The organism is Paenibacillus sp. p3-SID867 (assembly GCF_025142895.1).
Lineage (GTDB): Bacteria > Bacillota > Bacilli > Paenibacillales > Paenibacillaceae > Paenibacillus_AQ.
Genome location: NZ_JAMBDM010000008.1, coordinates 230,687 through 288,357, shown reverse-complemented (window position 1 = coordinate 288,357; position 57,671 = coordinate 230,687). Strand labels below are relative to the sequence as shown.

At 43.7% G+C, this 57,671-nt stretch carries 46 protein-coding genes, 7 pseudogenes and 2 riboswitches (1 of these 55 cut by a window edge); of the genes and pseudogenes, 11 read left to right on the top strand and 42 right to left on the bottom strand.

The genetic code is table 11. From position 1 onward, the window contains the following. Positions 1-2 precede the first annotated feature (2 nt). The 12 genes and pseudogenes from M4D81_RS18270 to M4D81_RS18220 all read right to left on the bottom strand — a co-directional run bounded on the left by M4D81_RS18270 (position 3) and on the right by M4D81_RS18220 (position 17,113). Entirely contained in the window at positions 3-278 is a 276-nt protein-coding gene (locus M4D81_RS18270) for a transposase (RefSeq protein WP_372490922.1), read from the bottom strand. A 7-nt stretch (positions 279-285) separates the two neighbouring features. After that, a pseudogene (locus M4D81_RS34820) lies at positions 286-633 on the bottom strand (IS5 family transposase); the annotation flags it as partial. 14 nt (positions 634-647) lie between these two features. After that, a complete protein-coding gene (locus M4D81_RS18265) occupies positions 648-2,639 on the bottom strand; it encodes an ATP-dependent helicase (protein ID WP_169284728.1) in 1,992 nt (663 codons plus the stop codon). Beyond that, the gene (locus M4D81_RS18260; protein ID WP_169284729.1) at positions 2,632-4,623 is read right to left on the bottom strand and encodes an ATP-dependent nuclease; all 1,992 of its coding nucleotides are present in this window, start codon (positions 4,621-4,623) and stop codon (positions 2,632-2,634) included. Before M4D81_RS18260 ends, M4D81_RS18265 begins: the two co-directional genes overlap by 8 nt. A 41-nt stretch (positions 4,624-4,664) precedes the next feature. Next, positions 4,665-5,957, bottom strand: a complete 1,293-nt coding sequence (locus M4D81_RS18255) for an RES domain-containing protein (protein WP_169284730.1) — start codon at positions 5,955-5,957, stop codon at positions 4,665-4,667. A 616-nt stretch (positions 5,958-6,573) separates the two neighbouring features. Then, a complete protein-coding gene (locus M4D81_RS18250) occupies positions 6,574-7,875 on the bottom strand; it encodes a Wadjet anti-phage system protein JetD domain-containing protein (RefSeq protein ID WP_169284731.1) in 1,302 nt (433 codons plus the stop codon). A gap of 38 nt (positions 7,876-7,913) precedes the next feature. Continuing rightward, entirely contained in the window at positions 7,914-11,321 is a 3,408-nt protein-coding gene (locus M4D81_RS18245; RefSeq protein WP_169284732.1) for an ATP-binding protein, read from the bottom strand. Beyond that, positions 11,290-11,898, bottom strand: coding sequence for a DUF4194 domain-containing protein (locus M4D81_RS18240; protein WP_169284733.1), 609 nt, complete (start codon positions 11,896-11,898; stop codon positions 11,290-11,292). The genes M4D81_RS18245 and M4D81_RS18240 overlap by 32 nt, the downstream gene beginning before the upstream one ends. Further along, positions 11,898-13,322 (bottom strand): annotated as a pseudogene (locus tag M4D81_RS18235) (Wadjet anti-phage system protein JetA family protein). The gene M4D81_RS18240 and the pseudogene M4D81_RS18235 overlap by 1 nt, the downstream one beginning before the upstream one ends. A gap of 253 nt (positions 13,323-13,575) precedes the next feature. Next, positions 13,576-14,061 carry an aldo/keto reductase gene (locus M4D81_RS18230; RefSeq protein ID WP_169284735.1) on the bottom strand — a complete coding sequence of 162 codons (486 nt, stop codon included), beginning with the start codon at positions 14,059-14,061 and terminating at the stop codon, positions 13,576-13,578. A gap of 340 nt (positions 14,062-14,401) precedes the next feature. Beyond that, positions 14,402-15,463, bottom strand: coding sequence for a hypothetical protein (locus tag M4D81_RS18225; RefSeq protein WP_169284736.1), 1,062 nt, complete (start codon positions 15,461-15,463; stop codon positions 14,402-14,404). Beyond that, the gene (locus M4D81_RS18220; protein ID WP_169284737.1) at positions 15,464-17,113 is read right to left on the bottom strand and encodes a hypothetical protein; all 1,650 of its coding nucleotides are present in this window, start codon (positions 17,111-17,113) and stop codon (positions 15,464-15,466) included. A gap of 199 nt (positions 17,114-17,312) precedes the next feature. Between M4D81_RS18220 and M4D81_RS18215 the strand changes: the two are divergent. Continuing rightward, positions 17,313-17,587 (top strand): annotated as a pseudogene (locus M4D81_RS18215) (IS110 family transposase); the annotation flags it as partial. Positions 17,588-17,697: 110 nt separating this feature from the next. On the opposite strand, the gene M4D81_RS18210 reads toward M4D81_RS18215, so the two are convergent. The 4 genes from M4D81_RS18210 to M4D81_RS18195 form a co-directional block, all read right to left on the bottom strand. Further along, entirely contained in the window at positions 17,698-18,768 is a 1,071-nt protein-coding gene (locus M4D81_RS18210) for a Ger(x)C family spore germination protein (protein ID WP_169284738.1), read from the bottom strand. A 2-nt stretch (positions 18,769-18,770) separates the two neighbouring features. After that, entirely contained in the window at positions 18,771-19,886 is a 1,116-nt protein-coding gene (locus M4D81_RS18205) for a GerAB/ArcD/ProY family transporter (RefSeq protein WP_169284739.1), read from the bottom strand. Then, on the bottom strand, positions 19,883-21,340 hold the full coding sequence (locus tag M4D81_RS18200; protein WP_169284740.1) for a spore germination protein: 1,458 nt from the start codon (positions 21,338-21,340) through the stop codon (positions 19,883-19,885). The genes M4D81_RS18205 and M4D81_RS18200 overlap by 4 nt, the downstream gene beginning before the upstream one ends. An 865-nt stretch (positions 21,341-22,205) precedes the next feature. After that, complete coding sequence (locus M4D81_RS18195; protein WP_169284741.1) at positions 22,206-22,568, bottom strand: winged helix-turn-helix transcriptional regulator; 363 nt, start codon at positions 22,566-22,568, stop codon at positions 22,206-22,208. A 150-nt stretch (positions 22,569-22,718) separates the two neighbouring features. Between M4D81_RS18195 and hxlA the strand changes: the two genes are divergently transcribed. From hxlA to M4D81_RS18180, 3 genes are read left to right on the top strand one after another with little or no spacing between them, the layout of a single operon-like run. Then, positions 22,719-23,351 carry a 3-hexulose-6-phosphate synthase gene (gene hxlA, locus M4D81_RS18190; RefSeq protein ID WP_169284742.1) on the top strand — a complete coding sequence of 211 codons (633 nt, stop codon included), beginning with the start codon at positions 22,719-22,721 and terminating at the stop codon, positions 23,349-23,351. 9 nt (positions 23,352-23,360) lie between these two features. Further along, positions 23,361-23,918, top strand: coding sequence for a 6-phospho-3-hexuloisomerase (gene hxlB, locus M4D81_RS18185; protein WP_372490926.1), 558 nt, complete (start codon positions 23,361-23,363; stop codon positions 23,916-23,918). A gap of 22 nt (positions 23,919-23,940) precedes the next feature. Beyond that, positions 23,941-24,657, top strand: a complete 717-nt coding sequence (locus M4D81_RS18180) for a 3-ketoacyl-ACP reductase (RefSeq protein WP_169284744.1) — start codon at positions 23,941-23,943, stop codon at positions 24,655-24,657. Positions 24,658-25,413: 756 nt separating this feature from the next. Here the strand turns inward: M4D81_RS18180 and M4D81_RS34970 are convergent. The 3 genes and pseudogenes from M4D81_RS34970 to M4D81_RS18170 all read right to left on the bottom strand — a co-directional run. Beyond that, positions 25,414-25,524: pseudogene (locus M4D81_RS34970) on the bottom strand (ATP-binding protein); the annotation flags it as partial. Positions 25,525-25,539: 15 nt separating this feature from the next. Next, positions 25,540-28,074: an EAL domain-containing protein gene (locus M4D81_RS18175; RefSeq protein WP_248551627.1), complete on the bottom strand. Its 2,535-nt coding sequence runs from the start codon at positions 28,072-28,074 to the stop codon at positions 25,540-25,542. A 147-nt stretch (positions 28,075-28,221) separates the two neighbouring features. Continuing rightward, positions 28,222-28,308, bottom strand: a riboswitch (cyclic di-GMP riboswitch). 183 nt (positions 28,309-28,491) lie between these two features. Beyond that, positions 28,492-28,869: pseudogene (locus tag M4D81_RS18170) on the bottom strand (IS4 family transposase); the annotation flags it as partial. 687 nt (positions 28,870-29,556) lie between these two features. On the opposite strand from M4D81_RS18170, the gene M4D81_RS18165 reads away from it, so the two are divergent. Beyond that, positions 29,557-30,696, top strand: coding sequence for a zinc-dependent alcohol dehydrogenase (locus M4D81_RS18165; RefSeq protein ID WP_169284747.1), 1,140 nt, complete (start codon positions 29,557-29,559; stop codon positions 30,694-30,696). Positions 30,697-30,800: 104 nt separating this feature from the next. Here M4D81_RS18165 and M4D81_RS18160 read toward each other — a convergent pair whose 3' ends face one another. Both M4D81_RS18160 and M4D81_RS18155 read right to left on the bottom strand, forming a co-directional pair. Beyond that, complete coding sequence (locus tag M4D81_RS18160; protein WP_260067529.1) at positions 30,801-31,076, bottom strand: hypothetical protein; 276 nt, start codon at positions 31,074-31,076, stop codon at positions 30,801-30,803. Between the two features lie 519 nt (positions 31,077-31,595). Beyond that, positions 31,596-32,438 carry an aldo/keto reductase gene (locus tag M4D81_RS18155; protein ID WP_248551626.1) on the bottom strand — a complete coding sequence of 281 codons (843 nt, stop codon included), beginning with the start codon at positions 32,436-32,438 and terminating at the stop codon, positions 31,596-31,598. Positions 32,439-32,666: 228 nt separating this feature from the next. Here M4D81_RS18155 and M4D81_RS34965 point away from each other — a divergent pair. Then, positions 32,667-32,809 (top strand): annotated as a pseudogene (locus tag M4D81_RS34965) (IS256 family transposase); the annotation flags it as partial. Between the two features lie 635 nt (positions 32,810-33,444). Beyond that, positions 33,445-33,915: pseudogene (locus M4D81_RS18150) on the top strand (IS66 family transposase); the annotation flags it as partial. 104 nt (positions 33,916-34,019) lie between these two features. Here M4D81_RS18150 and M4D81_RS18145 read toward each other — a convergent pair. From M4D81_RS18145 to merR1, 17 genes are all read right to left on the bottom strand, one after another. Next, positions 34,020-36,029 carry a C40 family peptidase gene (locus M4D81_RS18145; protein ID WP_248551625.1) on the bottom strand — a complete coding sequence of 670 codons (2,010 nt, stop codon included), beginning with the start codon at positions 36,027-36,029 and terminating at the stop codon, positions 34,020-34,022. 28 nt (positions 36,030-36,057) lie between these two features. Beyond that, positions 36,058-36,465 carry a DUF6075 family protein gene (locus tag M4D81_RS18140; RefSeq protein WP_021877429.1) on the bottom strand — a complete coding sequence of 136 codons (408 nt, stop codon included), beginning with the start codon at positions 36,463-36,465 and terminating at the stop codon, positions 36,058-36,060. A gap of 119 nt (positions 36,466-36,584) precedes the next feature. After that, entirely contained in the window at positions 36,585-37,004 is a 420-nt protein-coding gene (locus M4D81_RS18135; protein WP_169284750.1) for a sigma-70 family RNA polymerase sigma factor, read from the bottom strand. 1,005 nt (positions 37,005-38,009) lie between these two features. After that, positions 38,010-38,471 carry a hypothetical protein gene (locus M4D81_RS18130; protein WP_021877427.1) on the bottom strand — a complete coding sequence of 154 codons (462 nt, stop codon included), beginning with the start codon at positions 38,469-38,471 and terminating at the stop codon, positions 38,010-38,012. Between the two features lie 444 nt (positions 38,472-38,915). After that, entirely contained in the window at positions 38,916-39,620 is a 705-nt protein-coding gene (locus tag M4D81_RS18125; RefSeq protein ID WP_169284751.1) for a response regulator transcription factor, read from the bottom strand. 85 nt (positions 39,621-39,705) lie between these two features. Next, positions 39,706-39,791, bottom strand: a riboswitch (cyclic di-GMP riboswitch). Between the two features lie 226 nt (positions 39,792-40,017). Next, the gene (ltrA, locus tag M4D81_RS18120; RefSeq protein WP_169284752.1) at positions 40,018-41,409 is read right to left on the bottom strand and encodes a group II intron reverse transcriptase/maturase; all 1,392 of its coding nucleotides are present in this window, start codon (positions 41,407-41,409) and stop codon (positions 40,018-40,020) included. 505 nt (positions 41,410-41,914) lie between these two features. After that, the gene (locus tag M4D81_RS18115) at positions 41,915-42,715 is read right to left on the bottom strand and encodes an arsenite methyltransferase (protein ID WP_021624035.1); all 801 of its coding nucleotides are present in this window, start codon (positions 42,713-42,715) and stop codon (positions 41,915-41,917) included. A gap of 253 nt (positions 42,716-42,968) precedes the next feature. Further along, complete coding sequence (locus M4D81_RS18110; protein ID WP_260067528.1) at positions 42,969-44,024, bottom strand: flavin-containing monooxygenase; 1,056 nt, start codon at positions 44,022-44,024, stop codon at positions 42,969-42,971. Between the two features lie 51 nt (positions 44,025-44,075). Next, positions 44,076-44,525, bottom strand: a complete 450-nt coding sequence (locus tag M4D81_RS18105; RefSeq protein WP_169284754.1) for a MarR family winged helix-turn-helix transcriptional regulator — start codon at positions 44,523-44,525, stop codon at positions 44,076-44,078. A 100-nt stretch (positions 44,526-44,625) separates the two neighbouring features. Further along, on the bottom strand, positions 44,626-45,069 hold the full coding sequence (locus M4D81_RS18100; RefSeq protein WP_049868156.1) for a protein-tyrosine phosphatase family protein: 444 nt from the start codon (positions 45,067-45,069) through the stop codon (positions 44,626-44,628). A gap of 3 nt (positions 45,070-45,072) precedes the next feature. Then, positions 45,073-45,543, bottom strand: a complete 471-nt coding sequence (locus M4D81_RS18095) for an ArsI/CadI family heavy metal resistance metalloenzyme (RefSeq protein ID WP_049869721.1) — start codon at positions 45,541-45,543, stop codon at positions 45,073-45,075. 10 nt (positions 45,544-45,553) lie between these two features. After that, the gene (gene arsC / locus M4D81_RS18090; protein ID WP_094869223.1) at positions 45,554-45,979 is read right to left on the bottom strand and encodes an arsenate reductase (thioredoxin); all 426 of its coding nucleotides are present in this window, start codon (positions 45,977-45,979) and stop codon (positions 45,554-45,556) included. 29 nt (positions 45,980-46,008) lie between these two features. Then, a complete protein-coding gene (locus tag M4D81_RS18085; protein ID WP_260067527.1) occupies positions 46,009-47,421 on the bottom strand; it encodes an arsenic transporter in 1,413 nt (470 codons plus the stop codon). A gap of 17 nt (positions 47,422-47,438) precedes the next feature. After that, a complete protein-coding gene (locus M4D81_RS18080; RefSeq protein ID WP_049868158.1) occupies positions 47,439-47,762 on the bottom strand; it encodes an ArsR/SmtB family transcription factor in 324 nt (107 codons plus the stop codon). Between the two features lie 14 nt (positions 47,763-47,776). Next, on the bottom strand, positions 47,777-48,208 hold the full coding sequence (locus tag M4D81_RS18075) for an arsenate reductase ArsC (protein ID WP_049868159.1): 432 nt from the start codon (positions 48,206-48,208) through the stop codon (positions 47,777-47,779). 194 nt (positions 48,209-48,402) lie between these two features. Beyond that, positions 48,403-48,855, bottom strand: coding sequence for a putative iron-sulfur cluster-binding metallochaperone (locus M4D81_RS18070; protein ID WP_169284757.1), 453 nt, complete (start codon positions 48,853-48,855; stop codon positions 48,403-48,405). 24 nt (positions 48,856-48,879) lie between these two features. Next, a complete protein-coding gene (gene merR1 / locus M4D81_RS18065; RefSeq protein ID WP_169284804.1) occupies positions 48,880-49,275 on the bottom strand; it encodes a mercury resistance transcriptional regulator MerR1 in 396 nt (131 codons plus the stop codon). 494 nt (positions 49,276-49,769) lie between these two features. On the opposite strand from merR1, the gene M4D81_RS18060 reads away from it, so the two are divergent. Next, a complete protein-coding gene (locus M4D81_RS18060) occupies positions 49,770-50,309 on the top strand; it encodes a cupin domain-containing protein (protein WP_084781435.1) in 540 nt (179 codons plus the stop codon). A 201-nt stretch (positions 50,310-50,510) separates the two neighbouring features. On the opposite strand, the gene M4D81_RS18055 is transcribed toward M4D81_RS18060, so the two are convergent. Next, positions 50,511-51,053 (bottom strand): recombinase family protein, encoded by a 543-nt coding sequence (locus M4D81_RS18055; RefSeq protein WP_049868160.1) that lies wholly within the window; start codon positions 51,051-51,053, stop codon positions 50,511-50,513. A 169-nt stretch (positions 51,054-51,222) separates the two neighbouring features. Between M4D81_RS18055 and M4D81_RS18050 the strand changes: the two genes are divergently transcribed. Genes M4D81_RS18050 through M4D81_RS18040 form a run of 3 tightly spaced genes read left to right on the top strand, consistent with a single transcriptional unit; the run spans position 51,223 to position 54,495 of the window. Further along, a complete protein-coding gene (locus tag M4D81_RS18050; RefSeq protein ID WP_169284758.1) occupies positions 51,223-52,689 on the top strand; it encodes a SulP family inorganic anion transporter in 1,467 nt (488 codons plus the stop codon). 18 nt (positions 52,690-52,707) lie between these two features. After that, a complete protein-coding gene (locus tag M4D81_RS18045) occupies positions 52,708-53,127 on the top strand; it encodes a universal stress protein (RefSeq protein WP_169284759.1) in 420 nt (139 codons plus the stop codon). 30 nt (positions 53,128-53,157) lie between these two features. After that, positions 53,158-54,495, top strand: coding sequence for an MFS transporter (locus M4D81_RS18040; RefSeq protein ID WP_169284760.1), 1,338 nt, complete (start codon positions 53,158-53,160; stop codon positions 54,493-54,495). A gap of 1,302 nt (positions 54,496-55,797) precedes the next feature. Here the strand turns inward: M4D81_RS18040 and M4D81_RS18035 are convergent. The 3 genes in view from M4D81_RS18035 to M4D81_RS18025 are tightly spaced (at most 48 nt apart) and all read right to left on the bottom strand, a layout consistent with a single transcriptional unit that may run on beyond the window. Further along, positions 55,798-56,013 (bottom strand): hypothetical protein, encoded by a 216-nt coding sequence (locus M4D81_RS18035; protein ID WP_049868164.1) that lies wholly within the window; start codon positions 56,011-56,013, stop codon positions 55,798-55,800. A gap of 30 nt (positions 56,014-56,043) precedes the next feature. Then, the gene (locus M4D81_RS18030) at positions 56,044-56,367 is read right to left on the bottom strand and encodes an ArsR/SmtB family transcription factor (RefSeq protein ID WP_169284761.1); all 324 of its coding nucleotides are present in this window, start codon (positions 56,365-56,367) and stop codon (positions 56,044-56,046) included. A gap of 48 nt (positions 56,368-56,415) precedes the next feature. Continuing rightward, positions 56,416-57,671, bottom strand: partial view of a SulP family inorganic anion transporter gene (locus M4D81_RS18025; RefSeq protein WP_169284762.1) — the 3' portion only. 505 nt of this gene lie beyond the right edge of the window; only the last 1,256 of its 1,761 coding nucleotides appear in the window; the start codon falls outside the window, past its right edge; the stop codon is at positions 56,416-56,418.

The following is a 57,671-nucleotide window of genomic DNA, read 5'->3' as shown; positions in this document are numbered from 1 at the left end:
GTTTACAACTGGGAATCACAGAATTCGCTTGCTTTTCCACCAACAACGAGATGATTTTTATCAGTGTCATACCCACGATCAGCTAAAATGTGTTTGCCCTTGATATCAAGGGACTGCAATATCTCGTAACCCGCCACACAATCGTTGATATTGCCTGCCGTCACTTCCATTTGGAGGGAATTGCCCAGAGCATCCACAACCGCGTGAATCTTGAAGGTTAAGCCTCCTCGAGATCGTCCGATCGCTTGAATTGCTGCCCCCTTTTGCTCCCGCGCCATATTGGTGAGCACGGACGATGGAGGCATCAATCATGACACTTTCGGAATCAGGTTCAGTGGACAGCACCTCTAGCATGCGATCGAATATGCCCGTCTTCTCCCATCGGCGGAATCGGCTGTGGACGCTGCTCCAGGAGCCATAGTATTCTGGCAAGTCCCGCCACGGCACTCCTGAACGGATCACCCAAAGCATGCCATTGAGCATCTTACGGTTATCCGTAGCAGGGCGTCCTCTTTGGAGTTTTCGTTCTAGCGGCAAAAGATCTTTTAGTTGTTCCCATTGATCGTCTCGTATCGTCTTCTCATATGAATAATTTACCAAACCATTGCGGGTTTTAGTAGTTTGAATACACACCCTAGTACATAGAACTATTCAATTCTTTTAAATCCATAAGTCTCTAATTGGTTCCTGTCTTTTGCATTTAGTTTCGGCACAGCCCATATTAATGAATATTTAGCTCTGGTGCTTGCAACATATCCTATTCGTTTTGATTCGCCTTCCTCTTCCATCCACTGTTTCCAATGCCCACCGATACTCTTTTGATCTTTACTCGAAACGACCATTACACTTTCGAAACCACAACCTTTAGCAGAGTGGATTGTATTAATTCTTATTGACATAGAGGTCTCAAGCATTGATATCGCGTCGATGGCACTTTCTGCTGTACCTGAAGGTGTACGTAAAATAGGTAAACTATTAAAATCACGCGGATTTTCATCATATTCATTTAAATTTTTATATGTATTCAGCAAGATAGAAGGGAGTTGTTCCCTTGCTGTTTTATACCACTCACCATATTTTTTATTTTCAAAATTATTTATAAAAGAGTTTGAGCAACAGGCTTGAAGGAAATCCTTGATAAAAATCCGCCATCTGAATGCAGATTTAATATCAATTGGACAAAAATAATTATCTTTATTTTTCGATCCACCTAACCATTTTTGCAATTGCTTTCCTGCAAGTTCTAACGCCATTATTCTAGTTGATTGTTGTTTCGCTTTCCAAAGTTGAATTGCATCTAATATCAAATGAACGCTTCTTTGATCTAAACGTACTTGCAAATTTGATTTTAATGAAAGTTGACGAACTAAAATAGAGGAACTTTCAGGTTGGATATTGAATAGGTTTAAGAATGACAAATATTTTTCTTGAAGTACTTGTAAGTCATCATATTCATAGTAACAAACACTATTGTCACTTAATTTATTGTTGGTTCTTCCTGCTATTGTTGTTGTGATAGAAGATATACGATTTGATACATCAACAATCGGTTGACAGCTTCTAAAATTATCAGTTAATTTATAACAAATAAAGTTAGACAGGAACTCCTTTGTATATGTTGGGTTGGCATTCTTAAAATCGTAGATGGCTTGATTTAAATCACCAATAAAATGAAGTATGTTTCCAGCATCTTTTAATTTCTCAAGGATTTGAATTTCGATCCACGATAAGTCCTGACACTCATCAATTATAATTATTGGAAACCTCTTGGATATTATTGAAGCTACTTTTATATTTTCTTGCAAAGCCTTAAAAGCAATGTTATTCATATCTTCAAAATTTGCAAATCCATCTTTTAAAAATTTAACTTTGTCACTTATGAGTTGTTTCTTAACGTATTCAATTTTATATAACTCGTTATTATTATATTTATTTCGAGTATCTTGAACAAATCTCTGAAAGTTTTTTGAGTTATAGTATTCAGTAATAGTTAATTTGTAATTTTCGGAGAATTGTATATAGTAATCTTTTTTCTGATAATCATAATATATTTGATTTGCGTAAATACTTTCTTGTTTTCCAACTCCATAGACATAGGGAATTTTTGACTTATAATTCTCTAGCCAATGATTTTTAAAAGTATCCATCATTTTATCAACCAACCGATATGAAAAGTCGCCATTTCTCCCATTATTACCAAAAAATTTGTAGCCGAATTTTTGAGCAATAAATCCATGAAGAAATCCTGTTAGTGTCCCAATATAGTGTGGGTGTAATGAGGATAGTTTCGAAAATTGCTCAACGCGATTTTTTATTGTTTCTGTAGCTTCATTTGTGAACGTTAGTACAGCTATTCCGTTGTTTCTATCTGTCCATTTGCTTATTTCATATGACATCTTCATCCCAACAACTTCGGTTTTCCCACTTCCAGCGCATGCCTCTAAAAAAATGTTTTGCTTAATTGAGGAAAATATATATTGGAGCTGCTGCTCCGTCTTTTCTGAAATGCGGCAAACATACCGCTCTTCCTGCGACGATGATTCCTTGTTTGGATTATGAGAACAACTGTCGCAATGAAGAGGGTGGTCTTTCCTGCATAAAACTTTTGACAGTACCTCTTGCATTTCTTCTTTAGTCATGTAAATCACCACCACAAGACCAAATTACTGCATCCTCAATATATTTTGGGACATTTATCAGCTTGCTGATATTTTGCAATATTGCCGTCGAATTAGATTTTTCTGAAGCAATCTTAAACAGTTCATTATTGATTTGAGTTTCGATTATTTCTGCAAATTGTTGAGCAAAAGTTCCTTTACCTATATTCTCATCCTCAATATGCTCAATAATAAACTTTGCATCCTCACTCAAAAGATTCTCATCAACGTATTTATTATCGTACTCAATAATTTTTTCACAATCCTTACTTACCTTTCCATTTCCAGTAGGCCACAAAATTTTAAGCGTTTGCGCCATTAATTTTGTGTTTTTTTCCATAGCAAGATCATATTCAAAAGTTTTTAATGGCGAATGAAATAATCGTGCCCACTTGCTTTTGTTAACATCTTCAATTAATGCTAAGGCGCTATTGTTTCCTTTTGAAGTATTACTGGGAAGTGGGTATGTCTCGATTAACTTTTTTTTGGGCCTTCCGTCATCACTCAAAATTGGCATTCCAACTTTATCGAATAAAGAAATTTCCGTTTTCCCCGGATCATTATCAGTAATACCAGAACAACGGATTGGTAATGTTTCTTCTCCCGAACTATCATCACAATCGGAGAACAACTTCAAAAAATGTTTAAAATTAATGCCATTTATATTTATAACTGAGACCCCTGCCTCTTCCAAGGAACTCGGCAATGGTTTTTTTGAAGTTTCAATTACTGAAATATTATATTTTGCCAGCGTTATTTGCGCTAACACAGGAATTAACATGGCTTCACTGATACCTTCTACTAAAATGATTCCTTTTGAAAAAAGTAACGTTGATTTTGTAACATCTAACCACCGATTTAAATAACCTTTACTATTGCCCATATTGATATCTTTCAAAGCAGTTGCAACAAAATTCTCATCCTTTTGCACGATATGAATTAAGTTGTCTATACTTATTGATGAAGCTAAGACAGGGGAATGTGTTGTAATGACCACTTGAGTATTATGCAACATATCTGTCAACTGCTTTAGGTACTTAATAAATTTTACTTGCAATTGAGGATGTAAATGAGCTTCAGGCTCCTCAATCAGTAATACCGTCACCAAGTTATTGTCTTTTAGCAACTCAAGTTCGGCGAATACTGTAGCGATGTATAAAAGGTTGTTGTAACCTAGACTATTTGTTGCAATATCTCTGAACTTATTGGGATCCGTCTCTCCGCTAAGAGGAAAAAACACCATTTTAATACTCTCAACCACTTTATTAAAAGTTGTCTCTGCAAACTGCAAATTGACACTTTGTCCAAGATGACTTCCCAAGGTTTCCACTAATTTTGTGTTTATGTTCTTTTTAGCTGCTTCTATTTCATTATAGTTCCCATCAGCATTACTAGTGATTATGTCGTTAAAACCTTTGACGCTATCGACAAGTTTCTCTTTATTATCACCATATTGCTTTTTTAAAAGCTGAGCAAGACGAGATTTTTTTCCGTTCACTAATTTCTCTTCAGCATCTCTTAATGGTGGAAAATAAATGCAATCAATACATTCGAAGGTTTCTTCTTCGAAAATACTTGCTTTTGATTGTCCTCCCCAAATTTCTTTTTTATAGTAGCCTTTCCGGTTGGGATTGGCGTTTACTTCTAAATGGAGTTGTGCTTTGAACTCAGCATCACACCATGATAAGAAGGTTACTTCTTCATCTGGGGTTAATGAATCAAAGGTGATATCAATTTTAATATTTTCAGAAGAAACTTGTTTATCGAGCGATATAAAGAAGTCATCCTCCGATATATTCATATATGAAAACTCATTTTCTTTGAGAATTAACCTCAATGCATTTATTATAGTGGTTTTCCCTGATCCATTCTCACCGACTAAAACATTAAGTCCTTTGTTAAATTTTATTCGTGAGGTTTCCTTCGCATTTTTATACCCAGCCACTTTTAGCTCAGATATGTACATTACCCCACCTCTTTCTAAGCCTTTGAAATTTGATATACGTGTTAGAACTCTGGAAAGGTATCTTCATTCCCTTTATGTTTTGTACTTTTGGCTTCTGTCTTCAGGTTATATATAATTTCCACTTCAAAACTGACAACCTCAACAATTCGTATTTCATTGTTCTTTTCAAAATTAAACAATGCATAGTTTGTATATTTTCTATCGCTTACACCTTGATAAGCCACACCATGAAATCCAATTTCAGCACAGCAATTACCAATATAATTGGTTAGTAGATAAGCCTTTTTTAAGGGCTTACTCTCTTCGTTTATCTCATTAAAAAAACCCTGGAAACTATGATCAAACAAACCGATGTTAAACAACTTCAATTTTTTTCTCGTTTTAAAAAGAGCAATGTCAATATTTTCATCGTTTAACGGATGAATTTCATACGGGATGGCTTTCATTCGATTACTCAGATATAAAACAGATATGCCAACAGCATTATAACGTCCGTGCTGAGGCAATCCCTCGGGTGGATTCCAGATTTCATCTTCTCCAAATACATGTTTCCTATCTTTTTTTCGTGCCCTTCCCCTGAAAAGTTGAGTCCCACTTCTTAATGCTATATAGTCTCCCTTTTCATAATGTTTTTGCAGAAGATCATATACTTTTTTCCCCGTTTCATGCTTATATGCCAGAAGAGGATATTTCAAAAGATGCTGTTTAAACTCATGGAGTTCCTGCCAACTAAGATCAATATTATATTTTTGGGCAAACTGAGAAAACTCAATAAAGTCAAAGTCATCTAATCCAAATACCGAATTTGTTTCATATTCATCATATACTTGATCATAAGATTCAAAAGTACCTCCATCCGGATTATGGGAATAATCAATTGGCTCTTCACCATAGTGGCAAGTTTGACATCGTAGATGTTCAAGTATTAGCTTTTGGAACTTATCGTCTATTCCTTCCCCCCACAAAAAGCTTTCAACGGATTGTCCTGCGTTGTTTTCAATAAAATTACTCGGGTCTTCTTCATCTTTATTCCAACGATAAACATCATAATCAAGCTGCGCGCCAACACATTTGAAACACCCATAAATTTTTGTTGAAAGCTTGCCTCCGATTAACACGAAGATGGGTATGATCTTCTCTTCAAAATACTCTTCAGGATAATACTCAACGTAAGCTTCAAGCTTTAAATTACACAGTAAACAATTATACTTTGTTTTTTCTGTTTCTCTTATGATCCGAGGTCTTCTGCTAATACTTACTTTTATATTTAGCCTGTTAATGACTTCGATTAGATCGTCAAAACAACTCCTGCAAATGACGTAGCACTCGTTCATATCTCCCACTCGCCCATTTAGTAAAATTTAACATGGTGCAATATTTTTCATAATTCGACATATCTGATCAAAATCCTTTTATTCCTCCTCTTGTCTGTGAGATCGCACTGATAATTCGACGATCACGCACATTAAAAGGAAGCAAGCGGAAAGCATGTCCCTATAGAGGAACAAAAAACCTCAAAAATCCTATAAGGTCAAGGGATTTCGGCGTTTCACACCACCTTTCCCCAGTGCTACAAGGTATTGCGGGAAATCATCGAAAGGCGACTAAAATTGGACGTTTGAGAGAACTCGGAGAGAACGACACTCGAATCAGCCAACTCCACAACCATCCCAAATGTTATTGGAGCAATGGTTTTGAAAATTTCAGGGCTGTCCCATAAAGTAAGATTTGGCTCGCTTTGCGAACAACTCATTTGAGAATCAAAGAACATATATGAAAAATAACGGTGTATAGGGAGTTATCCCTGCGCCGCTTAGTCTACTGCCGCCTTATTATAAATTTATAAGCGATCGAAATCCGGCCGACCTCAAGACTCACCTCAGTCGCGAAGTATCAGGAGGCTAAATTTATTAATCGGTCAACCTATACCAGATCACCTTACATCGATCGTTAGTCTTCCGACGACAGTTCAATTTCAGTAATGCTTTCTTGTTCCAGCCGAATTCTCCGCTCCAGCATGGTTTGCATTACTGGAATCCAAGCTGCGTATCCAGGGTCATCCAGAGCCGCTTGAATTCGAGATGCATATTCATCAGATACTGAGGCGGCCTGCCGCTCGTAATTCAGGAGGACGGCGGAATTCATCCAAATTGGCTCCAACGAGGGAAACAGCCGAGTTTTGATAAATTCAAAAATGCGGATGCCCCCTAGATCAATATCCCCCCAATGCATGATTGGAATGGGCTTATCTCCCTTATCCACTGCATTCGACAACATTTTCAGGAAGTGCTGCAAAAGTCGATGGGGAAATCCCCCCGTGTAGATGATCAACTCTTCAGCAGCATATAATTCACGTTGTTCGACCCATTGATGGTAGCTGGACAAATTCTCAATCGTAATTATTCGACGTGCATCGGTAGTCATATCGTTAATGAGTTCAACCGTCTGACGGGATAACCCAACACCACCCATCAGTTCTTCTGTAGAAATCCAACCTCCGCTTTTACTCCGAGCCCTGAGAGGACCGCATAGATAAACATACTGCGGATTACGGGTTAGTCCGATGAAATCAAGCCATTCCTCATCTGTTTCTCTCTGTTCCCCCGAGGCTTGCTTCACTACATTTAGCAGTCGTTTTAATACTTCCCGTTCCAGATGCTTGGAATCCTGAAATAACTGCTGGCTAAACAATCTGAGTGAAACAACCTTTCCGTCAAGCTTCGACAGTTGTAGCAACGTCCGCACCAGATCAACGTAGCCAGATGGATTATCCAGATCGAGATATGACGTCTTTCCTTCCAGTAGTCCTGCCCGAACCCTTTCTCCCCAATCTGCAACCCAAGCCCACGGATGTTGTACAAGAGGTTCAAATATCTCTCGTAAGCGATTCAGTTTTTTTCTAAGCGACATTCTCCCGGAAAGAGAATAAGCTTCAACAAGCATGTCCCAGTTGAGATAAATGCGCTCAACTTCTTGAAAATTACTGAACTTTCCCCATCTCAAAGAGATGATTCCCTTGTACTCCAAATCAATCAGGATCTCGTTCATCCATTGACGTTTCATAAAATCCATTTCATCTGTATAGTCCGAGTTAAACGGACTTTTAGACATGACGAGTTGCGGCCGTTGTTTGCCAGGCTCTCCGCTTTGGAAGGACTGGCTCTGTTCATATTTTTCCAGAAGCGTACTTAGGAGCTTGCGAGAAAAATGTTGTTTGAAGGCCTCCTCCAATCGATCCGATTCAATCTGCACTCATTACCTCTCCTGTCTCTGACATTGGGGGGTGTTGTCTAAAATAACGTTTCTTGCCGCTCGGCAATGTCCATAGCCCCACTTATTTCATCGACATCGTCGTCCAAAGTGATATCGTGTGCTTTATCAGTTTCTGATTCGTCAAGCTCCTCCCAACGATCAATCATATCCACGTAGCATTGATAGTTGTGCTTGCTGACAAACAAGGTAGTCGACACTTCTGGCGCCATATGCTGCATCTTCTCATCAGGAACAGCGGCAATCAATTGCAACCCTAATCTCTTGATTAACCGAAGGCTTGATTGAATTCGTTGCTCGTCCATCTTGTTGAACGCTTCGTCAAAAACGACCAGCCGCGATGTCTTATTGTTTGAATACAAGTGATGAAATGATGCTAAAATAGCAATATAGAAAGGCGTTTGCGTCTCCCCGCCAGATTTCTCCTTCAACACTTGCGAAAATCTGGACTTCGCCCCATTGCCTGAAGTAATAACTATATCGAAATCCAGGTACTGTCGATAATCTGTAAACTCATCTAGTTCACCAACCTCACCCCGCACCAGTTTTTCAAACAATTCATGAAGGTTGGCTGTACGCTCGCTTTCAGGAAGCTCAAACAATGAACCTTTTTCCATAAGCATAGGGTCCATAATAGCGTCATAAAACTTTTTATAACGTTCATTGGCTCTTACTTCGAAATGATACCGATCATCCGAAAAAGGAAAATGACGCAAGGCATAGTTAAGCTGATCAAACTCACGACGGGCCATCTCAATAGCTTCACGCAATTTGAAAATAAAGTGTGATTTAAACTCTTCCTCGGACTCTGCTCGAGCCGCTTCCACCTTTGACTGATACTCTGGAATATTCAGATGCTCAATCGTTTCAAATAACTGATCGTAGACCGTATTTTCTTCATCATGAATATCGGCGCTACTGGCATTATAACGAGTTCGTAATGTAACAACTGCTTTGAACTGATCATCACGAAGTGTCTGCTGCCCTCTCCAACTGCTTGTATAATTCTGCAGCTTTTGCGCGGTGGGTATTGTTTGCTTCATGGCTTCTTCATATCGTTGCACTGCCCGTTGCTCGCATTCTAAACCCCAATCGTTTACCCATTGATGGCAACTTTCCTCTGCATCTCGGATCTTGTTTTCTTGTATGTGGACACTGGCAACGCCTTGCTTGCATTCTTCCTCCAGCTTTCCTTTTCTCTCTTTATATTCTCCTAGTTTGGTTAGCCACTCCTGCTCCTGCTTGCTCCAACGCCCATACTCACTTTTTAAACGCTCAGATTCTGTCAAATCCAGCGTTCTTAAACTGTTCCGATCTTGTTCTAGCTCGAAAGCAAGCTTGTCCAGTTCCCGCATAAGACCCGTATTTGCTGCAAGACGAGCATATTGGGATTCTTTTTCCTTGGTTAGGCGCATTCGAGTCTGGAAAACACTATGCAATTGCCTGCGATGGGCATGCGCTTCCTGGAGCTCTGTCAATTCAGCTCGTCGAATTTCCAACTGGCGAATAATTGCCTTTGCCCCCATATACGGAACTTCATACTGCTTCTTGGCCATTTGTCTCGCTACATAATTACTGTATACCATACAACTCTTCGTTACCGCAGTACGATGGCGTCGAAGCTCTTGTTCATTTGCCGCTTTCATAACCCTGCCAAGCAGATGCTCAACGTGAGCCTGAATGACAGGATGGATAGCTTCCACCTCATGGGCTAATGCCCCCTTCTCGGAAGTGCCAAGAAATCTTTTTTCCTTTTCAGTATCTACCAGACCTACGCCTTCCAATTTGTACTTCCACTTCTCCTGCTCATAAATGCGTAACGCTTCCGAAACATAATTGGGCTCGACCAATATGTCAAACCTCTGGGTATTGAGGTATCCTTCAATAGCGTTTCGCCATTCCTCATCCATCAGTTCGGTCTCTTCGCAAAAAATCCATACCTCCGAACGGCCATTTAATCTTTCCTCTAATAAAGCTTTCAATTGGCGAACCGGTTCCGAATAACTGCGCCGTTTCTGTTCCAGTTCTCTAATAACCCGCTCCAATTCCCGAATTTGTTCTTCGTCGGCTTTAAGCTGTTCTTGTAAACGAGACTCGCCAACAACAAGGCGCTGATGCCACTTCGACAATTCGCCTCCTATAGTCTCCAATCGCTTCTGCCATTCTTCATCCTCATGCTCTTCCAATTTCGAAAACCGGACGATTTCCAGTAGACATTGCAACGTCTCCTGATGCTTATTATTAGCCGCTTTTTCCTGAGTTTCTAATATCCAGTATTCATTGTCAGACCAACCGATAAGTTGTCCTACAAGCTCAACCTCTTGTAGCAGCTGATTTTCATACGTTTGTTTAAGCCTTCTGGATTCCTCAAGCTTTGCTTGACCTTCCTTTACTTTCAATTCAAGCTCTTTTTTTCTTTTTTCAGCCGCATTATCTTGCCAACGTTGGTACGCTTTTTTGCTTTCCTCGCTTGCTTCTTGGCGCTTGGTTTCTGCTAAAGCAATATTATCCACATTCAAGGCTAACTGTTGCTGCGAGTGGGCCAGGTTGCGCTCCTTTTGTTCTTTGTATTCACACTCTATCTCTAATCTCAAACGACGAATCACATAGTCCTGCTCCTTCGCCGTCTCCCGGTATCTTACATACATCCGATAACTCTCCTGAATGCTCTGCAGTTGTACTTTTCGTTCCTGCAGTCGCTCCAGTTCCAGTTTGTACCGTTCGTGAAGTTCAAAATTATGCTTTAACAAATCTAATTGAAGTTCCCGTCGGTCAAGAATATAGTCATAGACAAAATCGCGGATGTCAGAAATCGGCTTAAACGAGAGCGCCTTAGTGAATACTTTGAAGAAACGTTCAGGTAATCCTCCAGCCCTTGCAAGCAGCGCCTTTAAGTAATTGGACTTGTTACGTTCAAACAACGCTTTGTTTCGAACTCCTCTTTTTCCAATCGTTCCAGATGCGCCGCCATAACGACGATGAAACTCTTCCCGATTCAACAATTCGTGACGAGAGTTTACGAAATCAAGCTGTTCCAGCCTGGTTTCTGCCAGTATAAAATATTCTTCATCGTACGTACGATCCCGATAAACATCCACGGCAATCCCAATAATAAACGATTCCTGCTTCTTTTCGTCCAGAAATTCGGAAACGATGTAGGTTGTAAAATCCCCATCACGAAGAAACGAGCGTTCGTCGTTTCCGATTTTTCCTTTTAAGTAATTGATATAGCTCCTTTTTGCTTCATCTGTAGCCGCATTAAAACGAATTAGCCGCTGATCAGCAACGAACAGAACTTGAAGTGCGTCGATAATGGTAGATTTTCCAGCTCCATTTTGGCCGGTGATAAGCGTCTGTTTACCAAACTCTATGGTCACATCCGTGAAGTAATGCCAGTTAATCAACCGCAGCCGCTTCATCCATTTCATCCAGTATTCCCCCCTTCTTTTCTGATTCATATCGTTCAAGACGCTCCGTCAATTGTTTCATCTCATCCGCCTGGATTACATACATCCATGTGTGGAACAGCTTAAAACGGGCATCATCCGATCTCTGTTCCGCATCAAGCGGTTCCATTAATTGAACTTGGACACATAATCGTACTAGCCTGTCTAACACGGTAGGCTTAACCCATTCCATTTGAAAAGTCTCATATTTACTTCGAATATCATAGAGTGTCACCATCGGGAAATCAGCCAGAGACAATCCCTGTCTCTTTTCCTCATACAAGATCCGGAGGATTAGCAACCAAATCGTATGATCACGATCGAGCCTTTTTCGCAATCGGCTGTCATAAATATGCAAATAAACGCATTCATGCCGTTCATCGACAGTTAATTCCCAACCTAAAAATTGAAAATAGGAAGCTAAGTTGGTACGATTCCGACGTATTACCGCATACATCTCCCTTTCCTTTTCCTTGACAAGCATATTCACTTCTAATAATCTGTTTATTGCTTCCCGCACTTTTTCACGTTCCGAATCGCCTAATTCTTGAAACACCATTACGACTGCCCCCCTCTCCGTTTAATGGTGTGGTTGTCGAACCGATAATTACCGATTACAAGCACTTGCCGATCGGTCCGACGCTGAAGGCGAAACGAAGACCCGCCGTCGTTGCCGTATAAGTAGACATATCCGAGTAAAATAAATTCTTCAGCATTATGAGGAGCCAGTTCCATTAGTTCCATTTCAGTCCTGCCATCCAGCTTTTGCAATACATAATCATTGACTTTTTTGCGAGTTATAGCTTTACGCATTTTTTCAACGCTTTTTTCCTTCAGCTCCTGCCTTATGTGCTCAGGCATATCAATAACAATATGGGCCTCTGGTTGATGGGGTGCCCTTTTCCGCCGCGGCGGCAACAATGAGTGATCAGATAGCGCTCTGATCTCACGTATTGCAAATATCCGATCTTGTTCCTCAGATGGCGATACCTTGCCAAGCAATTCTAGCAGCTTAGCGATTTGCTGTTCTGTTCCTTCACTCTGCTGGCTCAAATAACGAGCTCGTTCAAATGAAGAACGTAAATACTGGTTGTGACGGACATCAATTTGATAAAATAATTCATCCAGTCCAAGGAAAGTTTCTTCGATGAAAAACAACGCTTGACGAACTGCCCTTTCAGCTTACTCCAGTACGGCGTATAGCCCGCTTTTCACCCCGTCAAGAGCCGCTTCTTCCATTATTGCCGAATCAAGCAGCCATTGCTGCACAGTATTTAAAATTTGCATACGGTACCGGGCTACATGATCCGATGTTTTAAGACGGTGATAGCTCTTATCAATAATTTGTGATTTATATTGTTCAAAGTGATGATCCAATACATCTTGAATTGAAGTTTTACGAACAACCTGTTCCATATGAGCTTTCATATTGTTATACAGCGCGATGAGTTCTTGTCGGAACTGTGCGCTGACATCAGCAGCGCTAAGTACCGCAGAACAAGGCTGTAGCTTGGCAGCTTCACCTGTGAGCGATTGATATATAAGAAAAGCAAATCGCTGATATTCTACCGATTTTGCTTCACATAATTCCTTAAATAGACCGATAAGCTTACTGGAGTAATGAGGCAACACCAAATAACGGTCAAACTGACTGCGAGTTTCAACACTAATCCAACGCATGGTTTCCAATCGTCTGAGAATAGCATTTGCTTTCGCCCGTGTAGCCTCCTCTAATGAAATTTGCTCAGGTTCGCGTTGGAGCAATGGTTTTTCATCATGATCCGGTTCGTGGATAGATTGGCCCAATTCTTCGTGAGTCTCAAGCAATTCCTGAATCAGGTCCCTCATCACTTCATATCGAATGCCAAACCGCTCAGCTTGAACGTTCTCATAAAGAAGCAACAAAATCTCCGCATAAATCTGTTTATTCGATCCCGTTAACAATAAGAAAAGTCCATCGGGAATTACATCAAATAATTTCACACCACTCAGCTCATTCCCTGAAGAAAATGACAGATTATTTACTGACAGAACACCAAGCTCTCTAGTTTATAGCAAAATAGACTCAGGACATTTAGCCTTGAAATAGAATGACAATTCCCCGACCCAATTCCAATATCCATACTTCCATCCAAATTGAATGCAAGCCACTATGATATATTTCTACATTTTTCTTATTTTTCCTGCATCTAAAGCCTCTTGACTTACTAATCATCTTGTAAGAGTGAAGAATCACTTAATATTCACGCCACACAAAAAGCAAGCGAATCTGCAATAGACAGGTTCGCTTGCTTTTAATTAACGATCGGGATTGATTAGGGGACAAAAACCTATCTTTCAAAAAACGGTAATGGCTTAATGGCGCATGTGGCAGATAAGGTTCTTTCAGCAAACTGATTTCCTCTTCCGATAAATGGAGCGATACGGCGGTGACCGCATCCTCTATATACTGGATCTTGGTTGCGTCGACAAGCGGAGCGGCAATGACAGGCTTCGAAAGCAGCCAGGCGAGCGTAATTTGGGTCATGGGAAGACTGCGGTTTCCAGCCACCTCGGCCAGCCTGTCAACAATCGTCTTATCCATATCTGGCTTGGATATGAGTTTGCGCTCGCAGACGGTCCGTTTTTGCACGTTCGGTTTGCGTTCAACCTCCCAGGGCGGCGATAGCCGTCCGCGCGCCAATGGCGACCAGGGTGTGACCCCGTTCCTTCCGACTCGCACAGCGGCAGCATTTCCCGTTCTTCCTCCCGATAAACCAGATTATAGTTATTTTGCATGACAATGAACCGATGCCAGCCTTTGGCGCGCTGGATTTCTATAGCTTCCATAAACTGCTTGGCGTATAGGGTAGAGGCGCCCAGCCAGATCAATCCACTTTCACCGGGCCTTGATTGAATCTAAGTTATGGTTAATCGGCGAAGCTCGGATTTTTAGTCCTTCCCACCAGGTCTGCACGAAAGTATACACATGAAGGCCGCATAAAGAGTAGACTATCAAAAGTATCTTTAATACATGAACGAGCAGTAAATGAATCCTCCCCGCAGCTCACTGTGGGGAGGATTCATTTACTGCCATGCTCTAACTCCTGTACCCTATACATTATATCCACTACTGGATCATAATCCTCCGCAGCTTCCCGCACCAGTTGGATATACGTGGAGAATGACTCTTTTGTCTTCTCGTCCTCACATGTTATAATAAATCGCTCCAGCTCCTCGGCGTAATCACGCAACTTGTTCGCTTTATACCAGTTCTTCATTTGATTCTCAATGTTTTGTTTTAGTTTCTGTTTGTGAAGATTGTACTCTTCAAGTTGCTGAAGCTCCCGCTTCCTGGCCTTTTCTAAGGCTTCAACACGTTCCTGCTCTTTTTTCTTCACTTCATATTCGTACTCAGCTATATATCTAGATACGCTTATCCCAATTGCATTTTTCAAAAAATCCGTGAGAATCTCACCTATTTGTTTTTCAAGAGAGTGATCCAGAGTTTCGTTAAAACAAAGGGGTTGCACCGTTTTATTCCTAGATGCATATCCGAGAATCTCTGTAAACTCCATTTTGAACAAACCACTGGGGATCTTTTCATACATGGGACATAAGCCAGCCGTCATACTTCCAGCTTGTAACTTTGACAAAAGAGAACGTCTTTTGACCATAATCTCAATCAATGAGACGGAATACTCATGGTTCAGTAAACGTATCCTGATATTGTCCTGCTCTCCTGCACAAACGCTCACACTCCCACCCAATTCACTAACTGCATCAATCAAGCGATTCATAATTCTATATGCTCGATTCGCTTGCTTTTCGGATACGTCTATGAACAATACAGCTTTGTTCTTGCGGTTTTCCACCTTTGAAATCCTTTGTGAATACGAATCAATCTCTTTGTAAAATTGATGCTCTTCATCACGAGCATTACGGTAAGCAATCTCATCCTGATATTCTAGGATCAACGGATGCAAGTACTTATTGTGCTTCACAGTTTGAATATCCTTACGCCATTGATTGAACTTGGTCATTGATTCCGGCATCAGCAGTTCAATTGCATCAAGCTCTTTTAGCTGATTTATCGGATAATTGCTCATGTCCTTTAGTTCTATAAAACCGTGTCGCCACACCACCTATTCGCCCTCCTTACCAAAAAAAGAGAAACCACCTCTTAGCAGATCGTCAACTAATTCTTCAAGCTCAACTTCAGAAGCCATCCCCTCAGGCACTACATAACGGCTCAAATTATCATTTAAAAATGCTGAAAACGAGCCTAAGAAATCCGAGTTCTCAGGATAATCATATTTATATAGATACGTATTTCCATCTTTATAATGTTTATGAGAAAATCCCGTTCGGTTAGGAAGCTTGGACAAATGAATTCCAATGATGCTCGTTCTGATCTCAGTAAGTCGATTGAAGTCTTCCTCGAATTCGGCCTTATAAGTCTTCCGCTTGATCAGCTTTGAAATATCTATAGTAAACTTTAATTTAAACTTCATTTCTTTTACTATTTTATGGATATTCACAACATCCTCTGCTGTTTGCATCAAATACTTTAACTTTCCACTTTGCTTTTGCGGTCCATTAACTAAAGCAATTTTTATAGTTTTATATTTTTTCAGGCTTTTTTCGAGAATTGAGAACTGCTTGAAGAACTCCTCTTCACCGTAGGTTTGAGACCGCAATGGGGATAATAATTCCAGTGTATCAGGTATTCCATACTGGGAAAACGTGTCCATCAGATTTTTTATAACAACATCAAGCCTTGCTGTGTCTTTCCACAATAAATCATTGTCTTTCTCATAGCTCAGACGCAAAATGTATGCCTCATTTGGAGCAACCTTTAAAGTACCTGTTGTCGTTTCTAGAAAAATCATATTACTCTTGACATCTGCCGGGTACATCATGTCTTTCGTTGTTACTGGCACTAACACATTAATCCGTTTAACCAAGCTCACTCTTCCTGTCGAAATACATAGATTTACATATTCGGGCCAGTAGTCCTCATCATTTGCATTTTCAAATACCCATACATACATGATCAGCATTTCCAGTTCGCCTTTACGTCCATTAATAAAAGGGCGATGCTCGTTCTCTCTATAAAGAATATCCATGTTAAAAGGATTATCGTTGTATCTGTGGTTGTAACGATTAATGTAATAGAACTGCTCCGATTCCCTAATATAAATGCGCTCTATGTACTCGTTGAAAAAAGTGCCTGTATAGCTCTGAGCAAATTCGAATAAATTCACACCGTAACTGCGGAATGCCTCCTTTACCCAGCTAACCAAAGAGTTATCCAAATACTTGAATCCAGAAATGGACGGTTTTTCTGTCTCTTTTGCTTTTATCTCTTTTGCCAGAATGATCAATTGATCCCGATACTGATCAATTTCTGTTCCTTTCATTTTTGCACTGCTACAGAACTTATGAATCGTATTCTCATACTCCTCGGTACTGTAAATAAGATGAACGTATTTCCGTTCATACATCCATGACTTCAGTAATCGATCTATCCGGCTCTTTGTTTTTTTATAGTATTCAATAACAAAGCCCTTGCTTTCAGGAAATAAGCCTTCTATCTCTTGGGTGATTTTTAATGCTGATTGTTCTGTCTTGATGTTCTCATAATCGTATTCTTCCGGATTCAGATAATGATTGAAATAATCCATGACATACTTCAGAACCGTGGACATATTTTCGGCATGATTTTTAAAATTGAATTCATCAAGGTTATCTTTTTTCTTCATCTTTGTTATGTATTGTTCAACTGAAAGCATATAGTTCCCTCACTTTCAAATCGTTTGGGTTCAAATGCAAAAATTCCGAATCTATGGATGGATTCTTTTCTTCGTCAAGTCTTACTCATTCGAAGTGTTCATTTACACGTTCTGGCAGGTGTTTCCCTAATGATTGGAAACAGCCCTGTTCTACCGTTGTTAACTCATACAGACAATTATGATCGAAACTCTATAATAGATTTTCGACATACTTGTTTGCGGACTTGACGTTCATAAAAAGAACATCGTTGCCTGCACCATTACGTCTGAAGGTAAGGAAATCCGTAGGTTGGGCACCATGACCGACGATTTGATCTTGCTCATGGTGCTCAAGACCAAAAAATGCACTCATGCTGCTATGGAAAGTACAGGACCATACAGGAAACCGATATACAATTTGTTGGAGCTTGAGGATATGGAAGCACTTGTTGTAAACGCCCAGCGGATCAAGAGAATGTTCCGGGCCGTAAAACCCTATCTATCATAAATGACGGCTAAGCATCTATTTTAATGCAAACAAAAACCTTTCAAGCGGCTCGGAACGATTTGCTTGTTTTGAATCACATCAACCGCTCAATATTAATTTAAGGATGTATTTTGATGTCATAGTCAACATCAATTTTTATATTTTCCCAATATTTCAACCATTGCTCTTCCGTTATTTCTTTAGAAAACGGCTTAAGCGAATGTGTTCCGACCGCTAAGGGATCCACTTTCCACTGTTGCATTTTATTTAATAAATCTGACGTTTGTTCCTCAAGGTAGACCTCAATCTCATGAATTAAATGCTCCAATTGTTCCTCACTTTGAATTTTCTTTTCTCCCTGGTATTCCTCAATTCTTCCGTTCAATCCCACGTGTAAAGACAAGGATGAATAGTCCCTCGATAGTTTCATGCGAACATTGGATCGAATACGTCCTAAACTGATAGATAACTTTGGAATGGCCAAGACTTTTAAGAAATGATCGTTATCCAGAAGTTGAAAAATTTCATCGTCCACGTCTTGAATGACCATTACTTCTTTATCTTTTTGGAAGAAGGCTGTCCCTACGTAATTGAAATTGTTCTTATCCGAATGAAAAACCGGTAGGATCGGATCCTTAAGAGGGGAATAGAACATCTTCATAAATTGATGAATATTGACGATGCTCATTTCACCTTGGTTATGCTCCTCGTAATGCTTTAACATCCGGTAAAGAAAATAATCTTGGTTTTCTTGCTTCGTCAATTGATTTTTTATGTATTCATCAAAATCGCCTCTGACAATCAATAAATAGACACGCATTGAAATATCGGGATCAACCAATATCGTATTGATCAGCTTTTCAATGCCTCCTTTTTTTGCCAGCTCCTCATTGATTAATAACATTCGCAGCTGCCCCTGCTTTAATTCCCGATAATAAATTAAATTAAACTCCTTGCCTCCCTGCTTTAACAGATCGACTTCCTTGGAGAGAAGACGTTTTTTTTCTTTGATGAGTGGTGGTACTAAAGTGCTGATTTTCAACTTTCCTTCCGTCCCCTTGTCAACCGACCAAAAAACTACCGGAGCGATCTCTTCGATCATATTGTTCTCGACATATGGAGAAGAACAACCGGCCATCCACATAAGGCTTACAATCGCCAATAAACCATAGTGCTTGTATGGTACCATGCCTACATACTCTCCTTTCGTTTAACCACAGTGAAAAGGATCGTAGGAACAAGTAAATAAATGAATGCGCCGAGCCAGATTTGAATGTTCAGTAACATCTTTTGACCCGGAACCGTTTCCCATAACCATTGATCCATTATGATGATGCTTATCAAAATGACGAACCAACTCGACAATAATCCGATCCGAGTCGTGCGTTCGTTCATTTTTCTCATAAAGACTCTTCCGGCTCCATAAAGACACAACAGAAGAATTGAAATGTCAAACACATAATTAAACATATGAAAAGAGATAAGGATGTAATCGATTCGTTCTAAACCGCTCGTTTGAATGTAGCTTCCCATATATACTACCGGAAAATTGATCTTGCTTAAGAAGTTCGAACCGTAAAACAATACTGAAGCAATGAACAATAATGAATATTCCATGATCGTCAGCATGTTTCCAATGACAAGATATTTCGATATTTTTTTATTGGAGCTTAACCATGGAACCATAAAGGCCAAATATACTGGACCGGAAAATGCCGACCAAATAAACAACAAACCCTGCCATGATTGTCCTGACCATTCGGTGGGTATGAAAGGATACAAATCGCGGTAATTTGCAATCGGCGGAAAGAAAAAAGGAATAAACACGATTAAGATCCAAGCCCCGCAAAGAAAGGCGATGACAACAAAACGCAATGTTTTCTCCATTCCATGTGAAGCCACAAATAAGCTGATCAAAAGAATCATTAGGACCAGCCACTTTTTATTCATTGATGGATAAATAAAACTATGGAGCATTTCAACGTATCCCAGTGTGATGATTGAAATTTTTAACAATATGATCAAAAAACCAAGTATTGCGAAAATTTGAACCATCCGTTTCCCGAAAAGCTGTACAAATCCTTGATAGCCTTTCGTTGCATAACTGGAAGTAAACCATTTGGACAGCATCATCAAATTAAGTTGGGACAGCAGCCCCATGACGACAATTCCCCAAACCATATACGAATGAACCAAATAAACCGGCATGATTAAAATAAAATAATGCATTTGCGTGCGATTAACCAATAAAAGGAAATAGATGCCACCAAGGGTGGAAGTTCGATTGTATAAGGATAAAGTCTTCATTTCTTCATCTCCTGCCGCCATTTCCGTAGTGGTTTTAGATAACCCGGACGCGTTTTCATCCAAATTAATGGGCCGCGGATAAAGAGGTCGATCCAATCCTTCCCATAAAAAGGAGCAATCGGCGCTAAATAAGGTTGACCTAATGACGTTAATCCATGGAGATGTGCAAGAATCCCGATCAGCCCGATCACGATTCCCGGCAACCCAAGAAACGATGCAAGGATAAGAAGAAACACTTGCATCAGAACCATGGATTTTGTCATTTGATAATTGGGAACTAAAAAGAAAGCAATAGCGGATATACCCATCAAAACAATTAATACTTTACTTGCAAAGCCTGCTTCTACAGCCGCTTGTCCAATGACGATACCACCGATAACCCCTAACGTTTGACTGGTTTTGGTCGGCATTCGCAAACTTGCTTCTTTGATGATTTCCAGCGTTACGATCATGAAAAATCCTTCCGCAAACGGAGTAAAGGGCAATTTGCTTCTCGATTCCAATAATACGAAGAGAATCGGCAGCGGAACCATTTGGTAATGAAATGTCGTTAATGCAACATAAAAAGGAATCATCGTCAAAGAAACAATAAAACTTCCGTACCGGATTAAACGTAAAAAACTGGCTACCGGCCAACGAAGGAAGTAGTCTTCAGGCGATTGGAATAAATGAAAAAAAGTAATGGGAGCAATTAAGGCAAACGGTGAATTGGAGACCAATAGCGTCAGCTTTCCCTCACCTAAGGCGTAGGCGCAGGAATCCGGCCGATCCGTTTGTAGTAACTGTGGAAAGACCGTATGATGATGATCTTCCATAAAAGCTGCAAGCTGAGCGGAGTCTAAAAACTGATCGAAATCCACACTTTCAATTTTCTTTCTTGCAAGGGAAACAAATTCCGGATTAATTAATCCGTCTATGTACAGTAACACAACTTTCGTTTTACTCAGTGAACCGACAGTGAAGCTTTCCGTTTTTAATGTCGTTATAGGCAAACGCCTGCGTAACATTGTAATGTTTTTATCGATTTGTTCGCTGAAACTGTCTTTCGCTCCATATATAACAGTTTCCGTTTGGGAAGATTGAATTGCCCGACCCAAAGGATTTTCCAGTTGGACGCCTAACCATTGATCGTTGACTGAATCGTTTAGAAGAATAAATCCTTGCATTATTTTTTGCTCAGCATCTTCGATCGATATAATTTCCGAAACTTTAGCATTGGCTATGCATGAAGAAAGCGACTTGTCAGCACAACGATGAAGTGGCTGAATAATCGCCTCGTTTAAACGCTCTTGATCTATTAACGTTTTTATGTATACAAGATGGACTGAAGCACTGGTACCCATTCTGTGTTCAACGACTTCGGCATCATCCATATGGTTTAATTTCTGTTTTAATTCATCAAGCCATGTGGACATTTGATGATTTTTTATTTGAGGGTCGTATTTTTCAACCATAGTCTTCTCCATTATTAAAGTAATCAAAATCATGTGGTTAATATCTTGCCCTGTAATCGAAAAATCATACGACCTGCAATTTGTATTTCAAAACCGCATAACGTTTTGAGATGTGGTTTGAGTCAAACAACAATACTATATGTAGCCTAAGGGAGTAGTGGATTTATTTGGTGTTAGATATGCCGAGGTGATAATCAAAAATAATTTAAGTGTAAGGAATTTGTCGATGTAGCTGTGATTAGACCATCTTAAGCAGCTGAGGTTAGTAAAGTCATCAGATTATCTAGGTATGTAGTTCCTCGAGATTAACCATTATGTAAGTTAAGCATAGTTCCTCTTCGGGGGGCGACTTTCTTCGCCCCGCAAGCATGTAATGCCAAAAAGTTTACTTCTTTTGTGGTACGGTTCCCCGTATCACCACGTGATACCCGGATATACCCAACGGCACTTTTCTTTCTTTCCAAAAATGCCACCTTCCTCGAAATACTATAACATGTGCCTAAGGCGGGCGTATCCCACGATAATAACCAGTATCAGAGAAGGCACAACCTTCGTTTAAATGAAGGTTGTGCCTAGTTATTATTTCTAAATTTTTTGCATTTTTACGAACTCATCTTTACCGTATTTATTGACTAGTTTTTGAACACTTACTTCCTTCATAGATCAGACACAAAGTCCTTAATAATATCTATTTTAATATCCTCATCAGTTTTTAGTAACTTTTCAATTACAGTAGACATGTGTTTCACTCCGAGTATGCAAAATTTGGAGCATTAACTCCATGCCTGATAAAAAATAACACCCAAAAACCACTCTTAATGACTCCCTAATATTGCTGCTACTAACCGAGCTCGCCTTCCGCCGTTCACCTCTCGGTGCCGCGAATCGTTACCTGCTCTCCCATATCCGCGATATAGTCCTTTCCCCACTCGTACATCAGATCCAGAATGGGAATCAGGCTCTCGCCGCGGGGCGTCAGACTGTATTCCACTTTAGGCGGCACGACGGGATACACTATTCGGTTCACGATGCCGTCGTCTTCCAGCTCCCGCAGTTGCGTCGTCAGCATGCGCTGCGTGATGTCCGGAATCAGCGATTTAAGCTCGCTGAACCGTTTGGTGCCCTCTTTTCCAAGGTGCCACATGATGATCATTTTCCACTTGCCGCCGATAATGGAGAGCGTCAGTTCTTTCTCGCAATTGAATACCTTGTCTTCATTTCTGCTCATGCTGCAGTCCGCCTCCTACACCTTAGTATACTTTTAGACACTATATAACAAAATTGTGCCTACTTCCAGTTTTGATACCTTCTCCTTATAATTAAGTTCAGCCTAGCGCATACTTAGTATATTCACACTCAAAGGAGGCACTCATTCATCATGAAACTTCAGCTTGCACTCGATCTGGTGAACATCCAGGAAGCCAAGGAAGTCGTCAAGGAAGTACAGGAATATATCGATATCGTCGAGATCGGCACTCCGGTCGTCATTAACGAAGGGCTTCTCGCCGTGAAGGAAATCAAGGAGGCGTTCCCGAATCTGGACGTGCTGGCCGATCTAAAAATCATGGACGCGGGCGCTTACGAGGTCATGAAGGCTTCCGAAGCCGGGGCCGACATCATCACGGTGCTGGGCGCGACCGACGATTCCACCATCCGCGGCGCGGTGGAGGAAAGCCGCAAGCACGGCAAGAAAATTCTGGTCGACATGATCAACGTGAAAAACCTGGAGGAACGCGCGCGCGAAGTCGATGCGCTCGGCGTTGATTACATCTGCGTGCATACCGGATATGATTTACAGGCGGAGGGCGAGAATTCCTTCGAACAGCTTCGCGTGATCAAAAACGTCGTGAAGAACGCCAAGACGGCGATTGCAGGCGGGATCAAGCTCGCCACGCTGCCGGAAGTCATCGAGGCGTCCCCGGATCTGGTCATCGTCGGCGGCGGCATTACGGGCCAGGCGGACAAGCGTGCCGCGGCGGCCGAAATTAAGCGGCTGATTTCGGCGCGTTAAGCGATGGCGCTGTCCATCAAGCGCCATGCGGCGCATATCGTGCAAGAGCTCGAGCATGCCGCATCGCTGCTCACAGAAGACGCCGGCGAACGGCTGACGGAAGCGATTCTCGGGGCCGGACACATATTTGTGGCGGGGGCGGGACGCTCCGGCCTCATGATGAAGGCTTTCGCGATGCGCCTGATGCATCTGGGGCTGCAAGCCCATGTCGTGGGCGAGACGGTAACACCAGGTATTACTATGGGTGACCTGTTGCTGATCGGCTCCGGTTCGGGCGAGACGCAGACCTTGATCAGCATGGCCGAAAAGGCGAAGGCGCTGGATGCGGACGTCGCCGCACTCACCATCCAACCGCAGTCGACGATCGGAGCGCGGGCCGACATCGTCGTCCAGCTGCCGGGAGCGCCGAAGGACCAGGCGTCCGGCAGGGATTTGACGGTGCAGCCGATGGGATCGTTGTTCGAGCAGACGCTTCTGGTTGTACTAGACGCCGTCATCCTTCGGATCATGGAATCGCAGCGCCAGAACTCCGGCAAGATGTACGGCAATCACGCGAATCTGGAATAACGGACAGGAGGGAAAGGCAAGCATGCTCAAAGGTAAAACGGCTATTATTACAGGCGCGGGTAAGGGGATCGGACTCGCGGTCGCCCGCGCCCTCGCGCAGGAAGGCGTGCGTCCGGGCCTGATGGCGCGTTCCGCGCCAGACCTGGAACGCGCGCAGAAAGAGCTGAAGGAGACGTACGGCGTCGACGCCGCCATCGCGATGGCCGACGTCGGCAACCGCGGCGAGGTCGAAGCGGCTGTCGCCCGCTTGATCGGCGAGCTCGGCACCGTCAACATCCTGATCAACAACGCGGGAACGGCGACGTTCGGTACCGTGACGGACATGGATCCCGAGGAGTGGCAGCATATCGTTCAGGTCAACCTGATGGGGACGTACTACGTTACACGCGCCGTGCTGCCAACGATGCTGGAGCGCAAGTCCGGCGACATCGTCAATGTCGCGTCCACGGCCGGAGAACGCGGCTTCGCGACGGGTTCAGCCTACTGCGCGTCTAAATTCGCCGTGATGGGCCTGACGGAATCCCTCTTCCATGAGGTCCGCAAGTCCAACATCCGGGTCGCCGCCTTGACGCCGAGCACCGTGAACACGGAACTCGCCGTCAGGACGGGCTTGCCGGTCGGCCCGGAGGAGCGGATGATGCAGCCCGAGGACGTGGCGCAGCTGGCGATCGCGGCCCTCACGCTGCCGTCGCGCGTCGTTTTAAAAACCGCGGGCATTCTCACGACCAACCCGCAATAATCACCGGCATACACAGAAAGGGCATCCCGACCGGACCTTTGCGGGATGCCCTTTTTTTGAACCTTTCTTTGAATGTAACCTTTCACATGCTCGATTACATTAACATTAATTTCTTTGCATTCTTCACATGTGGGTGACTCCAAGTCATACTAACACTACTGTCACTGTTATTATCGTTTTAGGTAACCCGAAGCCTTGACTTGAAAAAATGGCATGAAATTGGCCCGATTAGCTCTATACCAAGCTAATCGGGCTTCATCTTCCCCATTCCCTCACCCTACCCACACCGGCCTTTTTTCGCACCTCTACCCCTTCCAACACAGAAATTTAGGGACAGACAATGTCGGTGATATTCAGCAATAGTCACCGACATGCTTACTAATCCCCTCTCGGTCTACAAAGGGGTCGCAAGAGCACGCAGTCTCTCGCCGATTGGCGTAGAGCAAAGACAATAGCCACTTTAAGGATCATGCATCGAATTGATGAAATCTATAATGAATCATCTCAACTTTGGTTACCGACGAATGACAAAATTCCATTAAGAATCAGGACTTTGTAGTCAATAAAAGTGCGTACACCGATTGTTTTACAAGAAGCGGCCGAGGAAATTGCTTCTGATTCGAGTGAAATTTTGAGTTTTTTCTTCAATATTAGGGATCAGAATGGCAAGCCATTCATTCTTGGATCGGTGACGTACGAATACAACCGTAACTGGGATTCCTGGAGCAAGCTCTGTCCGTATCTGATGGGTAAAATCACATCAACAATGGTTCCTTCGTTGACCGTGCTTTCGATGTGAATACTCCCTCCGTGTACGTGGACAATCTTGTTGCTGACCGTTAGGCCTAATCCCGTCCCCTTTTCTTTGGAACTATAAAAGGGTTAACCAATGGATTTAATTCGTTCCAATGAAATGCCACTTCCTTGGTCTACAAATCGAAATTTGATAAATTCTGAATCGTGGCATAGAATCTGTGTTTTGATGATTCCACCGTTTGGCATAGCGTCAACCGCATTCTGGAGAATGTTAATAATTACTTGCTTGATTTGATTCTCATAGCAGTAAATACGTGGTACTTCCGAGTCGTGTTCTTCAATAATTTCAATGTTGTTTAATATGGAGTGTGTACTGAATAACAACACCTCCTGTTGTAAAACAACCGCCGCATCAACTTCCTGCATTTCCGGAGCTTGGGGTTTGGCAAGTGTTAAAAATCCCCATACTATAGCTTCCAATCTCCCAACCTCAGATAGAATCAATTCAATATACTCGGGTTTTTCGTTACCTTGTTGTAACAGCTGGGCGAATTCCTTGATCGAGGTTAGAGGATTTCTAAACTCATGTGCAACCCCTGCAGCCATTTGACCTACTATCAATAGCTTTTCAGTTCGTAGAAGGAGTTCTTCTGCCTTCTTTCGTTCCGAAATATCACGAGACGCGTACACGCATTGCACTACTTTGCGATTTTCATCAAATATAGGAGTGCCCCTGGTCTCGATATATACCCAACTGCCATCTGCTTTTTTACACCTCCACTCAAAATCGAACGTTGATTTTAATGTAACCATGTCATTGAATTGCTTCTTAACATACGCAAGATCGTCAGGATGAACGAAATAAAAAGCAGAATTTCCTTCAAATTCGCTGGACGAAAACCCCAAGACCAATTCATGGGACGGCGAGGCGTATAGAACTATACCTTCCATATCCACGACACCGACTAAATCCTGGGTATTTTCGGCAATAAAACGATACTTTTCTTCTCTCTCAGCGAGACGTTCAGAGATATCACGATACCGTTGTTCGCTCTCACGGAGTTTCCATTCCTGTATCTTGCGTTCTGTAATCTCCCGACCAGTTACTAAGATGCTATCAATCTTACCATCGGACGTTAGAATGGGAGTCCCTATGCCTTCGAGCCAAATGCAGGTCTCGTCCACTTTAACGAATCGCCACTCAAGACGTACCGAAGTCTTGGTGGATATCATTTCATCCCAACGTTCTCTGATGAGTGCAAGATCATCGGGGTGTACCATAGAGAAAGGGTAGTTTCCTTCAAATTGGGAAGCTTCCCCCCCGAACATCCGAATGTGGGATGGCGAAGCGTACTGTAATACACCATTAGTATCCAAGATGGCAATCAGGTCTTGTGAATTCTCCCCAATCAATCGGTATTTTGACTCTTGCTCCACGAGGTATTGTGTGAGAAGAGACGCTTCCCTTTCTTTTTTGATACGATCACTTATATCGACAGCCGAGCCGATTACCTCTGCTACTTGTCTCCCTCTATGGATAGGGCGTAAGGAAGCCAAATACCAAATTCCGTTGTATTGACCTTCATAAGTGACGTTCTCCTCTCCACCCCAAGCTCTTTCGTAATATTGAGACTTCCGTTCAGCATCATTGAGCGGGAGGAATTCATGAGGCTCCTTTCCTACGACTTGTTCGGGTGTTAGACCCATGCGATATAACAATTCACCATCACACAAAGTATGAATAAATTTTCCATCATGCCGAGTCAACTTAAAAGTCATACCTTGCTGGTATCTCAACGTAACTGCTAATTCCTGCTTTGTTTTGTGCAAAGCTTCTTGTAACCATTTTTCTCTGAATAATGCTGAAGGTATTCCATCTCTACTAAAAATCTTCTCTATTTGATGGAATGCCACCAGAAATTCCGATGGCGGCAAAGGTTTGCTAAACAAATAACCTTGCCCTAAATCGCAGAGGTTTTGTTGGAGAAATATCAATTGCTCTTTCGATTCGATTCCTTCAGCAACGACCTCCACATTTAATTCATGCCCCAGAGCAATAATTGCCTTGACAATCGTTGCATCCTTCATGTTCACCAGGCAGTTATTCACAAAACATTGATCAATTTTTATAATGTCAATCGGCAATTCTTTGAAGTTATACAGGGAACTATACCCTATCCCGAAGTCATCCAAACTGATTTTTATACCGAGATTTTTTAATTGTCTTAGAATTGGAACAATTCGGACAATTTCCATCGTCATGTATTCCGTAATTTCAAGCTCCAGATACGATGGAACAAGCCCTGTCTCATGCAAAATATTTTCCACACTTTCCACAAAATCAGGTTGATAAAATTGACGTACAGAGAGGTTGACTGCCATTATAAGTGTTGGGGCACCTGCATCCTGCCATGCCTTGCTCTGAGTACAAGCGGTTCGCAACACCCATTCACCGATGGGGGAAATCAGATTAGTCTCTTCTGCGAGTGGAATAAACTGTGTTGGAGTAAGAAGTCCTTGTTCTGGATGCTCCCATCGGATCAATGCTTCAACGCCTGTGATTTTCCCCGAAGCCAAATCCAATTTTGGCTGATAGTACAGTTGGAACTCTTGACGTTCCAGTGCTTCTCTTAAATCTTTCTCTAATTGTTGAATCCCCATTGTTACCTCCCCCTACTCGTGTTGTTGATGAGACGACAAAGTACCTGTGGTATCGAGGATGAATTTATCGAATTACGGGGGACTATCGCTGTTCTCGCCACTCTAATCCCCAACAAACAGACTAGAGACAACGAAAAAAACGCAACACACGGCAACCTGGCAACCATAACGAACATGCGTATTAGGCCCATGGCTTTGCGTCCCCATCTTTCAATGGGTTTGCCATTTCAATTGTTAATCTTCAACCACATTATGCCATGGTTCGACAATCTTCTGCAATATTCTCTTTGTCCATGAATATTGACTTTGCGAAGATACCAAGTTGATTAGGGTTTCCAATGAGCTTTCGGACAAATGAAGCGCTTTAGCACGGGATTACCGTGCTATCCCTCGCGACAACATTAGCACATAGGTTAACTTTTCGAACATCAAATCGTCGACGATGAAGACGGTATCCCGATCCGCAGAAGTCAGCGCATCCACCTTTTCCACCTTTTTCATGGTGGCCACGCTAAGCGAAGTCAGAAAACGACGCCATGCAAAGCCGGCATGATTGAGAAAGCAATAAACCGCAGCTTTGCCGGCCTTCGAATCGTCCTTGCGGCTTTCAAGCAGGCGAAACCAGTTTTTCTGATGAAATAACAAAACGAAGACGAGTTGGAACAGCCGGGCGCAGCTAAAGCCAAAACGTTTACGGAATCCAGCTTGTTGCAAATGCTGCATGACTTTCAATTCTTGGAACGCTGGCTTTAGTTCGTTAGGCATTTGAATCAATTCGGATGGATGGGATATCATTAGGTAGACACCACCTCTTCGGTTAAAGTGATTGCTCAAAACTTTCACTTAGCAAACGAAGCGGTGTTTTTCTATTAACAAGCCCAGTATCTGATCGCCTTGGAAGCCTGCAACGACATGACTTCAAGACGAATTTCGCTCTGCGAAATTTGGGTTGGTAACCTACAAGTATTGTTAAAGCCATAGAAGAACTAGGTGCAGCTTCGAAGTAAGTTTTGATCTGGTTCGCGAGAATGTCTTTGAGGATTTGGGAAGACAATTTTATATAGTCGCGCGTGAATTTGCTACAGGACCAAAGTTCCGACGGGAAGGCCGTGCACCGTACCTGCACATTCTTCATTGCTTGCTGTTAGTAATGAATGGACATTAGATTTAGTACAAGCAATGCGCGATAATCCAGAATAAAGAGGTAGTGTGGTCAAGTTGTTAACAAAGGGTATTTAGATAGTTTTATTAACTGTGAGCACAAGGATTTATTTAGTGAGGTTTTGTTCTTTGATAACCTTACAAATACCCTTAGTGTTGAATTTACTTTCACGTGAATCTTTCCGTCCTCCGTCTCCTTTCTTGTTCTTAGGCGCTCCGCGACTGTCGAATTTACCGTATATCGAATGTATAATCCTCTCTCCAATTTCATAATAGAAGCATGCATGCAAATTCAAGGCATGTCATAACAGGAGGGCGATTATGAAGGCTGTAACATTCCATGGCATGAAGAACATGCAAGTGACGCAGGTCGCGGATCCGACGATTCAGAAAAAAGACGGGATTATCGTCAGGATCACCTCGACCGCCATATGCGGTTCTGATCTCCATATATACCAGGGGGCGATTCAAGCCCAAACCGGATACGTGATCGGCCATGAACCGATGGGCATCGTCGAAGAAGTAGGCCCTGAGGTGACAAAGGTCAAGAAAGGGGACCGGGTCGTGCTCCCGTTCAATATCTCGTGCGGCAGCTGTCATTACTGCCAGCATGAAATGGAGAGCCAATGCGACAACTCCAACCCCAATCCCCAAGTGGATACGGGAGCTTACTTTGGGTTTACCGAACGGTATGGGAATTATTGGGGCGGACAAGCCGAATTGCTTTACGTGCCATACGGCAATTTCATGCCCTTCGTTATTCCGGAGTCATGCGAATTGGAGGATGAGAAGCTCCTGTTCCTGTCCGACGTGCTGCCGACGGCCTATTGGAGCGTGGACAACGGCGGCGTGAAGCAGGGGGATACGGTTGTGGTGCTCGGCTGCGGCCCCGTCGGCTTGATGGCGCAAATATTCGCTTGGATGAAAGGGGCCAAACGGGTCATCGCGATCGACAATCTCCCGTACCGGCTGAACCATGCCAAAAAAATGAATAACGTCGAAACCTTCAACTTTGAAGATTTCAAAGACATGGGGCTGCATATAAAAGAAATAACGGGCGGGGGCGCGGATGTCGTCATCGATTGCGTCGGAATGGACGGCAAGAAGACGCCATTGGAGGAGGAAGAGCAAAAGGCCAAGCTGGTTGGCGGAACACTTAGCCCGATCAACATCGCGATGAATGCGGTGCGGAAATTCGGCACGATTCAGATTACGGGAGTATACGGTTCTAAATACTACCAGTTCATGTTCGGAAACATTTGGGAACGAAACGTGAAGCTAACCATGGGACAGGCGCCCGTGATCCATTACATGCCGATGCTGTATCAAAAAATTATGGCAGGCGAGTTCGATCCGACGGAGATCATCACGCATAAAGTGCCGCTCGATCAGGCGCATAACGCGTATAACACCTTTTACAATCATGCGGACGAATGCATTAAATTCGTACTGAAGCCTTAAATGATGACATGAGAAAAGAGGCTGTGCCACGGGGTATTGTACCCTGAGGGACAGCCCCATGTGTTTAGCCGATTCTTCTTCAATATTAGCAGGACCAAGTTTCATTATAGGCCTAAAACCGCCAGGTTTACAGCAAGCTCCCTGGAGACCCGATCCGCGACTCTTGCACCGACCGCCCTGACGATTTTCCCTTCGAATGACAACGGAATCCCCCTCCGAACACGACCACGCGTCCGTTGGTTGGTCGTAATGAACCCGTAAAGTTCCCCGTTCAGGACCGCCAAAAGAGCAACGCTCGCCGCAGGCATCTTTAGCGCGACCGCCGTCCATGCCTTATTATGGGTGATGTCGGACATAGGCCAGCCAGGAATGGTGTCCATCCGATGAGAAGCAACAAAATTCCCGTCATCGTCTACATGGCTATCACCTCCGCGATCCCGAACTCCCTTGCCCGTAGCTCCGCTGCGTGAATCAACACTTTGGCGACTTCCAAGTAATTTTCATCATCTGCGTCTTCTCCCAGTTTATCTGTGTCCAGTGACATTAGAGTTGGTAAATAGAAAAATATCACGAAAAGTCCCGAACATTCAATCTTATGTCGGGACTTTTCTGTTTCTGAGGAGCTGGCTAACAGAGGTGGAATCAATTCGGCTCCATAATGATGGGTGTGAGAGATACCTTGTTCGATCTTGAGGTAAGCGAACATGCGAAAGCATCGTTCCTTGAGGATTATTCGCTATTGGCAAGCTTGCCCACGGGGGCAATCAACAGAAGGAAAAATTCGTAAAAGAGAACATGGAGAGATGTGCTACAGTTGTCGAAACTGACGGAAAAGCAGCGGTTTTAAATTCGGGAATCCAACAAGTCTAACCTGCGGAAACTTTCATGTGAAGGCTTTCTTAAATAATGTCGAGCCGAACCTTTCTAGTGGGTTTGAAGAACGCCTCATCCAACATCCCCAAGTCTTCCTCGGTAAGCTTAATACGTTCCGCCTCCGCATTCTCTTCGACATGCGCTGCTGTTGACGCCTTAGGAATGGCAATTACGTCACCGCTTCTAATGCACCAAGCCAAGAGAATCTGAAGTGGCTTCACGCCATGTCGATCGGCAATTTCCTTAACCGCTGGATGCTCAACCAACCCTCTTCGTAAAGTGCCCGCCTGGGCAAGCGGACTATAGGCCATTATCGGGATTTTTCGCTCTCTCAACCAAGGAAGCAGGTCGTATTCTACACCGCGGGAACCGAGATGATACAGTACCTGATCGACCATGCAATTCGTCCCTCGCGCCGCGTCGAACAGTTCTTTCATATCGTCCGTGTCCAGGTTAGAGACACCCCATCGCAAAATTTTCCCCGCTTCGACCAACTGCTCCATCGCTTCTACCGTTTCGCTTAGAGGAATACTTCCTCTCCAGTGAAGAAGATAAAGGTCGAGACGGTCCGTCTTTAACCGCTTCAAGCTTTGTTCGCAGCTGCCGACGATGCGATTCAGACCAGCGTTGTGCGGGTACACTTTGGATACCAGAAACACTTGATCTCGGATCCCTTCGATCGCTTCTCCAACCAAGGACTCGGATCTGCCATCACCATACATTTCAGCCGAATCGATCAGGTTCAATCCAAGCTCCACACCGCGTCTTAACGTGCGAAGCTCTTCATTTTTCATGGACGGCTCATCCCCCATATACCACGTACCTTGACCGATTCTGGGCAAAGTTGTCCCATCAGTTAGGGTTACCACGCGCCCACCCCCTTATTTTTTTTTAATTTTTCCTGCAGCGCACCGTCCTATTCTCCATAGCGAATATATTGGGCGATGTTTTTGCAGTGGTCTCCCATACATTCTAAGTTGCTAATATGACGTACAATTGTTTGTCTACCATGATTTGGAGACTTAAAAGACAACAAAAAAGTAGGATATCCTCGGGGTTACGACGCCACCAAGAAAGGATCCTACTCGAGGACTACTATACCCTAAACTTGCTTGCCAATCTATTTGATAATGCTATCACCTCGTTCGTGAAAGAAAACTTGGAATCCATCCGTGCAGAAATCAAACACTACATGGAGGAAGAGCCCGGCGGCGAGCACAATAGTCGCAATGGCTACTACGGGCTGAGATGTGTTTCTTAATATACGTCACTGCACAAGAAGTCTCACAAAAATGAACGAAATGCCTCAATTTTGAAAATACGGCCTGCCGTACATTACTTGAAGATCGGCGTCAAATACATTCGATAAACAACCTGTAACCGTCTGGAGGAGGCATCGATAACTTTGCCCTCGCCGGCATAAATGCCGACATGCGAAATATTCATAAACCTCCCTTTCGGTCGTAGTTCCAGAAAATCAAATCTCCTGCCATTAGCTCATCAGAGGCAAGGGAAAGTCCGTTATCCACGCGTTAGCATGAACTGGGATAATCCTACTTAAGTGCCATTCAAACTGTTCTAACCCGCCTTGACTTCCAATGTTCCGGGCACCTTTCTTACCTTTGTCTTTCAAATCATTTTTAACAAATCCTTGATATTATTAAGTCTTATTTTAGTGTACGATTCATATTTTTTTGACCTGATAAAGTATCAATACTTATCTCACAGAAAGATTCTATTTGCTCAAGACTCTTGCTTGTTTCTAATGAAAATAAAGCATCAAAATTTTTTTCGCTGTAAGTTCAAAATTGGAGGCATCATTAAATGAAAGCGGCGCCGGAGGCCAAAGGCAACCCGGAAACCGTCGCAGCCTAGGGATTGGCGTATTGCAACCAGCTCTTTGTGATTGAACGAGATCTGCAGGAAGCTACAGCGGAAGATCACCACCTCGCACGGGCCGAGCGAAGCCAGCCCATGCTACATGCTTACTTTGCATGGCTGCGCCAGCAAAAATGCCGAACGATGCCGAAGAGCTTGGTCGGCCAAGCAATAGCTTACAGCTTGAATCAATGGGAGAAACTGACGGCGTTTCTGAATGACGGGCGTCTTGAAATCGACAATAACCGCAGTTAGCGTTCGATCAAGCCCTTTGTGATCGGGCGAAAAAATTGGTTGTTTGCGAATACCCCGCTGGGAGCTACGGCCAGTGCTGCCATTTACAGCGTGATCGAGACGGCGAAAGAAAATGGCCTGCATCCGTTCAAGTACCTGATGTACCTGTTCGAGCAACTGCCGAAGCTTGCAGATCTGAAAGACCCGCATGCACTGGAGCCTTATATGCCGTAGTCGCCGTCACTACCGGACTCCTTCCGTCTCACGTAATCTCTATCCATCATACACTCGCTCCCATCTGACTGGTAGGTTGGGGCTATTTGACGCTCACCTGTACCTCACACTTGAACCGCAGGTCTTCCAAACAACACTTGCTTGTCCGAATCGAACAGATTGCGGTACACTACTTGTCCCCGGCTTGAGGAAGCATCTACAACTTTGCCATCCCCCGCATAAATTCCAACGTGGGTAATATCCATAAACCTACCATTATGCTCGTAGCTCCAAAATATTAGATCGCCAGGAACCAGGTCTGCCGCGCTTACTGTCAGGCCATTTTCTACGCAAAATCTTGCTTGTTCTGCTGCGGTTCTTGGCAGGTTAATGCTTAGCTGTCGATAAACCCACTGAACGAGATAGCTACAATCTGTAAAGTCATCCTGTCCGGCCTTCGGTTGACTGTACGGATCACCTAAACGAGTTAGCGCCAATTTGACGACTTCACTGCCTATTTCTCCCTCGGGCAAATGCTGCCCAATATCCGCTAGCTGCCCCGGCGTCAAGCCAATATCCGTTTCTTTACCCAGCATCGCAAACATGAGTGGCCGAAACTCTCCAGACATCATTTCCTTCATGATGTCCATCTGTTCATTTGTAAAGTGATAAGATTCAGCCTGTTGCTCCGCAGTTTTGCTCGAAACAGTAATATGCAAAATGTGTTCATAGCTGGTAGTCGTCTCTTCGCTGGTAGTCCCATCTTCATGCTCTACCGTAACACTTTCCGTATGTTCGATCGTTTCGATACGGGATTCCAGTTGATTCATGTCCCAAAACACCGATTGGATGATCCCAATCCTTGTTGCATCAAGTGTTGCTACATCCATTCCGTTTTCTGAATCCATGACAGTCTTCACGGCAAAAACGGTTATAATATCCATCCAATTATCTATTCGCGTGTTGTCCGCGCTACCGGGGTAATGAAACTCCACCCGGTCTACACGGCCAGCGGACTGCTGTATTTCTGCCAGTCGGTCGGCATACTCAATGTCCAGCTCTTGAACGATTCGGGAAAGCGGCTTTACATCGGCATCCGTGTTTTCACCGGAAACAAAGATGCTGAACGGAGAGGAAATGACAGCTGCTATAGCCATAACAATGCACAGCAATACAATAACGGTGCTACTAATCCCCAAAAGCGCGGCTACCCCTTTGACAAGCAAAGCGGCTGCTTTTACTACCATTTTAATGATCCGAAGATTTAATCGCGCCGCAGCTTGTGCCCTTTGAATAGAGCGGCGGGCAGTCATCGCCATCTGTGCAGTCCGCTGCGCTGTCCTGGCACTATTCATTTTTCCTTCCGCTTGATAATCAGAGGGGCTTTTAGCCTGTCCTAGCCGTTGTCCCGTTTTTATAAATGGCGATAATGTCTTAAATTTCCTTTCTTTACGTTTGATCGTATGGCTTGCTTGCTTGGATATAGCGAAGGGGATTCGGGATGACGGTGGCCTGAAATGCCGCTTCCTCATGCTTACTGACGTTAGCGCTTTTGGACGATTCACGCGTACATTTGCTGAATGAGATGCCGCGGCGGCAAATGCTCCTTTTTTCCCGGCCGGTTCTTGATCTCTACCTTCCCGATTTAGAATTCGGTTAGTAAAGCTATTTTTGCGAAGAGGATGCAAAAGCCGGGCATTGACCCGGCTCCGTATAAAGCGTTGTTTTTTTGATTGATGGTTAGCTGACAAGTGATATTTCCCATCTACCGGCTTGCGGAGATGCAACCTACGGGCAAGTCGCAATTGACGTGTACCTGAAGGCTTAGTAATTATAGCAGCGGGGTTCTGTATCGATATTGTATCCCCTTCTGACTTTGCCCGCCTTTTTTGAATGAACCTTATCAATCTTTTGCTAGCAACCACGCTCATTCCAATTTGAAAACGTACCGTTTTATCTATGGCCGATGCAGAATGGTGCTGCGCATATTCATTTGGAGATTGTGAAATCGTCTTGTCATTGTCTTTGTGTTGTTTTGTGCGTGCGCTCGAATGTTTTACACGATCCATCAAGTTTGGCAGTCTGTCCAAACGTTTAATATCTTTCACAACAGTCCTCGTTTTAATATCCTTCATCTATTCCACTCCCCTAGCTTGTTGCCATTCAGCGAACTTGTTCGTTCAGCCGCTTGAAATTCTTCTCCTGGCTTCGGCAATAGTCCGGATAACGAAGTTGAATCGCTTCAAAAAAATAGGGAGCGTAGCTGCAATCGAATAATTCGTGGGGAGTAGAGTAGCGTTCCCCACCTTTTTCCGTCCAGCCATTCCACAGATTAAAAGCAAGCCTACACACGCGGATAGAACTACCGGTTTGCCACGAGGCTGCGAGACCTCCGGGCTTAATGCCCCCATTAGAAAAATCAAACAAATCGCGGATATGACTCCGAGTATCGCGGGAAATACCTAATGTGTAGAAAAGTGCCCGATGATAGCCGTCGCTGCATTTCCTTTCATCCAGCATCCGATAGTAGAAACTTTCGTGTTCAGCATCTCGAAATCGAATCGGATTCATTGTTACCTGCCCCTCTCATGGAAAATGAGCGGCTGGTAATACCCAGCCGCCGCCTACATAAAGCTCTCTAACTATCTGTTCATTTTGGCAAGCAAATCGGACCCTTTGACCTACCGCAATCACATTTTATTGAGAAACTGCGCCATTTGTTTTAAGCCGCGTTCAATAGATTTTCGTACTGCCCGTTCATCAACTTGTTCAGCTTGGGCAATCGCTACTTTGCTCATGCCTAAGAAGAAATGAGCATAAATTCGTCTGAACGATTTTTCCGGCAATCGACACATAGCCGCATAAAGCTGCTCATTGGAAAGCTTACGCTCGTAATATTCCTCCGGGGAAATCGAAAGGAAAAGAATATCTTGTTCTATACCGTCGTTCCGATCAAGCGAGTAATAAGCGCGATGACGATAGGTGCGCAATTTGTATGCACTTTCGTTTAAGTCGAAACGGCGGATTTCTTGTGCCACTTCATCATCTAGGTCGATCCATACATCCGTTTTGATAAAGGGATACATATCCCGCAAATTAATCCTTTTCATATTCGTCCCTCCATTTTGGTTTGTGAGCAAACCAAAATGGAGGGGGAGAGCGACAGCCAACGCTCCCTTTAAAACGATTGTTGATTGTGTTACATAAATAAAAAAGACCTTGCCGCTCAGCAATCCAATGCTGATTTGCAGCCAAGTCTGATAGTAATATCCATCGTTGAGGCGTTATGAGCCGTACGAATAGTAAAAACACATAAAAGGATCGTGGTTTGACATTGCATGCAACGTGGGGCACATAATATCAATTTCCCTCCTCACATGGCAACACCATTGCGAGAGGAATAACCAGTCTGTTTTATGATGGTGTTGTCCTACGTTTTAGTTCAAACGCTCCTTTTTGATTGTCCCGTATCACATGCCTTCAGCACTCGTCACTGTAATAGCTACCTTCTTTTGGGTTTCAATCAGAAAATAAAAAAGAGCGTTTCGCTTCTTTTTGCTGATCACAGCAAAAAATGAAGCGGCGCTCAATGGCTGGAATGCAAAGTAATGCGCATAGAATGAATACAGATGTATCCAGTTCAGGATGGCATGTCTACCTATTTCTAAATTACAGATTAATAGGAACCGCATCATCGCCCTCCTTTCATCGGTATTATTGTACGAATTAATGGGGAACATGACGAAACCATGCATGGAACAAGTTATGCCCGTTTCGTCAATCCTCGCTTCACAAACATAAAGGACAGCCGATGATCTTGTAGGCTGCCCTTAAGCTTGCTATACTATCATCGTATCAGGAAAATCGTGCATATTGGGTGCATAATTCGTGCAAAATAAGAGCAAATCTAGTGCAGCGTTCGGTGCATGTTCGGTGCAAGAAAGATTCACGGCATCTCTTCTCTTGGTGAGGAGTTAATCGTACTCGGAGAGATTGAACTGACTGCTAAAAATGGGGGTAGACCCTAGAGCCTGTTTGAAAACGGGGATATTCTTCAATTCACGAACCATAAAAATAGAAGATGCGTATGTGCATCTTCTGAAGTAATGATATGATCAGTCTTCTCCAAAGGAATCCAGTTCCAACAGGACCGCCCGATCTTTGATTTTTCGATATACTTTATGCAGAATTCGCTTCCGATGATAAAAGAACGCGCGGCGGGAAAGTGCAATGCGATCTATAATGACCGAAAGCGCCAGTTTATCCAAATATCGTAGACGAACGAACAAAATTTCCTCTGTGGTGAGAGCCGAGAAAGCGTAATCGATCAATCCGATTCTCGATAATAGCAACGGGATTTCATGTTCAGTGATCTCTATCCGATGAATGACCGTACGCAACAATGGTTCTTGTTTTCTTCCATTGCCATGATTCACCCATTCATGCAGAGCCCTCGTTAATCCCGGAATATGCTTAAGCTCTGCCTGCGCATATTCCAACCTTGCTTTCCAATCACTATAGGACATAAGCCATGCTTCCACTTTTTCATAGGGGATGGACTGTTGAGTAAGATTCATCAGACACCCTCCCCAATTCCAAGAAATACTACAACTCTCCTTCCGCAAAACTGCTGAATGAAGTGCAAATCAATCCATGTTAATAAACATAATTCACGCTCCGTTTCTAATTGATACATGACGATCATCCCTTCATTGTTATATTGGGGACAGCCGCATAATTACGTAAGTTAAAGGCACCATCCTCTTCATTTTACGAGAGCCTGTCCCATTTTGATTTACTTCAGACTCCGATTCACGACAACAATCTCCAGCATTCATCTTTTTTCTCTCCACCTCCTTTGGTAAGGGATAATATTCCTATTTTTCCTTAGATCACCCCTTCATTTTACCTATTATTAGTTCGAATGGGGAGGGTGATCTTTTTGTCACCCTCTGCCATGATGATTTTGTCGAAAATCCCCGAATTTTCCCAAAGCTTGTTTCAATTTCAGTCCCATTAAATCACGTAGCATAGTGCTGATCATACAGACCTCTTCGTTTCGCCTTCTCAGCAGCTTCTCGAATGGATCGGGTGTCGAATTTACGAGTGATATGACGAACGTGCGATTTTAGGGTGTTCGAAGTAATGCCAAGTAATTCTCTGATAATTGTCTGTCGATAGCCCAAGCCTATGAGCTGCAAAATTTCTTTTTCCGTAGGTGTGAGCATGCAATGCAATTCTTTTCGCTTTATAAGCTCGATCTCATTACGGATTATCGTCGCGACATCCGCATGGAGAGAGGACTGACGTCGGTGAGCTTCTCTGATCGCAACCGGTATGTCCATATAGTTGGACTTTGTAATATAATTGACCGCTCCGGCAACAACCGCATCGACCATGACTTCCGGATCATGTATCGAAGAAAGGACAATAATCGGTAACTCTTTATTTCTGAGAATCTCGGCTGCGGCGTCCAGCCCGTCTCGTTTGGGCGAATTCAAAATCATTTCCAAGATCATTACGTCTACGTCTAATTGTACACTCGCTCGAATCGCTTCCTCTTTTGTCGAAACGATGTTAGATAAATAAATATCTGGCTCGGATTCAAGCAACATAGCGAGTCGCTGTTGCCAAGCTAGGTCACCATCCGCCAGTAATACTTTGATACTCCTGTTCCTACGGATCATATCTTTTATCTCTACAGAAAAGCTTGTTTGTTTGTTCATAATCGATCACCTCTTTTTATTTTCAAATGACAAAAAGACACGCCCTCTCACTGGCGTGCCTACTTGTCATCTTGGTGTGGTTTGAGAGGGTAACCCGGCGATCATTGCACTAGTGCAGAAGACCCGTGGCTTTGCGTCCCTGTCTTTCGATCAGGTTTGCCTTTTTTCCTAGTCTATTCGACATATTTGTATTGATTTATTTTACCATATTTCAATAGATGCCAAAAAGTTTGCTTGGTGTCACACCTTAGTAACGTATGTTCGAACATAGCGCAACCCTCTTCTTGCCAACATTTTAACGAAAATATACGCTAAGCAATCGAGTAGATAGGGGCGGCAAGCCCCTGACCTCTCACACCACCGTACATGCGGGTCCGCATACGGCGGTTCCTAAAGGTTAACGAATTTCAAGATATCGAGAAGTTAGACTTAACAGCCCTTGGTCGTTCCAATAGTAACGGTTAAGGGCGTTATTTATATTTCGGGACATCTCCCAGCATCCTCGCCGGGAGTTTGCCATCATCCTTGCCGCCCATTCAGGCACACCTAAGGCGCGTAAATTTCGAAGTCGGGTTTTGGGTAGCTTCCATTGTTTCCATAGACACATCCGCAACCTACGCCGAATCCATTCGTCTAGGCGTTCGCAGTGCATCTTCGCGGATGCCAAGCGGAAGTAGCCAATCCATCCCATCAGATAGCGGTTTAGTTCTTTCAACCGGCTTTCCATTGAGATACCCCGCGTTCGCGAGGTTATCCCTCTTACGCGCTCTTTCAGTTGTTCCACTTTCTTCGGTGCGATTCGAATTGTCGCGCTTTTGTTGGTCAGAAAACTGAATCCAAGGAATTTGCGCTTCCAAGGGCGGTCTACTGCGCTTTTGTCCCGATTCACTTTTAGTCTAAGCTTCCCCTCCACAAAACGGACAACCGATTCCATCACGCGCTCGCCTGCGCGTTTGCTTCCGACGAAGATGTTGCAATCGTCCGCATAGCGCACAAACTTCAGTCCTCTTCCCGTCAGTTCTTTGTCCAAATCGTCTAACAGAATGTTTGCTAAGAGCGGGCTGAGCGGTCCGCCTTGCGGCGTTCCTTCCAGCGTCTCTTGCCTCATCCCGTCGACCATGACTCCCGCGTTTAGATAAGCTCGAATAAGCTTCAGGACTCGCTTGTCCGAAACTTTCCTAGCTACTCTTGCCATGAGGATGTCGTGATTTACGCGGTCAAAGAACTTCTCCAAGTCCATGTCCACGACCCAGCGACATCCTTCTTGGATGTAGGTCCGCGCCTGTTTCACTGCGTCATGTGCTCGTTTCCTTGGACGGAATCCGAAACTGTTCGGCGAGAATTGCAGATCGAAGATCGGCGTCATCACTTGCATGAGGGCTTGCTGAATAAAGCGATCCATCACGGTTGGGATACCTAACAGCCGCACCCCGCCTCCGGGTTTGGGGATTTCCACCCGTTTGACTGGCATCGGTCTATACGTACCCGCTTGGAGTTCCCACTTTACGGTTTCCCAGCGTTCCCACAAGTGCGCTTGTAGCTCTGCTACCGTCACTTGGTCTATGCCAGGCGCTCCTCCGTTTTGTTTCACACGCTTATAGGCGTCTCGAAGATTGCTCTCTTCGAGCATCCGCTCCAGCAAGTCGTATTGTCCTTCGCGAGAAGTATGGTCGATTTGTGCCGACGAAGAACTCGGCGCTCCGGCATACCCTGGCGGTTTCACCGTTTCTCTTTGCCGCGAGCTCCCTTGCGGGATATTCTGCTGTCGTTGCTCTTCGCGCGAACGCATCGGTTTCTTCTCTCCTTTAAGTTCAGCCCTTCCGTGTGTTGTTGCAACAACACGCGTACTATGGCTTCTGCTGACTCCTGCGGGTTCAGCGCGGCTTTTCAGCCGCGGTTACGAAGTTACTTCGCGTATCCCGCAGGCCTCCCCAGATAAGAACGCCATCTTTCCGCCCGTACTCGCCCAAGTTTACGGCTACAGCCTTTGGCAGCTTAGGATTTCGTCATGGTATGGTGACTCATCCGGCTGCAACCGCCTCAAATTGGATTCGTGTACCTCGAGCCGTGCTTTTGCCTCCGGCTTCCTTCAGATTCCGCCTCGCGGCGGACACCCTTGCCCTTGGCTAATGGTAGGCGCTTGCCAGCCCCCATTCGGGACTTTCACCCTAGAGATGACGCCCATGCTGGGCGTACAAGGCGAAGGCGCTGCCAGCTAACCGGCAGCGCCTTATTATTTAATGCCGTAACATGTTCAGCCCAACACGAGCTGCAACAGCTCGGCCCGTCATGGCTCAAGGCTTGATGGCACGTATCGCGGCGGACACCAGGTATTGTTCGACATTTGCGCCAGGAATCCAATCCTTGATGAACGTCCGGGATTCGTCTTTAGGTTCGATCTCAATTTGGGTAAAACCGCTTTGTGCAAGCATGGCCTCCAGTTCGCCGATGGAAGAAGCTCCTGAAATGCACCCTGAATAGATACGGTCGATATCCTGCTTGATTTCATCCGGAAAATCGGCTGTTGCCACGACATCCGATATGGCCAGCCTGCCGCCGTTACGCAGCACACGGAACGCCTCATCAAAAACCTGCTGCTTTGATGGGGACAGATTAATGACACAGTTTGAAATAATTACGTCCACCGAGTGGTCCTGAACCGGCAGATGCTCGATCTCGCCCAGCCGAAATTCCGTATTGGTAAATCCGCTTTTGCTGGCATTTTCGCGGGCGCGGCTGACCATTTCCGGTGTCATATCTACACCAATGACGCGGCCGGAAGCGCCCACCTGACGGGAGGCAAGAAAGCAATCAAACCCGCCGCCGCTGCCCAGGTCCAGCACGACTTCTCCCGGTTGCAAAGCGGCAATAGCTTGAGGATTGCCACAGCCGAGGCCAAGGTTCGCCCCATCCGGAACGGCTGTTAATTCTTCTGACGAGTAGCCCATTTTAGCGGAAACATCCGCGGCCGAACTACAGCAATCATTGGATGGCGCTGGCGTACAACAGGACCCCGCCCCTACGTCCTGTAAGGCGATTTCTTTATACCGATTCCGAACGTTTTGACGAATTTGATCATTACTCACTTGATTCATGAAAGATCACTCCTTAGTTTTTTATACAATCAACAGCAGCTCGCAGCGCAGCAAGCCGTTGGTGTTGCACGAATGATTGACCGCCTACTAAAGAATCGGACCGATTGCTTTTGCATAGCGTCTGACCATTTCCACGTTTCTCTAGCAGATCGTTCGATTTCCCTTTGGCGTTGTTTCATGAGCATTTCCGCAGCAAACCAATTGAGGTTCAAGTCGGTCCCATCCTTTTATCAAAAAAATGTAATGTAAGCATTCAGTGTTTAAGATGATGCAAAAGCTTTTTAACAACAAACTGCGCGTCCGGCCCCACCCCCCTTAAGGTAGCAGAAGCAAAGGAACGCTGCCCTTCCAGCCCCACATAATAAAGCCCCGGAACGTCGCTTATGCCTGCTTGATGTAACGGCCTTCCTTCCGCATCCAGCGCGCCAATCGCTTGAAGGTAGGGAAGATACGGCCGGTAGCCTGTCGCAAAGATCACCGTATCCACCGGCTCTTTTTTCCCGTTCGGCCAAATGACGCCATCCTCATAAAAGGATGTGAACATCGGTTGTTGATCCGGTTTTCCTGCCGCTACTTTTTCTTTGTACCCGCCCGAATCGTTCACCGCACTTGAACTCGGCGCGGTTTTCCCGAACCGCCAAAACGGAAAGGTGTCAAACCCAATCAGTTTGATCCAAAAATGCACTTCCTGACCCAACAGCCTCGATTTCATGAATTGGACCGGCCGGAGTACCGCTAAAGACGTCTTGCTCACCTCGGCCAGCTCAACACCGATCTGTACGGCAGAATTGCCGCGCCCGACCACCACTACGCGTTGATTGCGAAATGGCTCCGGATTCCGGTATTCGGAGGAATGAAGTGTGCGGCCTTGAAACGCCTCCTGCCCCGGCACAACTGGCGTATAGGGATTGTGAAAGGAGCCGGTCGCATTAATGATGGTGCGCGCCCGAAACGTATCCCCTACCATCGTACGGACCGTAAACCCTTCTCCATCCCTTTCGACCGATGCTACGCGCTGATTGGTTCGGACCGGCAGTTGAAATTTTGCCCGGTAATCCTGTAAATAACGAATGACTTCATCACGCTTGGGGTAACCATTCGGATCGCCGGGGAACTTCATGCCTGGCATCGACGAGAAACGTGCTGGAGAGAACAGTTTGAGACTATCGTAATAACGCGGCCACGAGCCCCCCGCCTCGTCGCCCGCGTCCAAAATCAGAAATCGAAGTCCTTTCTTCTGAAGATGATAGCCGGAAGCCAGACCCGCCTGCCCCCCTCCAATGACAATCGTATCCAATACCTCATTCATACCCAACATCCTCCGATTTATTTGCAATTTGCAAGTATTAGAGAAAAGAAATCACCCGATGGGGGTGGAACAGCAAAGGCTGGATTTTGACATCGCTTCATTCAAAAGCTTAATGGAGCGAATGACCGTTTCTTTTTCAAAATCGTTCATGTGAGAGAAAACTTCAGCTAAATAAGCGTTCATTTGCTGGTCAATCGTCGTGGCCACGTACTTCCCTTCTGTCGTGAGCGAAAGCACATACACCCTGCGGTCGTCCGGATCGGGCGATTTTTTGACCAAATTCATTTTAATTAACGATTGGACTTGTCGGCTAAAGGTCGTAATATCGGTCCCTAACGCCTCGGCTACCTGCTGAATGGACGGTTGATGCTGACGATCGATCTCGTAAAGAATATGGCTTTGCACCAAAGATATATCGCATCCACCGGCGGAGCAGCAATTTTTATTGAGAAACCCAAAACGGCGTGTCATGATCTGAAATAGTTCGCGAACATTTTCCACTGTGGTTCACCTCATGACTTAGTTATACAATATTTATTTGCAAATTGCAAATAAAATAATCGCAATAGAAAACCACTCGGCTGAGTGGTCTCCTGATTGCTTATTTGCCGGGATATAATTTGTGCAACGATTCTCTCTGGGAGGGTTTAATATCAATGATGTTGCGAATGCTCTTCGCCTTGGCCTCGGCTTCGTCAAGCGTGTCGCTTAATCCCAAGGCAAGTAAGGTGCCAGCGGCTACCGTACCGGTCCGTCCCTTTCCACCGCCACAATGAAAAGCAACTTTCTTGTTTTGGTGATAAGCTTCGATGACGGCCTGGATCGCTTGCTCGAAGGCTTTTTCTTGCGGCATAGCAGCATGATCTGCTAACGGAATTTGAATCCATTCCGCACTCGCCGCTGGATAGGCGCAATCCGTCGCTTCGCCGCGCAGATCCACGATCACGTCGATACCTTCATTTTTTACCATCGATTCAACATCGGCTGCCGCGCCCATAAAAATTTTATCAGGAATCAAAGCATGGTAGGTTTTTTCAGACGCCATGGACTATACTCCTTTTTTAAACGATCCAAACTCAATCGGAACCGGGGCCGCTGGCGGCGCGCAGCACAGGGACAAATCCCTGGCTTCTCCGGCGGATTCGAATTCGGAATCTTCTTTTGTGTAGAAAATCTCCCAAGCGTTGCCGTCCGGATCATATACCCAAACTTTATCCTGCACCGCATAGCAGCATGTGGTATTCATCTCGTCAATCAGTAGCAGTCCGCTTTGACGAAGCCTCTCCCCCATGGCCAGCACTTCTTCCGTATTATTCACTTGAAATCCCAAGTGGTTCAGTACACCCTTTTGTTCGAAGGGACGTACATTGAGCGAAAAATGAAGCGCCGGTTCTTCTAACTCGAATTTGGCGTAGTTATCTTTAACCTTACTCGGTTCGGCTCCAAAAAAAGCGCGATAGAACTCAAGAGACTTGTTCAGCTCCGTGCAGTTTAAAGCAACATGCATTCGTTTGATCATCGTCGCCACCTCATTTCCCTTCTTTGACAAATTGTTCAATCCGGCTCTTAATCGAATCGCGAACGGTGCGGAACTGGTTCATAATTTCGTCTTCCGTTCCGGTTGCTTTTGCCGGATCATCAAAACCCCAATGCCATTTCGTTACATTCTTGTTGGAGATCACAGGGCAATGCTCGTCGGCGTGGCCACAAAGGGTAATGACATAATCGGCGCGATTCAAAATGTCCGGATCGATCACATCGGAGGTGTTTTTGCTAATATCTACGCCAGCTTCTTGCATGACTTGCACCGCACGCGGATTCAGTCCATGTGCTTCAAGACCTGCGCTTTTGACTTCATATTTATCGCTGCCTAGAGCGTTTAAAAACCCGTCCGCGATTTGGCTTCTGCAAGAATTTCCGGTGCACAAAAAATAAATTAACGGTTTTTTCTCCATGGTGAACAATCTCCTTTGATTTCAATTCGTTAATCGCCTTGATGAACTCTTTTCGCTTGTTTACTTTTCATAAAAGTCTTCATGATCATTGCAACTGCCACCAGGACGACCACGATCACCGCGATACATAACCATACATTCACCTGTAGCGTCTGGAGAACATAAAGCCATACATAAACACCGGTGAGCGTAATGAACAACGTGGGAACGGTTAACAGGATGCCGACTTTAAAATAATAGCCCCATCTGATTTTCACGTTTTTCGTGGATAGGACATGCAGCCAAAGCAGCGTGGCCAAGGAGCCGATTGGCGTAATTTTCGGTCCTAAGTCCGAACCGATCACATTCGCATAGATCAGCGCCTCACGAATGAACCCATCGGTTTGCGTTCCTTGGATGGCCAGCGCATCGATCATGACCGTGGGCATGTTGTTCATAATGGACGACAGGATGGCTGCAATAAAGCCCATACCTACGGTAGCCACAAATAACCCTTGTTCTGCGACCGTTTGAATGACGCTGCCTAATGCATCCGTAAGTCCGGCATTGCGCAAGCCATAAACGACCACATACATGTCGATAGAGAAGATCACGACAGCCCAGGGAGCGCCTTTTACCAGTTTCCATGTATGAATCGCAGGGCTTTTTCTCGCCGCGAACAAAAAGGCAATCGCTGCAACCCCGGCAATAATGGATACAGGGATCGAGAAAAATTCGCTAATGAAATACGCAACGAGCAGCGCGGCTAAAATGACCCAAGATAACTTAAACAGCCGCATATCCTTGATGGCTTCCTTCGGCTTTTTCAGTTGCTTAAGATTGTAAGTGTTCGGGATACTCTTCCGGAAATACAGATACAACACAATGAGGCTCGCAATGACGGAAAAGAAATTCGGAACAATCATGCGGCTCGCGTATTCCGCAAAACCGATGTTGAAATAATCCGCAGATACGATGTTAACCAAGTTGCTGACGACAAGCGGTAAAGATGCCGTATCCGCAATGAACCCACTGGCCATAATAAACGGCAGGATCATCTTTTCATCAAACTTAAGTGCCCGGACCATGGCGAGTACAATCGGGGTAATAATCAAGGCCCCGCCATCATTGGCAAACAGGGCGGCAACCGCCGATCCCAGCAGGATGATAAATACAAACATGAGCAGGCCGTTTCCGCGGGCCAGCCGCGCCATATGCAATGCAGCCCACTCAAAAAATCCGATTTCATCCAGCACCAGTGAGATTAAAATAATGGCCACAAACGCCAAGGTAGCGTTCCACACGATACCGGTTACGGTGCCGACGTCCGCGAAGCTGACCACACCAAAGAGCAAAGCAAAGATCGCTCCGGCACTTGCCGACCAGCCGATATTTAATCCTTTCGGTTGCCAAATGACAAAAAGCAACGTTACCAAGAAAATGAAAATCGCCACATAAACCATTTATGCTTCCTCCTGAACTACGTACAGCAATCATTGGTTTCGCAAACGGCAGGCTCAATCAGCGCCGCTTGCGAAGGAATTTCTTTTAGAATATCCAAAATATAAGGCTTGTCTTCCAGGCAGAGCGAATAATAAACCCACTGTCCCCTGCGAGACTCTTTGACCAGGCCCCCGTCCCGCAGCTTGCGCATATGCTGACTGATATTGGGCTGGCTCGTTTTCAAAATGTCCACGATCTCGCACACGCACAGTTCCTTCACCTGCAACAAGGCTACGATAGTGAGTCTGTTCCGGTCCCCCAATAGCTTCAAGGCATCCGCTACTTCTTCTAGTTTGCTCAACTGCTTCACTCCTTTTAAGCGACGGGAATGTCCATCCCTTTTAACAACCCGATTACTTTCTCCCGAATCTCGTCACGCGCTCTCTTCACGTCTTCCAGGTTGCCGCCGTCTACAGCCAACGGGTCGGGGATGTTCCACTCGACGTTCATGATCTTAAACGGTACGATAGGACAGCGTTCTACAATTTGTTCGCACAACTTGACGATGGCATTCGACGCTAGAAAAAATTTCATATCGATTTTTTTGCAAACATGCTGGGAAAGATCGATGCCTACCTCGCGCATAGCTTCAACGGTGTAAGGATGCACTTCTTTCGATGGTTCTAATCCGGCACTCTCCACCACCACATGATCCCCGCCATAAAACTTAGCAAAGGCTTCGGCCATCTGACTTCGGCACCGATTTTGCCCGCAAAGGAAATAAATCCGCGTAACATCCCGTTTCATTCTCCCACACTCCCCTACCCCTTGTAAATAGCCATATAATTATTTGCTTATTTCAAATATGATTTTACATGCCAATTGTTATCGCAGTATTAACGTTGAAAAAGAAAAAAGCAGCCGCCGGGGAAGGAACTGCGATGTTTTCGATTAATTTTCACCGGGTGAAACGATATAGATTTCGTAAGATTGACAAGAAATTAGATCTTGTCAAGGCTCCGGATGAATGACGTGACATTGCCCAAACAGCAGGCTCCTTGTGGGTTATTAACCTCACACCCACAGCGACCAGCTTGAATTTGTTCTCTTATATGATCAATTGGATTCTGATTTTCCTGAACGGCTTGTATTAAGCGTTCTCTTGTCCATCCGAAGCAGTAACAAACGGGTACTTCCAATGCAGCGTCTTTTTGGAACACCGAAACTTTGAGCATATCTTTGCCAAATGTCTGCTCATCACTAAAATAGACAACTTCGCAAGATGAATTCGCGCAAAAAGTGTAAGTTAATTCAGGGTATATTGTTTCTAACGCGGTTGGTTGAAGCAATGCCTTGAGCGTAATCAATTGAATAGTTTTGCCCTTTTGGTAACAAACAGGGCATTGAATTGATTTTGTTGGATTATCAGTGGAAGTTTGACAACAGCTATGCATTTTGTATCACTCCTTGTGCAGTCTTTAATTCATCACTGTTTTAATAATGGGGCATTCATAAATATCTTTGTTTTCGGGGCATCTTTCTTTAAGGTCTACCAACATCCGTTCAATTCTTCGGAGGTCTTCAATTTTACGCTGGATGTCCTCTATCTTTTGAACAGTGAAATCATACATATCGCGGCACTTTACTTCATCCCGATCAACAACACCTAACAATTTGTCAATTTCATTTAATACGAATCCCAATTCCTGCATGCGTTTAATAAATGTTATACGATCGGCTGTTTGTTCTGGATATATTCGGTAGCCTGAATCGGTACGAGAAGGTTCTGCAATTAAACCGATTCGTTCATAATACCGGATAGTTTCTTTGTTAACGTTACATTTATCAGCAAGTTCTCCGATACGAAACTGCATTTGCTTCACCTCACACGTAGTATAAACCCTGTACTTAAGTACAGGGTCAAATAGATATTCTTCCTCTTTAATTAAAAAGAATTCATTACCGAGAATGTTTGTGCACCCACATTTTTTTACATCGCTTTTTGGGAAGTCCTTAGCGTACAGAATTTCCGAAATGTTGGCGTTACCATATATACGCTTCGCCTTTCGCTTCAAGGACGTAAGCACTTTCAATTATATTTTATTACATTGACTTTGCGGGTGGAACTAATATGGGGGAGAAAGTACACATGAAGCTGGGATATGGCCGTGTGTCGGCTAAAGATCAAAAACCGGAACGACAGTTCGTCAAGTTCCAGGAGTTGGGCATCTAGGACCATTTGTAAATAGTTTGTATTTGTCTTGTGATTATTTAGGCTCTTGCCCATTACTGCAGGTTTTGCACTCCTTTATATAGGCAGTTGCATATGATAAAAAAGTAAACACTGAATCATAAGAGGAGAATGAGTATGTTCCATAAATCATGCCATCACTATCAATGGCATAATCCGATGCATAACAGCTGGAATAACAACTATCGGGATTATAATCCTCACTATTACAATTGGTATAATACTGATAGTAATCCCTACGGAAAAATGAAATTAAGAGATTATGGACAAAGTCCACTTGTAGTGAATATTGACCAGGCAGCAAAGCAAAACAAAACTTACCGTACCGCTTTATGGACAGGAAAACATTTTCAAGTGACTCTGATGAGTATTAATGTTGGCGATGATATCGGTTTAGAAGTCCATCCGACAACTGATCAATTCATACGTATTGAAGAAGGTCAGGGACTTGTTCAAATGGGTGATAGGAAGGACAAATTGGATTTTCAAGTAATGGCCTATGATGACTATGCAATTATGATACCTGCTGGAAAATGGCACAATGTAACCAACACAGGCAATACCCCCCTTAAAGTTTACGTTATCTATGCGCCTCCTGAGCATCCATATGGTACAGTTCATGAAACAAAAGCAATTGCACTGTCTGCTGAAGGTTAGTTAAATCCAATTATTCCAACTTTATTTCGTCCCGGTCCGGAACCCAGGCCGGGTTAATTGGGGTATTACCAGCGTCACTGTCACGAAGTCCAAAAGTATGGAACAAAATAGTTTGTTGAATATGACTCATAAATTTCCAAGAAGGCCGGGTGGTATCAGCTTCGCTGGTACTCCCCCTAAGGCAGTCTATATTGGACTAGATCAACTCTCCAAATAGCGATATAGTGTAGTTTTACTAATTCCCGTCTCTTCCTTTATCTGTGCAAGACTATACTTTTGACTCTGATACATATGAATGGCTCGTTTCACATTCTCATCAGGCTTTCGCGGACGGCCAGGACTCATTCCTTTTTGTTTCGCCTCATACAATCCCTTTTTAGTATTCTCACTAATGACATCACTTTGAAAATTCAATAAATAATTTACGCTGTCATGAAATGAGTATCCTGATGATTGATTCGTATTTATCCCTTCGCCAACAGTATAGAGATATGACCTTTTTTCATTTAATTGATTTAATAGCTCTGCTAGATGCCGGGTAGAATCCGCAAATGAAAATAGCCTTGCAACAACAACTGTATCCCCTGGTTGAAGTTCATTCATCATTTTTATTAACATTACTCTTTTTTTAGGGGATGAATGCTCCTCAGTGAAGAATTGGTCACAATTCAGTTCTTTCAAAGTCTCTATTTGGATTTTACAATTTAAATCATCTTGATAGGGTCTCATATAACCAATTAACATAACGTGCCCTCCTTACTGCAGAAGCCCTTTTGAAAGCATACCACAAAAAAGGGACCTAAAAGGTTCCATTTTGGTCCTTTTGGTGATAAAATGAATGAGCCTAATACGGAACCTGACTTTTATGAGAGTTAAAAGTCACACTAAAAATAAATAAGGAGTGGAAGTAAACGTGGTTGAAAGAATAAAAAGAGAGTGGTTTTCAAACATAAGGGGCGACATACTTGCTGGAATTGTTGTCGCTTTGGCTCTCATTCCAGAAGCGATTGCCTTTTCCATTATTGCCGGTGTCGATCCTATGGTTGGTTTATATGCCTCTTTTTGTATCGCAGTCATTATAGCCTTTGTAGGCGGTCGTCCAGGTATGATTTCCGCCGCTACTGGCGCGATGGCTTTGCTGATGGTACCTCTAGTTAAAGATTACGGATTACAATATTTATTAGCCGCCACTATACTCACCGGGATCATACAACTTATTTTTGGATTATTCAAGATTGCAAAGCTAATGAAATTTATTCCTAGAGCCGTCATGATCGGTTTTGTTAACGCACTCGCAATCCTGATATTTATGGCGCAGGTCCCTCATTTTGTTGGCATATCAACTCTGACTTATGTGTTTGTTGCTATTACTTTGATTATTGTATATGTATTGCCTCGTTTTTTCAAAGCCATACCAGCCCCATTAATCGCTATTATCATCCTTACATCGGTTGCCATCTGGGGACATTTAGATTTAGGAACGGTTGGGGATTTAGGAAGAATCACTCAAACCCTGCCTTCTTTCTTTATCCCGGACATTCCATTTAATTTTGAAACACTTCAAATCATCTTTCCTTACTCTGTCGCTTTAGCCATTGTCGGATTACTGGAATCGTTGCTTACATCCTCTATCGTTGATGATATGACAGGAACAGAAAGCAACAAGAACAGAGAATCCAGAGGACAGGGTATCGCAAATATTATTACAGGTTTCTTTGGCGGTATGGCTGGATGTGCCATGATCGGTCAATCTGTAATCAACGTCAAATCAGGGGGCCGCGGCAGGTTGTCCACGTTAGTTGCAGGTCTGTTCTTAATATTTCTGATTCTTGTATTAGGCGGATTGGTTGTACAAATACCGATGCCTGTTTTGGTTGGGATTATGATTATGGTATCGATTGGCACATTTGATTGGACATCATTTTCGTATCTGCGTAAAGCTCCAAAGACGGATGCTCTTGTAATGTTGACTACGGTCATTATCGTTGTGGCGACTCATGACCTCTCCAAAGGCGTTATAGCCGGTGTTATTCTTAGCGCTATCTTCTTTGTGGCCAAAATTTCAAAACTAGAGGTTAGAAGACGGCAGACCAGCAAAGAAATCATATTTGATGTAACGGGTCAATTGTTCTTTGCCTCTGTGGAAGGCTTCATAAAAGCCTTTGACTTTAATATCGCTGATGATATAAATATTGTGATTGATTTCTCTCATGCACACATTTGGGACGACTCTGGCGTAGGCGCAGTAGATAAAGTAGTCATCAAATATCGTGAAAACAATAATCATGTCACAATTAAAGGACTAAATGCATCTAGCAAAAAAATTATAGATAAGTTAGCCGTATACCAAGATGCAAATGCTCAATTAAAAGCACACTAATGAAGGGGAGAGATGAATATGTATCAACGTATTTTACTCGCTGCTGATGGGTCAAAAAACTCGATTCGGGCAGCCCAGGAGGCTGCGAAAATTGCATCCTTGATTCCAGATTCCACCGTTGAAATCCTATTTGTGGCGGACTTATCCAAAATTAAAAGTGAAGTCTTGCATTCTCAAAATCATGAGGAAATAGAGTTGAAACGACATCAAAAGTTGCTTCCTATTGCAGAACAACTTTCTGCTAAAAATGTCAATCATGAAACAAAGATTATTACTGGCGATCCTGGTCCAGCTATTGTGGAATATGCAAACAATGAGAAAGTGGACTTGGTCATTATTGGAAGCCGCGGGCTAAATGCCTTACAGGAATTTGTCTTGGGCAGCGTAAGTCATAAAGTGGTTAAGAGAGTACTGTGTCCAGTTATTGTTGTAAAATAATTGATCCCAAGATGTTGGGAGGGAGTTTGATTGAAAAGCAGAACAACAATATTGATAAGTATTGTACTCGCCCTATTCGTAGCATCAATGGATACCACGATTATGAATACAACAATGCCAATCATAGCAAAGAGTCTTGGCGGGTTTGAATTTTTTGCTTGGCCGTTTGCCTCTTATATGATCGCAAGCACCGTGCTCGCTCCAGTTGCAGGCCGATTATCAGACTTGTTCGGCCGGAAACGAGTCTTTGCTTTTGGAATTATTTTATTTTTAATCGGTTCTATACTGTGCGGTGTGTCGCAAACGATGGTACAGCTTGTTATTTTCCGTGGAATTCAAGGTATCGGTGCTGGCTTCATGATGCCTTTTCCAGCTATTATTGCAGGCGATCTATTTTCCATTCAACAGCGCGGAAAAATTCAAGCCTTGGGGACGTCAATGTGGGGACTGTCTGCAGTCATCGCACCGCTATTAGGCGCATTTTTCGTGGAGTATATGACATGGAGATGGATTTTCTTTATAAATATCCCGATTTGCATTCTAGCGTTGCTCACTTTATTACCATATAAAGAGGAGTATACTCCCAAAAAAGCACGTATCGATTATATCGGCGCACTTTTGTTTACGATTGGAGTCAGTGTGTTGCTTCTGGCAACTGTCGTAGATAGCAATCAAATCCTCTATGTCAGTGTTGGCGCAATATTCATTATCGCCTTTTACTTCTTTGAAAAAAAGCAAGCATCACCACTCGTTCCCCTTTCCATTGTTAAAGATAAAACGATTCGCTGGATGAACATTAACGGTTTCCTTGGTTGGGCGGCCTTATTTGGAACCGCAAGCTATATCCCGTTGTTTCTACAGGACATAACCAAACTCTCCGTTTTCCAAAGTGGCATCGCATTACTAGGAACTGCCCTTGGTTGGCTTTCTGCATCTGTTCCGGCGGGAAAGTGGATTTTGAAATTTGGCTATCGCCGTCTGTTTATTATTGGAAGTATTCTGCTCGCTACTTCCGGAGTCTTCCTCGCTTTTTTGCACGATGGAAATGGATTTTGGTATGTATTTTTTGTTTTGATGATTCAAGGTTTCGCTTTCGGTTTATTATCGACAACAGGCGTTATCGGCGCCCAGCAGCTTGTTGAACCGCATGAAAAAGGAATTTCAACTTCATTTATGATGTTTGCTCGTAACATAGGAACAGCAATAGGCGTAACGATCATGGGGGCAATTCTGACGAGATCAGAAGATTTTATGAGCGGAATCCATCACATATTTTTGTACGGATTGATCGGAAGTATGATTGCCCTACTTACTACATTTTTTATCAAAGATCGTACCGCGGACACTGTACCCGAAGGAAAGATATAAGCCCTTCTTATTTCTAGGGGTAGTACCAGCGAAGTGTCAGTTATCCAAACTCCAAAAGTGGAATCCCTTGTTAAATAAGGGCTTCCACTTTGTTTACATGTATTTAATGTAAAACGTAATCGTTGGTTCCTAAAATGGTCAGAACCGGAACAATGGTGTTCAATTAATGCTTATTCCCCTTATTATTTACCGGTAAAATTAAAATAGAACTCTAAGTTCTAATACCAAAAAACAGATTCGGAAACTTAAAGAAAATATTCACGGGGTTATGCCTATAAGTGCCATACTGGGGCAAGTGTCAACATTGTATCGGCGCTTTCCTTACGTGAGATAAAGTTGCCCGGACGGTGGAACCCGGACCAAACTCAACTACCTGTTGTTTAAGTGAACGCAATACGCATAATTCGTAAATCGCGCGATCGGAGTTCATAATTAATATAGATACAAAACTTTCATTTATCAGAATGTTCCTCTTCTTTTCGCTTCTTAGAATGAGTCTTGTTTGTCTTCAAGATAACAAAAGAACAGATGATTAAACCAAAATAAACAACACTAACCATCAAAATTCCAAATCCATTGGAGCTCAAAATCGACCTCCTTTCTATATTGAATAAATGATTCGAAGGTCAGCGTCCCACCACTTTTCTCAGGGTAGTCATTCGAACTCCTTATGCTACTGGACAAGGCAATCACACCCAACCGCTTACATTACATCCTTCACATGAATAGCTAACTATTCATCTGGTCGATCCCATTTTTTAGAATACGCTTTACTAGTTGCCCATATGGTATTCCATATAATAAAGGCGGCTACTCCAATAACCGCGATATAAACAAGCAACATACTGACACCTCCAGATTAATACCATCGGTTTGACTACGACTTGATAAATAAATACACTATAATTCCCAGTGCAATAAAGGTAATAATAAAGTTGAAGATCAAAAAGACATCACAAGCTTGTTTGCTTAAATAGAAGATACGATTGTTGGAACACTTTTCTATTATCCGCCCGACAATCATGGCAACCTTTTGATTTCCGATATTGTCCAGAAACCGTTGTTGTCGAAAGAACATGAATAGCCTTTGAGATACACGTGACCTTCTGACAAGTCAAACAAAAAACTTTATTTTTTAAATCGTTCATAATCTTCTCCTCTCGCTTAAGTTGTTTAGCGAAAACCGTTATCGTTTTTTCCAAGAAGATAGCCGAAAGGTTGTTTCAAGCAAGGTCGAAACTTCCATATACTCCTGTAGTCGAAACGAACGGGTAACCATATCAAGCAGCTCCTTGTTTCATCTTAAAGAGGATCTCTATAAGCAAAAAAACCAATTTTTCTCCCCTGATATAAAATGTTTTGTTCTGGAATGTGTAGTTGTTTCGCCTTTTCCAAAGCAAATACGACGCTCTCGCAATAACCCGTACAGTATCCAAATTCTTGACGAATGCCGGTCGTTTGCTTCAAAAGAATGATCGAGAACCCCTCTCCCTTTTGCTGAATATGAATTTGACTCATTTCATACACTTCCGATCTGACCCTTGCTGTTCAATGAGTCCTGATATCAAGTATGTCAATCACGCTCATTAATTGGTTGTTAAACATGTTTTTGGTCATGAAGAGCAGATCACATATAAGAGGATCTTGCACCGAATAGACGACGCGAGTTCCAACCTTCATTCCTATTACGAGATGCTTCGCTTTTAAAATACCTAAATGTTGGGAAACCGCAGAACCTTGACTTTGTAAACGCGTTTGAAGCTCATTGACACCTTTCGGTCCTTCACATAATAACTCCAAAATCTGCAATCGCAGCGGATGAGCCATGACCTTAAAAACATCTACTCTGTACTGCTGAAGTGCAAGTTGCATTCCCATTCACCTCATTTCGTCTTTGGGGCGACTCCGAGTGAGAATAGGTTAGGTCCTTGATGGATCTGGCTTCAAGCTGGTGATTACTTCTTTTTGAGACTCCTTGTTTGATAACGCCGCGCATTCACGGAAAGCGAAATGTTTACAACCTAGACATTTATTCAAATCCAGTTGCAATAGCGCGAAGTTAAGTGCCTCACCGGTATGTCCAAAAAAATGTTCAGCCCCAATCAGCGTATACAACCCTGTTCTCTTCAATACATCCAAAGGCTGAGCTTGAATTCCGGATACAAGAATAATCCCGCCAAACTTCTCGAAATGTTTCACCAAACTGGACAGATTCGATTCACCTGTCGTATCCATAAAAGGTACTTTTCCCATGCGCAGCAGCAATACTTTCGGCCTAAGATGAATCGTATCCATAATGGACTTTTCAAACATGTTCGCGGCGCCGAAAAAGAGAGGGCCTTCGATGGTATAGATCCCGATTTGTGGACAATCGTGGCCTTCGGTTACCATGTGGGCTTTCACTTTTTCATGTTTAGCTGTTGGGTCAGGCAATACCTTGGAAACCAGTAAGCCATCACTCATTCGTTTCACAAACAGAATTACGGCCAAGATTAATCCGACTTCAACGGCAGTCGTTAAATTTGTAAAGACCGTAAGCAAAAAGGTAATGAGAAGGACAACGGAATCGCTCGTTTTGGTTTTTAAGACGTGAGCGAATTCTTTTCGTTCGCTCATGTTCCAAGCAACCAGCATCAGAATCGGTGCCATACTAGCAAGTGGGATCTCCGATGCATAAGGTGCAAACAAAATGAGCACCAGCAATACAACAATGCCATGTATAATACCCGACAGAGGTGAGACCGCACCGTTTTTGATATTGGTTGCTGTTCGTGCAATGGCTCCTGTCGCTGGAATGCCTCCAAAGAGAGGGGTTACCATATTGGCGACACCTTGCCCAATCAGCTCACGATTGCTGTTATGACGACTGCCGGTCATGCCGTCGGCAACAACCGCCGATAATAAAGATTCGATGCCGCCCAACATGGCAATAATAAAGGCGGGGCGAATCAAGTTTTCAATGCGATCCCAGGTTAGATCAGGGAAATGAAAATGGGGTAGGGTGCTTGGAATAGCTCCAAATGACGATCCAATCGTTGCAACTTCCCCTTTAAAGAATACGGTCGCCACTATAGTGGATACGACGAGCCCTACCAAGGAACCAGGGACCTTCGGTAGAAACTTCGGCGTTAGGAGGATGACAGCCAAGCAAACCACCGCTGTGATAACACTGTAGA

What these genes read in the sequence shown, in the direction of transcription:
- M4D81_RS18270 (WP_372490922.1), bottom strand. Translation starts at nt 278, where the DNA reads ATGGCGCGGGAGCAAAAGGGGGCAGCAATTCAAGCGATCGGACGATCT.
- M4D81_RS18265 (WP_169284728.1), bottom strand. Translation starts at nt 2,639, where the DNA reads ATGACTAAAGAAGAAATGCAAGAGGTACTGTCAAAAGTTTTATGCAGG.
- M4D81_RS18260 (WP_169284729.1), bottom strand. Translation starts at nt 4,623, where the DNA reads ATGTACATATCTGAGCTAAAAGTGGCTGGGTATAAAAATGCGAAGGAA.
- M4D81_RS18255 (WP_169284730.1), bottom strand. Translation starts at nt 5,957, where the DNA reads ATGAACGAGTGCTACGTCATTTGCAGGAGTTGTTTTGACGATCTAATC.
- M4D81_RS18245 (WP_169284732.1), bottom strand. Translation starts at nt 11,321, where the DNA reads ATGAAATGGATGAAGCGGCTGCGGTTGATTAACTGGCATTACTTCACG.
- M4D81_RS18240 (WP_169284733.1), bottom strand. Translation starts at nt 11,898, where the DNA reads ATGGTGTTTCAAGAATTAGGCGATTCGGAACGTGAAAAAGTGCGGGAA.
- M4D81_RS18220 (WP_169284737.1), bottom strand. Translation starts at nt 17,113, where the DNA reads ATGCTTTCAGTTGAACAATACATAACAAAGATGAAGAAAAAAGATAAC.
- M4D81_RS18210 (WP_169284738.1), bottom strand. Translation starts at nt 18,768, where the DNA reads ATGGTACCATACAAGCACTATGGTTTATTGGCGATTGTAAGCCTTATG.
- M4D81_RS18205 (WP_169284739.1), bottom strand. Translation starts at nt 19,886, where the DNA reads ATGAAGACTTTATCCTTATACAATCGAACTTCCACCCTTGGTGGCATC.
- M4D81_RS18200 (WP_169284740.1), bottom strand. Translation starts at nt 21,340, where the DNA reads ATGGTTGAAAAATACGACCCTCAAATAAAAAATCATCAAATGTCCACA.
- M4D81_RS18195 (WP_169284741.1), bottom strand. Translation starts at nt 22,568, where the DNA reads ATGAGCAGAAATGAAGACAAGGTATTCAATTGCGAGAAAGAACTGACG.
- hxlA (WP_169284742.1), top strand. Translation starts at nt 22,719, where the DNA reads ATGAAACTTCAGCTTGCACTCGATCTGGTGAACATCCAGGAAGCCAAG.
- M4D81_RS18180 (WP_169284744.1), top strand. Translation starts at nt 23,941, where the DNA reads ATGCTCAAAGGTAAAACGGCTATTATTACAGGCGCGGGTAAGGGGATC.
- M4D81_RS18175 (WP_248551627.1), bottom strand. Translation starts at nt 28,074, where the DNA reads ATGGGGATTCAACAATTAGAGAAAGATTTAAGAGAAGCACTGGAACGT.
- M4D81_RS18165 (WP_169284747.1), top strand. Translation starts at nt 29,557, where the DNA reads ATGAAGGCTGTAACATTCCATGGCATGAAGAACATGCAAGTGACGCAG.
- M4D81_RS18160 (WP_260067529.1), bottom strand. Translation starts at nt 31,076, where the DNA reads ATGGACACCATTCCTGGCTGGCCTATGTCCGACATCACCCATAATAAG.
- M4D81_RS18145 (WP_248551625.1), bottom strand. Translation starts at nt 36,029, where the DNA reads ATGAAGGATATTAAAACGAGGACTGTTGTGAAAGATATTAAACGTTTG.
- M4D81_RS18140 (WP_021877429.1), bottom strand. Translation starts at nt 36,465, where the DNA reads ATGAATCCGATTCGATTTCGAGATGCTGAACACGAAAGTTTCTACTAT.
- M4D81_RS18135 (WP_169284750.1), bottom strand. Translation starts at nt 37,004, where the DNA reads ATGAAAAGGATTAATTTGCGGGATATGTATCCCTTTATCAAAACGGAT.
- M4D81_RS18130 (WP_021877427.1), bottom strand. Translation starts at nt 38,471, where the DNA reads ATGAATCTTACTCAACAGTCCATCCCCTATGAAAAAGTGGAAGCATGG.
- M4D81_RS18125 (WP_169284751.1), bottom strand. Translation starts at nt 39,620, where the DNA reads ATGAACAAACAAACAAGCTTTTCTGTAGAGATAAAAGATATGATCCGT.
- ltrA (WP_169284752.1), bottom strand. Translation starts at nt 41,409, where the DNA reads ATGCGTTCGCGCGAAGAGCAACGACAGCAGAATATCCCGCAAGGGAGC.
- M4D81_RS18115 (WP_021624035.1), bottom strand. Translation starts at nt 42,715, where the DNA reads ATGAATCAAGTGAGTAATGATCAAATTCGTCAAAACGTTCGGAATCGG.
- M4D81_RS18110 (WP_260067528.1), bottom strand. Translation starts at nt 44,024, where the DNA reads ATGAATGAGGTATTGGATACGATTGTCATTGGAGGGGGGCAGGCGGGT.
- M4D81_RS18100 (WP_049868156.1), bottom strand. Translation starts at nt 45,069, where the DNA reads ATGGCGTCTGAAAAAACCTACCATGCTTTGATTCCTGATAAAATTTTT.
- M4D81_RS18095 (WP_049869721.1), bottom strand. Translation starts at nt 45,543, where the DNA reads ATGATCAAACGAATGCATGTTGCTTTAAACTGCACGGAGCTGAACAAG.
- arsC (WP_094869223.1), bottom strand. Translation starts at nt 45,979, where the DNA reads ATGGAGAAAAAACCGTTAATTTATTTTTTGTGCACCGGAAATTCTTGC.
- M4D81_RS18085 (WP_260067527.1), bottom strand. Translation starts at nt 47,421, where the DNA reads ATGGTTTATGTGGCGATTTTCATTTTCTTGGTAACGTTGCTTTTTGTC.
- M4D81_RS18075 (WP_049868159.1), bottom strand. Translation starts at nt 48,208, where the DNA reads ATGAAACGGGATGTTACGCGGATTTATTTCCTTTGCGGGCAAAATCGG.
- M4D81_RS18070 (WP_169284757.1), bottom strand. Translation starts at nt 48,855, where the DNA reads ATGCATAGCTGTTGTCAAACTTCCACTGATAATCCAACAAAATCAATT.
- merR1 (WP_169284804.1), bottom strand. Translation starts at nt 49,275, where the DNA reads ATGCAGTTTCGTATCGGAGAACTTGCTGATAAATGTAACGTTAACAAA.
- M4D81_RS18060 (WP_084781435.1), top strand. Translation starts at nt 49,770, where the DNA reads ATGTTCCATAAATCATGCCATCACTATCAATGGCATAATCCGATGCAT.
- M4D81_RS18055 (WP_049868160.1), bottom strand. Translation starts at nt 51,053, where the DNA reads ATGTTAATTGGTTATATGAGACCCTATCAAGATGATTTAAATTGTAAA.
- M4D81_RS18045 (WP_169284759.1), top strand. Translation starts at nt 52,708, where the DNA reads ATGTATCAACGTATTTTACTCGCTGCTGATGGGTCAAAAAACTCGATT.
- M4D81_RS18035 (WP_049868164.1), bottom strand. Translation starts at nt 56,013, where the DNA reads ATGAGTCAAATTCATATTCAGCAAAAGGGAGAGGGGTTCTCGATCATT.
- M4D81_RS18030 (WP_169284761.1), bottom strand. Translation starts at nt 56,367, where the DNA reads ATGCAACTTGCACTTCAGCAGTACAGAGTAGATGTTTTTAAGGTCATG.